Source organism: Noviherbaspirillum sp. FW303-A3, assembly GCF_058788695.1.
In genome coordinates, this window is record NZ_JBYTAZ010000002.1 from 220,640 (window position 1) to 278,177 (window position 57,538).

General features: G+C 58.7%; 56 protein-coding genes (2 of these 56 cut by a window edge). 46 read left to right on the forward strand and 10 right to left on the reverse strand.

Translation table 11 applies throughout. The features are described from left to right. On the reverse strand, positions 1-808 hold the 5' portion of the coding sequence (locus tag AC3WOY_RS27285; protein WP_492429621.1) for a DUF1173 family protein. Its footprint begins 497 nt before the window's first position; only the first 808 of its 1,305 coding nucleotides appear in the window; the start codon lies at positions 806-808; its stop codon lies off the left edge, out of view. 338 nt (positions 809-1,146) lie between these two features. Here AC3WOY_RS27285 and AC3WOY_RS27290 point away from each other — a divergent pair, with 338 nt between their 5' ends. The 5 genes from AC3WOY_RS27290 (at position 1,147) to AC3WOY_RS27310 (ending at position 5,632) form a co-directional block, all read left to right on the forward strand. Further along, positions 1,147-1,509, forward strand: a complete 363-nt coding sequence (locus AC3WOY_RS27290) for a hypothetical protein (RefSeq protein ID WP_492429622.1) — start codon at positions 1,147-1,149, stop codon at positions 1,507-1,509. A gap of 170 nt (positions 1,510-1,679) precedes the next feature. Continuing rightward, positions 1,680-2,129, forward strand: a complete 450-nt coding sequence (locus AC3WOY_RS27295; RefSeq protein WP_492429623.1) for a hypothetical protein — start codon at positions 1,680-1,682, stop codon at positions 2,127-2,129. 2 nt (positions 2,130-2,131) lie between these two features. Beyond that, positions 2,132-3,313 (forward strand): hypothetical protein, encoded by a 1,182-nt coding sequence (locus AC3WOY_RS27300; RefSeq protein ID WP_492429624.1) that lies wholly within the window; start codon positions 2,132-2,134, stop codon positions 3,311-3,313. A 76-nt stretch (positions 3,314-3,389) separates the two neighbouring features. Further along, positions 3,390-5,369 (forward strand): DNA topoisomerase IV subunit B, encoded by a 1,980-nt coding sequence (locus AC3WOY_RS27305; RefSeq protein ID WP_492429625.1) that lies wholly within the window; start codon positions 3,390-3,392, stop codon positions 5,367-5,369. Positions 5,370-5,422: 53 nt separating this feature from the next. Next, a complete protein-coding gene (locus AC3WOY_RS27310) occupies positions 5,423-5,632 on the forward strand; it encodes a hypothetical protein (RefSeq protein ID WP_492429626.1) in 210 nt (69 codons plus the stop codon). A gap of 56 nt (positions 5,633-5,688) precedes the next feature. Here AC3WOY_RS27310 and AC3WOY_RS27315 read toward each other — a convergent pair whose 3' ends face one another. Further along, a complete protein-coding gene (locus tag AC3WOY_RS27315; protein ID WP_492429627.1) occupies positions 5,689-5,871 on the reverse strand; it encodes a hypothetical protein in 183 nt (60 codons plus the stop codon). Between the two features lie 48 nt (positions 5,872-5,919). On the opposite strand from AC3WOY_RS27315, the gene AC3WOY_RS27320 reads away from it, so the two are divergent. From AC3WOY_RS27320 to AC3WOY_RS27335, 4 genes are all read left to right on the forward strand, one after another. Beyond that, positions 5,920-6,798 (forward strand): glycosyltransferase family 2 protein, encoded by an 879-nt coding sequence (locus AC3WOY_RS27320; protein WP_492429628.1) that lies wholly within the window; start codon positions 5,920-5,922, stop codon positions 6,796-6,798. Positions 6,799-6,981: 183 nt separating this feature from the next. After that, entirely contained in the window at positions 6,982-8,517 is a 1,536-nt protein-coding gene (locus AC3WOY_RS27325; RefSeq protein ID WP_492429629.1) for a T6SS phospholipase effector Tle1-like catalytic domain-containing protein, read from the forward strand. 265 nt (positions 8,518-8,782) lie between these two features. Continuing rightward, positions 8,783-10,396 (forward strand): hypothetical protein, encoded by a 1,614-nt coding sequence (locus tag AC3WOY_RS27330; protein ID WP_492429630.1) that lies wholly within the window; start codon positions 8,783-8,785, stop codon positions 10,394-10,396. Positions 10,397-10,456: 60 nt separating this feature from the next. Beyond that, entirely contained in the window at positions 10,457-10,789 is a 333-nt protein-coding gene (locus AC3WOY_RS27335) for a hypothetical protein (RefSeq protein WP_492429631.1), read from the forward strand. Positions 10,790-10,965: 176 nt separating this feature from the next. Here the strand turns inward: AC3WOY_RS27335 and AC3WOY_RS27340 are convergent, their stop codons facing one another. Beyond that, the gene (locus AC3WOY_RS27340; RefSeq protein ID WP_492429632.1) at positions 10,966-11,295 is read right to left on the reverse strand and encodes a hypothetical protein; all 330 of its coding nucleotides are present in this window, start codon (positions 11,293-11,295) and stop codon (positions 10,966-10,968) included. 241 nt (positions 11,296-11,536) lie between these two features. Between AC3WOY_RS27340 and AC3WOY_RS27345 the strand changes: the two genes are divergently transcribed. From AC3WOY_RS27345 to AC3WOY_RS27420, 16 genes are all read left to right on the forward strand, one after another. Next, the gene (locus tag AC3WOY_RS27345; RefSeq protein ID WP_492429633.1) at positions 11,537-11,848 is read left to right on the forward strand and encodes a hypothetical protein; all 312 of its coding nucleotides are present in this window, start codon (positions 11,537-11,539) and stop codon (positions 11,846-11,848) included. Positions 11,849-11,965: 117 nt separating this feature from the next. After that, positions 11,966-12,559 (forward strand): hypothetical protein, encoded by a 594-nt coding sequence (locus AC3WOY_RS27350; RefSeq protein ID WP_492429634.1) that lies wholly within the window; start codon positions 11,966-11,968, stop codon positions 12,557-12,559. 30 nt (positions 12,560-12,589) lie between these two features. Further along, positions 12,590-15,076, forward strand: coding sequence for a DNA topoisomerase IV subunit A (parC, locus tag AC3WOY_RS27355; RefSeq protein ID WP_492429635.1), 2,487 nt, complete (start codon positions 12,590-12,592; stop codon positions 15,074-15,076). 22 nt (positions 15,077-15,098) lie between these two features. Next, positions 15,099-15,575 (forward strand): hypothetical protein, encoded by a 477-nt coding sequence (locus tag AC3WOY_RS27360; RefSeq protein WP_492429636.1) that lies wholly within the window; start codon positions 15,099-15,101, stop codon positions 15,573-15,575. A 429-nt stretch (positions 15,576-16,004) separates the two neighbouring features. Next, positions 16,005-16,169 (forward strand): hypothetical protein, encoded by a 165-nt coding sequence (locus tag AC3WOY_RS27365; protein WP_492429637.1) that lies wholly within the window; start codon positions 16,005-16,007, stop codon positions 16,167-16,169. Positions 16,170-16,198: 29 nt separating this feature from the next. After that, complete coding sequence (locus tag AC3WOY_RS27370; protein WP_492429638.1) at positions 16,199-16,372, forward strand: hypothetical protein; 174 nt, start codon at positions 16,199-16,201, stop codon at positions 16,370-16,372. A gap of 55 nt (positions 16,373-16,427) precedes the next feature. Then, positions 16,428-17,624, forward strand: a complete 1,197-nt coding sequence (locus tag AC3WOY_RS27375) for a hypothetical protein (RefSeq protein ID WP_492429639.1) — start codon at positions 16,428-16,430, stop codon at positions 17,622-17,624. A gap of 473 nt (positions 17,625-18,097) precedes the next feature. Further along, a complete protein-coding gene (locus AC3WOY_RS27380; protein WP_492429640.1) occupies positions 18,098-18,409 on the forward strand; it encodes a hypothetical protein in 312 nt (103 codons plus the stop codon). Between the two features lie 100 nt (positions 18,410-18,509). Beyond that, positions 18,510-19,166 (forward strand): hypothetical protein, encoded by a 657-nt coding sequence (locus AC3WOY_RS27385; RefSeq protein WP_492429641.1) that lies wholly within the window; start codon positions 18,510-18,512, stop codon positions 19,164-19,166. Between the two features lie 35 nt (positions 19,167-19,201). Then, the gene (locus AC3WOY_RS27390; RefSeq protein ID WP_492429642.1) at positions 19,202-19,801 is read left to right on the forward strand and encodes a hypothetical protein; all 600 of its coding nucleotides are present in this window, start codon (positions 19,202-19,204) and stop codon (positions 19,799-19,801) included. An 8-nt stretch (positions 19,802-19,809) separates the two neighbouring features. Further along, on the forward strand, positions 19,810-20,118 hold the full coding sequence (locus tag AC3WOY_RS27395; RefSeq protein ID WP_492429643.1) for a hypothetical protein: 309 nt from the start codon (positions 19,810-19,812) through the stop codon (positions 20,116-20,118). A gap of 74 nt (positions 20,119-20,192) precedes the next feature. Then, positions 20,193-20,453 (forward strand): hypothetical protein, encoded by a 261-nt coding sequence (locus AC3WOY_RS27400; protein WP_492429644.1) that lies wholly within the window; start codon positions 20,193-20,195, stop codon positions 20,451-20,453. A gap of 11 nt (positions 20,454-20,464) precedes the next feature. Next, positions 20,465-20,716, forward strand: a complete 252-nt coding sequence (locus tag AC3WOY_RS27405) for a hypothetical protein (RefSeq protein ID WP_492429645.1) — start codon at positions 20,465-20,467, stop codon at positions 20,714-20,716. 316 nt (positions 20,717-21,032) lie between these two features. Beyond that, complete coding sequence (locus AC3WOY_RS27410) at positions 21,033-22,229, forward strand: ParA family protein (protein WP_492429646.1); 1,197 nt, start codon at positions 21,033-21,035, stop codon at positions 22,227-22,229. A gap of 3 nt (positions 22,230-22,232) precedes the next feature. Further along, the gene (locus AC3WOY_RS27415) at positions 22,233-23,210 is read left to right on the forward strand and encodes a ParB/RepB/Spo0J family partition protein (protein ID WP_492429647.1); all 978 of its coding nucleotides are present in this window, start codon (positions 22,233-22,235) and stop codon (positions 23,208-23,210) included. 547 nt (positions 23,211-23,757) lie between these two features. Then, complete coding sequence (locus tag AC3WOY_RS27420) at positions 23,758-24,678, forward strand: hypothetical protein (RefSeq protein ID WP_492429648.1); 921 nt, start codon at positions 23,758-23,760, stop codon at positions 24,676-24,678. A gap of 311 nt (positions 24,679-24,989) precedes the next feature. Here the strand turns inward: AC3WOY_RS27420 and AC3WOY_RS27425 are convergent, their stop codons facing one another. Then, positions 24,990-25,682, reverse strand: coding sequence for an N-acetylmuramoyl-L-alanine amidase family protein (locus AC3WOY_RS27425; RefSeq protein WP_492429649.1), 693 nt, complete (start codon positions 25,680-25,682; stop codon positions 24,990-24,992). A 575-nt stretch (positions 25,683-26,257) separates the two neighbouring features. On the opposite strand from AC3WOY_RS27425, the gene AC3WOY_RS27430 reads away from it, so the two are divergent. The 17 genes from AC3WOY_RS27430 to AC3WOY_RS27510 all read left to right on the forward strand — a co-directional run bounded on the left by AC3WOY_RS27430 (position 26,258) and on the right by AC3WOY_RS27510 (position 43,941). Next, complete coding sequence (locus AC3WOY_RS27430; protein ID WP_492429650.1) at positions 26,258-27,061, forward strand: hypothetical protein; 804 nt, start codon at positions 26,258-26,260, stop codon at positions 27,059-27,061. Beyond that, complete coding sequence (locus tag AC3WOY_RS27435) at positions 27,058-28,296, forward strand: tyrosine-type recombinase/integrase (RefSeq protein ID WP_492429651.1); 1,239 nt, start codon at positions 27,058-27,060, stop codon at positions 28,294-28,296. The genes AC3WOY_RS27430 and AC3WOY_RS27435 overlap by 4 nt, the downstream gene beginning before the upstream one ends. Positions 28,297-28,334: 38 nt before the next feature. Continuing rightward, complete coding sequence (locus AC3WOY_RS27440; protein ID WP_492429652.1) at positions 28,335-28,739, forward strand: hypothetical protein; 405 nt, start codon at positions 28,335-28,337, stop codon at positions 28,737-28,739. A 60-nt stretch (positions 28,740-28,799) separates the two neighbouring features. Then, positions 28,800-30,749: an ATP-dependent helicase gene (locus tag AC3WOY_RS27445; protein ID WP_492429653.1), complete on the forward strand. Its 1,950-nt coding sequence runs from the start codon at positions 28,800-28,802 to the stop codon at positions 30,747-30,749. A gap of 92 nt (positions 30,750-30,841) precedes the next feature. Further along, positions 30,842-32,761 (forward strand): site-specific DNA-methyltransferase, encoded by a 1,920-nt coding sequence (locus AC3WOY_RS27450; RefSeq protein WP_492429654.1) that lies wholly within the window; start codon positions 30,842-30,844, stop codon positions 32,759-32,761. Beyond that, positions 32,758-35,469, forward strand: coding sequence for a DEAD/DEAH box helicase (locus tag AC3WOY_RS27455; RefSeq protein ID WP_492429655.1), 2,712 nt, complete (start codon positions 32,758-32,760; stop codon positions 35,467-35,469). The genes AC3WOY_RS27450 and AC3WOY_RS27455 overlap by 4 nt, the downstream gene beginning before the upstream one ends. Before the next feature lie 258 nt (positions 35,470-35,727). Next, positions 35,728-36,282, forward strand: a complete 555-nt coding sequence (locus tag AC3WOY_RS27460; RefSeq protein WP_492429656.1) for a DUF6884 domain-containing protein — start codon at positions 35,728-35,730, stop codon at positions 36,280-36,282. Positions 36,283-36,603: 321 nt separating this feature from the next. Then, positions 36,604-37,008: a bacteriohemerythrin gene (locus AC3WOY_RS27465; RefSeq protein WP_492429657.1), complete on the forward strand. Its 405-nt coding sequence runs from the start codon at positions 36,604-36,606 to the stop codon at positions 37,006-37,008. A gap of 133 nt (positions 37,009-37,141) precedes the next feature. Then, positions 37,142-38,842, forward strand: a complete 1,701-nt coding sequence (locus tag AC3WOY_RS27470) for an ATP-binding protein (protein ID WP_492429658.1) — start codon at positions 37,142-37,144, stop codon at positions 38,840-38,842. Between the two features lie 125 nt (positions 38,843-38,967). Then, positions 38,968-39,486, forward strand: a complete 519-nt coding sequence (locus AC3WOY_RS27475; protein ID WP_492429659.1) for a hypothetical protein — start codon at positions 38,968-38,970, stop codon at positions 39,484-39,486. 154 nt (positions 39,487-39,640) lie between these two features. After that, positions 39,641-40,207, forward strand: a complete 567-nt coding sequence (locus AC3WOY_RS27480) for a hypothetical protein (protein ID WP_492429660.1) — start codon at positions 39,641-39,643, stop codon at positions 40,205-40,207. Further along, on the forward strand, positions 40,204-40,674 hold the full coding sequence (locus AC3WOY_RS27485; protein WP_492429661.1) for a DUF5710 domain-containing protein: 471 nt from the start codon (positions 40,204-40,206) through the stop codon (positions 40,672-40,674). Before AC3WOY_RS27480 ends, AC3WOY_RS27485 begins: the two co-directional genes overlap by 4 nt. After that, positions 40,646-41,793 (forward strand): IS3 family transposase gene (locus AC3WOY_RS27490; RefSeq protein WP_492429662.1). Its coding sequence is split into 2 segments (ribosomal slippage): positions 40,646-40,907 and positions 40,907-41,793, totalling 1,149 coding nucleotides; the frame shifts between segments, so codons are not numbered across the junction. The genes AC3WOY_RS27485 and AC3WOY_RS27490 overlap by 29 nt, the downstream gene beginning before the upstream one ends. Next, complete coding sequence (locus AC3WOY_RS27495) at positions 41,753-42,046, forward strand: DUF5710 domain-containing protein (protein WP_492429663.1); 294 nt, start codon at positions 41,753-41,755, stop codon at positions 42,044-42,046. Before AC3WOY_RS27490 ends, AC3WOY_RS27495 begins: the two co-directional genes overlap by 41 nt. A 45-nt stretch (positions 42,047-42,091) precedes the next feature. Next, on the forward strand, positions 42,092-42,298 hold the full coding sequence (locus AC3WOY_RS27500; RefSeq protein ID WP_492429664.1) for a hypothetical protein: 207 nt from the start codon (positions 42,092-42,094) through the stop codon (positions 42,296-42,298). A gap of 17 nt (positions 42,299-42,315) precedes the next feature. Then, on the forward strand, positions 42,316-43,005 hold the full coding sequence (locus tag AC3WOY_RS27505) for a helix-hairpin-helix domain-containing protein (protein WP_492429665.1): 690 nt from the start codon (positions 42,316-42,318) through the stop codon (positions 43,003-43,005). A gap of 267 nt (positions 43,006-43,272) precedes the next feature. Beyond that, positions 43,273-43,941 (forward strand): hypothetical protein, encoded by a 669-nt coding sequence (locus AC3WOY_RS27510; RefSeq protein WP_492429666.1) that lies wholly within the window; start codon positions 43,273-43,275, stop codon positions 43,939-43,941. Positions 43,942-43,971: 30 nt separating this feature from the next. Here the strand turns inward: AC3WOY_RS27510 and AC3WOY_RS27515 are convergent, their stop codons facing one another. Next, the gene (locus tag AC3WOY_RS27515) at positions 43,972-44,178 is read right to left on the reverse strand and encodes a hypothetical protein (protein WP_492429667.1); all 207 of its coding nucleotides are present in this window, start codon (positions 44,176-44,178) and stop codon (positions 43,972-43,974) included. Between the two features lie 276 nt (positions 44,179-44,454). On the opposite strand from AC3WOY_RS27515, the gene imuA reads away from it, so the two are divergent. Genes imuA through AC3WOY_RS27530 form a run of 3 tightly spaced genes read left to right on the forward strand, consistent with a single transcriptional unit; the run spans position 44,455 to position 49,821 of the window. Further along, positions 44,455-45,252, forward strand: a complete 798-nt coding sequence (gene imuA / locus AC3WOY_RS27520) for a translesion DNA synthesis-associated protein ImuA (protein ID WP_492429668.1) — start codon at positions 44,455-44,457, stop codon at positions 45,250-45,252. Further along, positions 45,188-46,681 carry a Y-family DNA polymerase gene (locus AC3WOY_RS27525; protein WP_492429669.1) on the forward strand — a complete coding sequence of 498 codons (1,494 nt, stop codon included), beginning with the start codon at positions 45,188-45,190 and terminating at the stop codon, positions 46,679-46,681. Before imuA ends, AC3WOY_RS27525 begins: the two co-directional genes overlap by 65 nt. A gap of 2 nt (positions 46,682-46,683) precedes the next feature. After that, complete coding sequence (locus AC3WOY_RS27530) at positions 46,684-49,821, forward strand: error-prone DNA polymerase (protein WP_492429670.1); 3,138 nt, start codon at positions 46,684-46,686, stop codon at positions 49,819-49,821. Between the two features lie 538 nt (positions 49,822-50,359). Here AC3WOY_RS27530 and AC3WOY_RS27535 read toward each other — a convergent pair. Both AC3WOY_RS27535 and AC3WOY_RS27540 read right to left on the reverse strand, forming a co-directional pair. Continuing rightward, the gene (locus AC3WOY_RS27535; RefSeq protein ID WP_492429671.1) at positions 50,360-51,037 is read right to left on the reverse strand and encodes a uracil-DNA glycosylase family protein; all 678 of its coding nucleotides are present in this window, start codon (positions 51,035-51,037) and stop codon (positions 50,360-50,362) included. Positions 51,038-51,114: 77 nt separating this feature from the next. Next, entirely contained in the window at positions 51,115-52,005 is an 891-nt protein-coding gene (locus AC3WOY_RS27540) for a hypothetical protein (RefSeq protein ID WP_492429672.1), read from the reverse strand. 262 nt (positions 52,006-52,267) lie between these two features. Here AC3WOY_RS27540 and AC3WOY_RS27545 point away from each other — a divergent pair, with 262 nt between their 5' ends. Beyond that, a complete protein-coding gene (locus AC3WOY_RS27545) occupies positions 52,268-52,573 on the forward strand; it encodes a hypothetical protein (RefSeq protein ID WP_492429673.1) in 306 nt (101 codons plus the stop codon). 52 nt (positions 52,574-52,625) lie between these two features. Here the strand turns inward: AC3WOY_RS27545 and AC3WOY_RS27550 are convergent, their stop codons facing one another. From AC3WOY_RS27550 to AC3WOY_RS27560, 3 genes are all read right to left on the reverse strand, one after another. Then, complete coding sequence (locus AC3WOY_RS27550; RefSeq protein ID WP_492429674.1) at positions 52,626-53,036, reverse strand: HU family DNA-binding protein; 411 nt, start codon at positions 53,034-53,036, stop codon at positions 52,626-52,628. A gap of 204 nt (positions 53,037-53,240) precedes the next feature. Beyond that, positions 53,241-54,647 carry a replication initiation protein gene (locus tag AC3WOY_RS27555; RefSeq protein WP_492429675.1) on the reverse strand — a complete coding sequence of 469 codons (1,407 nt, stop codon included), beginning with the start codon at positions 54,645-54,647 and terminating at the stop codon, positions 53,241-53,243. A gap of 1,038 nt (positions 54,648-55,685) precedes the next feature. Next, positions 55,686-57,538 carry the 3' portion of an ATP-dependent helicase gene (locus AC3WOY_RS27560; protein ID WP_492429676.1) on the reverse strand. 343 nt of this gene lie beyond the right edge of the window, so the window shows 1,853 of its 2,196 coding nt (coding positions 344-2,196); its start codon lies beyond the right edge, outside the window — the gene reads right to left on this strand; the stop codon is at positions 55,686-55,688.

Sequence of the window (57,538 nt, forward strand, 5' to 3'; positions counted from 1 at the left end):
CCGGCATATGCGAAACAGTCAGCCGCTCGTCGAACTTCGACTGCGCGATTGCTTTTACCTGCCCGACCAGTAAAAAGTACCGCTTGTCATCCTGCCCCTGGTACTGTGCAAACACAGTCTTTTGCTGGCTCAGCTGATCTTCCCGGCCGTCTTTCCTGAACGTCTCTGGAATGAACAGCGAGCCGGATACGGGTTCACCAGATACCTCAATCTTCTCGGCGGCCTGGAGAAGATGGTGGCGAATTACGCCCCAGTTTCGCTTTCCCTCCATGGCCGGATGCCAGGTGTTGATCCTTGCCTCCTCCCAGAGAAGGTGCAGCAGTCCCTTTAGGCCGACCCGGTGTACCTTGCGCGCATCGGGCGCCGCCGGTGCGTCACCCTTCGGTCCTTCGACGATGTATCGGCCGGACAGAGTGAAAGCCGGACGAAGCCGTGTTACGCCGTCAGCCTCTGTGAGCGCCTTATCGGTGTAGCACCGCTTCCCCGAAAGCTGCGGCGGCGCTTCGTACGATGGGCATGCGGGGGCATGAAGGTGGCCGGACTCGGGCATCTTGGCGATATAGAACCGGCTTTGCCGTCCCACATAGAGCGGGACGCCGTCGCGCTGGCACAGGCAGCGCGGCTTTACACCTGCCTCATGCGCTGCGCGCAATATCTCCTGGCCCTGCTGAAAATTCTCCTCCAGCCATTCCATCGAATACTTACGGCCGCCAATCGCAATCCACCGCATATCGTCGCCCCCCTTTGTTTGTGCTGCATAAATCAGCGCAACAATCGTCGCACGCTGCGAATTTTTTCTCAGCTTCAAAAGGCCACTTTTTTTGGGGGCTTTCAGAACGCGTATAAGCAGCTAATACAGGAAACCTTCTAAAGTTCCCTTTTCGGTCGTTTTACGGTTCCCTTCTCGTCACACTTCTTCTATATCCTCGCTCCGATACTGCATTTCGAAGGCGGTAAGTGGCGCTGCATACGTGTTCGGGCCGATCGTGTGATGACGGGTGAAGTCGCCTTGTTTGCGCGCCGCACTGCTCCGGGCCTGGTGTTATATATGCTGCGAGTTTGCCAGCAGAAGCGTAGTAGAGATGAGTATTTGGACTTGGCTCGACGAAATGCTATGACTAACGAACGCCCTGCCCGGAGCCAAACATGGCTGCAGTCCCGGAGTTATTGACACCACCGCTGCAAGGCGGACCGGACGAGTCCTCGCCGCTGGAGCGACCCGAAACTGAAGTGGCAATCGCCGAACCTGCACGAGGGAGCACCAAACGCGAGCAGGTCCGCGCAGCGATGCAGGAATACATGCCGGAATTCCTTGCGTTCTGCGATGAATGGAGGGAGATCGATCCAGGAATGCGCATCGTATATCTGGATATCCCTGCAGCCGGCATCCATCTGGAGACAAGGGATTACGTCCCGCCTCCGGAACCAAGTGTGAGCGCTTGGGAGGAATTTACCCCGCCGGAGGATCCGATCGAAATGGCGTACAGGTTAAAACATTGGAAACGTTGACCCACTTTGCTTAAAAAAGCGTCAAAATAATGAGACCGTTGAATTCATTGGGTTCATCCCCGGCGAGGCAGACTTATCCACAGGGTTGTTCACCTTGTTCGTTAGTAACTTTTGCCCTTTTGGGTGCCCTTTTCGCTCCCCTTCCCGCGGCTGCGGCCGGCTTCGTGACGATGTCCGCCGACGAGGAATACGCAGTCCGCTCTGCGGCGAAGTCGGGAGGCTTTACCGACACGCTCATTGATGGCGAGGCAGCCCGGGTCGTTCACACCGGCATGCACAACGGCTGCATCTCGGTCGGCGTGATCTATCCCAACCGTCGCCAAATCGATAATGCCTTTGTCTGCGGCGCCCAGGTCAGAAAATCGGCCGATGTGCCCCCGGCAATGCCAACTGACCAGCAGGCGCAATACATCGTCGACTCCGTCCGCTCTTCGGCCGTGCGATCCGGCGCGGCGATTCAGCGCTATCAGGGATATACGGTCGCAGCGCGTCGCGCATTCGACGGCCTCAAGACCGATTACTGCACCCCGATTGAGACGGTTGTCACGTTCGAAGGGCAGTTGGTATTTCACTATGTCGGCGACCACTGCGCCACATCAGCGGCGGTCTCGGCCAGATAATCATGTTCACCCTTCAAGCCAATCTTGATTTCGGCGTGGTCCTTCACCGGTACCTCGCGGAGTCCATCAAACACCCCGAGCACGCCGCGCGCGTACCGGTCGTGGCCACCGGCGACGTTCCTGCCATCGAACAGTTCATCGTGCTCACGCAAGAACTCCTTGTGACGCGTGTATTGCCGTACTCGGCCGCGGTCTACTTCCTGCACCGGGCGGCGTGGGCGCTAGCGCTGATCGTCGCTGAGCAACGCGAGGATTCCCAAGCCCTGCGGGCGAAGATCGAGCGCGAGATCAAGGCCGTCGGCGGCAACCCCGACGACTGGGCGGGGCTGACAGCACCGCCGGTAGCGGTTGCCAATGCGATCAATCAGTACATCAAGATCTGTGGCCAGGAACTGTCGAGCGCGATTCAACGCTTCCACCTCAAGGCAATCGACGATCTTTTGTCGGACATGCCCCAGTACAGCGCCATCTACAAGGAGGGAGCCGACATCGTTGGCGACCATGGCGGCGAGGACGCGACGACGTCGCTCCATCCCATTTTCGACGGGTATTTCGCTGTATCTCACGACCGGCGGGGCCTTGCAGATGAGCGGGCCACGCATGCGCGCATCGTCCACATGCTTGACACGGTCGAGTCCACCGAGGTGTACGTCGGCAATAAGTCCGGCCAACCCGTGTTCGGCGTTCGCCTATCGCTGGTTGACGAGGAAAGCGGCTTTCACGCTTCCTTGCCGGTTGAAGTATCGGCCGCGCTCCAGGACCTCCTCGCGGCCGTACCCACGCATCACTCCGATTCGAATTACCGTGAACTGGTCATGTCGCTCCGGGAGCAGATACGCGACCTGCACGGACAGATCGAACAGGCCGCGGCACTACTTGGCGTAAACGAGTCAAGCATCCTTGCCCCTGTTAAGGCTCAGAACTCCACGAGGTCGTGGGCACGGCAGATGTTGTCTATGGCGGCGGACGCCTCCACCTCAAACTCCCCAATGCGGCTCACCCTACCCAACGGTACCGGCATGACGCTCGAGCGCGTTGAGATGGACATCGGCCAGCAGTCGATCGTGTTCCACGGAATCCGCGACGAGTCGCGCGAGGGCGTGCGTATGTCCGTCAAGATTGGGCAGTCTGAGCTACCCAGCGTGTCCATCGACCAGGACGGCGCGATTCATACACTCCACTGATCGTGCCGGAATTCGAAATCGCGCATCGCCATTGCTATAGTGCCCGCGATACCGTTTTCATCCATATGAGGAATGCATGGCAACCGAAGCCGCTGTAAAAAACTACGACGCCAATCAGATCCAGGTTCTGGAAGGGCTTGATCCGGTCCGTCACGTGCCGGACATGTACACCCGCACCAGCTGCCCCAGCCACATAATTCAGGAAGCGATCGACAACGCGGCCGACGAGTGCCTTGGCGGACATGCCAAAACGATCTCGGTTCGCCTGCACACGGACGGATCGGTGACGGTCACGGACGACGGCCGGGGAATCCCGGTGGCGATCCATCCGGTCAAGAAAAAACCGACCGTAGAGGTTGTGTTCACAGTTTTACATTCCGGAGGCAAGTTCGCAAAACGCGATGGCGACAGCGCGTACCGATTCTCCGGCGGTTTGCACGGCGTCGGCGTTTCCGTCACCAACGCCCTCTCCACACGACTGGACGTCGAGGTTCGCCGCGAGGGAGCGGTTCATCGAATCTCTTTCGGCGACGGTGTTGTCAAGGAGCCGCTCAAGACGTTGGGCAAGTGTCCGCCCAAGGAGACGGGCACCAGCCTGCGAATCTGGCCGGATCCGAAGTTCTTCGATTCCCCGAAAGTCAACGTCGGCATCATCGAGCGCCTGCTGCGCTCCAAGGCCGTCCTGATGCCCGGTGTAACGGTGACATTGACGATCGAGCGCGCGGACGGCGCGGAGGATGTCCGGTCATGGTCCTACGCCGACGGTGTCAAGGGCTATCTGCAGGAACTGCTTGGCGAGAACCCGGCGCTGGTACCGCTTTTTGCGGGCGAACGCTACGCGCCGGCGAACAGCGATGCCGCCGAAGAGGGCGAAGGAGCCGTGTGGGCACTCGGCTGGAGCGAGAGCGCCGTCGTGCGGGAGTCCTATGTCAATAACATCCCGACCCCGGCTGGCGGCACACACGAATCAGGACTGCGCGACGGCGTGTTTACCGCTGTCCGGAACTTCATCGACCACCACAACCTCGGCCAGCGCGGCGTGAAGATCGTCGCTGACGACGTGTTTGGACGTATGTCGTTCGTGCTCGCCGCGCGCGTTTTGGAAGCACGCTTTCAGGGCCAAACGAAGGAAAAGCTGAACAGCACGAATGCCGTGCGGCTTGTGAGTTCCATGGTGCGCGACCAGCTCGAACTCTGGATGAGCGACAACGTCGAAATCGGCAAGACGATCGCGGACCTCGCCCTGCGCCAGGCTGCATCGCGGCTGCGCAAGGAACAGAAAGTGGAAAAGCGCAAGAGCAGTGGCGTGGCTGTCCTGCCGGGCAAGTTGACCGACTGTGCTTCCGATGACGTCGAGCGCAACGAACTGTTCATCGTGGAAGGCGATTCTGCAGGCGGCTCCTGCAAAGGTGGCCGCGACAAGGAGTTTCAGGCAGTGCTTCCCTTAAGGGGCAAGGCACTCAACTCATGGGAAGTTCATCGTGATCTGATCCGCGGCAACAACGAGATTGCCGATATCGCTGACTCGATCGGGGTTGAGCCGCACGCCTTTGGCGAGGAGGTCGACCTGTCCGGACTGCGTTACGGAAAAATCATCGTGCTGTCGGACGCAGATGTGGACGGCTCCCATATCCAGACTTTGTTGCTGACACTGTTCTTGAGGCACTTCTCGTACCTTATCGCTCGCGGGCACGTCTACGTTGCGCGGCCGCCGCTCTTCCGTATCGACATTCCTGCTTTGGGCAAGCGGCCTGCCCGCAAAGAATACGCGCTGGACGAAGCGGAGCAGCAAGCCATCCTTCATCGCCTCGAGCGCGAAGGTTTCAAGGGTAAGTGGAGCATTTCGCGCTTCAAGGGCTTGGGCGAAATGAGTGCCGAGCAACTGTGGGAATCCGCACTGAACCCCGATACCCGCCGTTTATTGAAAATGGCGATTCCGGCTGGGCATACTGAATACACGATGGCGACGTTCGATCTGCTGATGCACAAGAAGAACGCCGGCGAGCGCCGCCAATGGATGGAGCGCCGCGGCGCGGACATTGCCGCGGACCTCTAGCGTGGAAAGACGGAGGGCGGGCGCGGATGCCAGGCCGCCGCAGGAGAAAACAAATGAACGCTGTGGTGAATGCATCTCGACGGATCAGGGACATGGGGCCTGTGGTCGCGGTCGTTGATGGCATTCCTATCCATGATTGGTACGTCACGGAAGACAATCGGTTCTTCCGTTTCTCGATGGTCGTAAGCGCGTCGATCGCCAATGAGGAAATTTCGCCTTCCCAGCAGGTGCTCCACCCTGGCCTGCTCTACGATGAGTATTGATGCTTCACGTATCGGATGATCAAGCCCTGCAGCGGCATCCCGAGCTGGCTCGGGCACTAGACCTCCTTGCGGCGGGTAAGCCGATCAAGGCGCTTGAGTGCGCCCAGCGGTTTGCCACCCTTCACCCTGACCGGGCCGTCGGCCACATAGTCGAAAGCGCTATTGCCGAACTGGCTCGCTGTCACGCGGTTGCTGTCGCTGCCTGCAAGCGCGCAACCGAACTCGCCCCCAGCCGACATGATCTATACCTGCGCGGCATCCGGTCGGCACTTCATATAGGCGACGAGTTGTCGGCTAACCGCTTCTTCGCGGCGGCAACGCCCCTTGTGATGGAAACAGGACAGGGCCTGGAGGATCTGTGGGATCTATTCGTGCGCGCCAGCCAAGTCTTCCAGCCGCCCGTGCAATTGAAGGCGAAGCTGCCCATGTTGCCCGCGACGCCGCTGGTCAGCGTGGTGGTCCCCGTCGGCGCCGACCAACGATGGGTCGAGCCGGCGGTTTCCAGCGTCTTGGCGCAACGGTACCGCAACTGGGAGGCCATCGTCGTGAACATCAGCGGCAGGCCTTTGCGCCTTAGCTCGAACGACCGGAGGATCCACCTTGTTGACGGCAGCCCGGCTTCAACGATCGCGGAAGCGCGCAATCAAGGGATCGAGCTCGCGCGCGGGCACCTGATCTGTTCTTTGAGCGAACACACGTTATTCAAACCGATGCACCTGGCATGCGCCGTGAGCGGCACGAGGAACCGGACGGTGATCGGCGTTTTCGCTGACTCTGACCGCAGAATGGACACGCCCAACAATCCCGGATCTTCTGCCAGCAGCCAACCATCATCCGGTCAGCGCCCCTTCTCCCCGCTCACCCTGCAACTGCATGACTACGTGCATGTTGACGAGGTCGTTCTTCGGCGCGACCACGTGGGCGCGCTTCGGTTCGATCCGGCGCTTGGCTGTTGTGCAGAGTGGGACTATCTCCAGAACGCATTCGCGCTCGGACCGCTCGGACGCCTCAACGACTCGACAAGCGAAATCCGGACTGTGACAACTTCCGGCCTGCCGCGCCTCACGCCCGTGAACTGCGCGCAGCTTTTCGAACGTCATCCGCCTTCCCGCGCATGGGTCACCTTCGGACGACAACTGTTCACGCACCTTCTGCAACCCGTTTAAGCCACGGCTAGCGCACAAGCCGCTGAACCTCGCTGCCGCTATATCGTTTAGGGTATATTCCAATCGACCTTTACATTACTTGCGCCCATGATTCTATCTTTCCGCCTGTTCGCTGCCGCCGCGCTCTCTCTCGCAAGTGCCGCTAGTCACGCTATTGATTTGTCTGGCCTATGGAGAAACGAAATGGACGGCTATATCGTCCGGATCTACCATGACGGCGACAAGATTTGGTCCCAGTTGCAGATGGATTACCAGTACCCGGGGGCTGATGTTTGGCGGGCCGGCGACATCGAAATGGTTGGCAACGTAAGCGGTCGTTCCGTTGCCACAAAAGTGAGGCTGATCTATAAGAAGGACGCCGTCGCGTGCAACCTTAGCAAGCGGGCTTCCATGCATTTGACCGTCAATCCGGGCGGCGACCGCATGTCCGGCGCCTACGTGGACGGAGTGGTCAACCCGAGGACTTGCAGCTGGTCGCCCCGCCCGGACCGGGAGATCTCGTACAAGCGGCTGGTTTTTGAGAACTTCGACAGTGACCAGAGCCACCTGCAGCCCAAGGATACTTTTGCTGCTGACTGCACACCCGGCCAACATCTCCCCCGTGACTCGGCGGCACATAAGCGTGTTCTTGCCGGCCTCGAGGAGGTCAAGCGATTTCCTCCCCCCCGTGTCTACGACCCCTCGGACCGTAACCAGTACCTCGTGTTCGTCGTCACCGACGGTACCGGTAACCACGGCGACCAATTCGTCTCACAGCCTAAAGCCACCGACGATCTGAAGGCGTACGCCTACGGTGAGGGGAAGTACCCAGTCGACAAGTGCATGGGCAAGATGAACCAAGTCGAACGAGCACGCGGCCTGCTTTACACGCAGTACCCGAGCAATAGTCGGCTTCTGTACAACCACGTCGTCATCGCCGGCGGTGGTAGTCCGCGGATTATCCCAATCTATGTCCGCGGCGTTGGCACGGCGCCGTACGACGCCCATATTGCCCGCCGATTCGTGCAATCCGGGGCCCCCGGCGTGACTATTTACGACTTCAACCGCGTGGTGAATGATGCCTTCGCACAGCTTTCGAAGGAAATAAACCGGGTCTATGCGTCCAATCCCCGGGCGCGATTTGTTTTCGTCACGAGTGGCTTTAGCCGTGGCGCTGCCGCAGCGCGCGTCCTACACATGAAACTGATCGCAGAAGGTGTTCGCAACGCTGGTGCCGCAAAGCGATACGTCATTGCACCGGGTGACGCGAACATCGTTGCCAGCGTTCTTTACGACACTGTTGCCTCAATCGACACGGTGGGTGGCTTGACCGACCTGTATAAGGGTGATGTGATGATGAAGATCCCGTACGGAACTCACACGCTGCATGTGGTGGCCGAAAACGAATACCGCACCTTTTTTCCGTTGACGCCGGCGAGCGGTCCCACGGTGCGGGAAATCTGGATGCCTGGAGCGCATTCTGATATCGGCGGCACCTACACCACTGACGGGATCTCGGCAGTAACGCTGCAAATGGGATTGCATTTCCTGCACGCTGCAGGCGTCCCAGTCGGCGACCCCCGGACCAACTTTGACCTCAAAGAAAGCTACTTGCCAAATCCCGATCGGTTTGCGATCCACGATTCACGATTCATGACGATGGGCGTTCCCTTTGAGAAACTCGTCAACGAGAGCACTCGGGTTATCGACAGGACACACGGCGCGAGTAACCCGAACTAAAACTGCGCGAGAGACGCTGCATTTTTCCTCCCGGGTCTCTCTCGCCCCTCCCCCACCAGCGTCACCACTTGTCCATTCGCGCGGTGCAGTGCGTTAACAAAAGGCTGTAACGTGCCCTTTTGGGTCACCTCTTGAAATTTCGGCGGCAACTTTCTTTGTTCTAATTGGGCGATTGGCAGATCACCGAGGACGCATCTGCTACGCCCCCTCCATGCAGGGGTTTATCACATGCTCAGGGAATTCGAGCATTCCGAGCGATAGGACAATGACTCCCACTACCTACTCCCGCACACTTATTGCACTTACGGTTGCCCTCACCCTCGCCGGCTGCGGCGGCGGCGCTGGAACCTCCAAAACAGCCACGCAATCTCCGTCCACCACTCCAGGTGGACCGACCGCGCCAACCAAGCCGACCGGCCCGGCGCCGGGCGACGTCGTCGGCCTTGTGTTCGACGGCCCCGTGTCGCGCGCGACCGTTTTCTGCGACATTAACAAGGACCAGGTCTGGAATGACAACGAGGCGAAGGCACTGACAGATAACAACGGGCGCTTCAACATCACCTGCCCGGTCGGCAATACGCTTGTTGTACTCGCTGACGGAACTGCGACGGACACCGTCACACGTGCCGATATGAGAGGCGTGCTCAAGGGCTATGTCCAGGAGAGCACAAAGGGATTTACCCAGATCAATGCCGTCACGTCCTTGGCCGCTGAACTGATCCATGCTGGCGAAGCCGTCTCCACGGTGGAGAACAAGATCCGGGAATACTTTACGATCCCGTCATCCGTTTCGGTCTTTGGCTCTCATCCCGCATCCAACGCCGCTCTGCTCAACGCTGTCCTCTCCACGCAGTCGTCGCTGCTTGCTGCAACAGGCGAACTCGCCTTCGTCGATCGAGCTGCGTCCGCGTCGGACAACCCCTCGATCAATGCAATTCACGCCACGCTGACCAAGAAATACGCGCGTAGCATCTATACATCGACCGGCACAGCGACCACTCATCTCGCTAGCGCCGTCGCCGCGTCAGTGGACGACATCCGCACACACGCGCAGGTTGATAGCCAGGTCAAAGGCCGCTTGACATCGCACTCGCGCCAGATCGTCGCGATGGCATCGAATGCGGGCAAGATCGCGCTTGACCGCCATGAGCAGCAGTTCAAGATTACCGATCGCATGGTGGAGAACCTCGATCTGACCGGAACGTTGCCGGCGGCGATTGCAACCCGCATCAAGGATGCGAGTACGTGGACCTCTCGCTTCGGCGATCCGGTCAATATGCACATGAATACGCTTACTCTGCCCACAGAGAGCGAATACATGAAAACCGTCGGTGGTTTCTTGCAACTGAACGACGGCACGTATATCGACCCGCGATTCACTGAGAGCGGACGGTTTGCATTTGCGGTGGACATCAACGACGCCATGTCATCGGAAACGAGCAAGGTGATCGAGTTCAACCCGAGCGGTGACCATCTAAACTCCGGATTCACTTCACCGCTGGTGTACGACATCTTCACCAACCCGTACTCGGGATTCAGCATCCTCGTCTTCAAGGAACATTCGTCACCTGACGACCTTATCGGCACCAACATGGTATTCGGCAATATCCGGGGCGATAAGCGCTCTGGCGTCGCAGTAATCCAGATCCCGGTGCCCGAAGGTGTGGAACTTGGGTATGACGCTGGACGCCCGAGCGAAGGTCTTCGCGTTCGTCTCACCCCGCGCGCCAACTCTGCAAATATGCCTCAGCGTGGCGACCGCTACGTGATCGTGTATCACGACAAGGAAGCGACCGATAAACACAGCATCACATTTGTCAATAACGGCCTGACTGGCAAAGGCGTAAAGAGCTTCGTGACACCAGTCCACGTTTGGTAACACTACGTTGGGGAATCCCACCGGGCTTCCCCGACATCTCAACATCACAGGGAGCAAAGAATGACTGACATGACAAAAGACATGTTCGCAGACACCACCTACGGCAAGCTGGCCCTGGAGAAACTGAAACCCTTCAGCGAAAATTTCCGCTTGTTCCAAATTAGCTGCATCGATTCCGACCAGGGCGACGGCTGGGACGTCATCGAGGTTTTCGGCGCCGAGTACCGACATGCAGACAGCGGCCCGGACGAGGGAAAGCTTACGGTGCAAGTGCTTGAATCACGACGCTCCGTTTGTGTCACTCGTACCGAAATCGCGGCGTTCGAAACAACCCATGGCCTGCCGAGGACTTTCCCCGATAAGCAGGAAGCATCGGCTGAGCTGGTTGCCTAAAGATGCAGTGCTGGCACAGCCGGGTTGACGCACAAGAGCTTACCGCCAGGTCGTTAGCTGTCAAAGCGCCGATCGAGCAATAAAGGCGGGCGTTCATGTTACGGACAAAGGCTGCGCCAGCGACGAAAAAAAGGCCGCATAACGTTATGCGGCCTTTTTTCTCATACGACTTCGCTCTAGTTGAGCGTCCTGCGGGTATCGCGTCGTCCACTAAAGAACGCAAACGCTCCACGTACATTGCTGACCACGCCGCTGATGACGTTATTGATGCGATTCACCGCCGACTCGACGGATTGAATATCAACGTGGTTTTCCATCTCGATATGAACGACGGACAGAGATCGCGCCGTTTTATCGGAATAGAAAGCAATGAGGCCGGGATTGCGAACTGCCACATGCAATTCGCAAGTCTCGACCCCTTGATTCCCGGATGACAGAAAGTCCTTGATGTCCGCTTCAAGGCTTTCGAGAGACGCCCCTTGCGGGGTGGGTTGCATCGTCTTCATGACTGCACTCCTATTGTTATTGGGGTGATTGCCTGAGCCGCGTACTTCCGGGCTCAAAAACAATCATACGGATCGATCAGAGGGATTCAAATTCCGGAAAACGCACCCGGTTTTGACCTAGCCACCTTTTCTTGGTCTAGTCCCCCACTTCGGAATTTGACTTTCGTGGTTCCGGTTGCTTGCGCAAATTTGATTTTGGTTTCTTGTCGTGTACTGTGAAATTGAAAACAAGGAGCAAATCATGAACACCGACACCACGAGCACCCGATCCGATACGGTTACCCAGGGCCAATTGGCGGGCGTCGTCAACGACCTGCTGACGGTCTGTGACCCGATCCTGCAGAAGCACGGAATCCGCGATCGCGACGGTGCAATGATGCAAATGATGCTGCTCTCTTATACCGTCGGGTCGATCATCGGCTCGGGCTGCGACGCACACCAACGTGAGCAGGTTATTCAAGCAGCGCTGGCGAACATCCGAAAAGGCGTTGCGATGTCGGCCGGCACTGGTTGGTTGGCGACGATGGAATGCGCCAGCGGCGCCGTGCATTAGAAAAGATTTTAAGTTGCCCAAATGGGCGTCCTTACAAAAGGAAGTTGCAACATGCCTGTGTTATTTTTGGCCGCGGAGGGTCTGCCATAAGCGGACCGGCCGCAAAGGAAGAAGAAAATGGAATACAAGCTGCCAACCATCAAGTCGCAAATGCCCCTGACCATCGGTCGGGCTCACGTTAAGGCGCTCGTTGCTCACTGCCCCGAGTGCCTGGCAGCGTTTCGTCAGTCGGAGATCCGGGGCTTTGTTCTGAAGGACGGTGACAATGCAAGCATTGTCGCGAACGCTCACTGCGTCAACTGCGGTCACACCGCCAAGGTTGAGCTGTCGGCCGACGCAACCGGCAAGATCGAGTGCTCGGTCGATAACCATCTGGCGTATTACCACTACGGCACTGGCCTTCGCGGCGTCATGCGGACCGCCAAAGCCTTTCTCGCCCTGCTCTACTACAAGGTACTGCGCGGCGCGAAAGTCTCCCTGCCGGCGCGGGCGAAGTCACCCGACCTCGGGGTGTCACGTGTTCGCATCCTTGCTTCTTCTGATGTGGCTGTCGGTGAACTCAAAGGGGTTCAAATCCCGGAATGGGTCGAGCCCAACACTGGTGGACGGTTCTACTTCGACCGTACCTCGGAAGACTTGCAAAAAGCGATCGCGGAGCGCTGCGTCGACGAGCTGGTGCTCTACCCTGGGCTGATCTACCGCCCGCGCTAAGCACTACGTAACGCCATTAGGGAGAAGAAGTTGGCTGAAGAAACGATGGACCTGTTTGCGCAGGTGGATGATGTAGTGGCTGTCGATGCTGGGAACGGGGAGGTGCCTGTAGTTGCGGCGCCTCCTTCGTTTATCGAACCTGCGAAAGACGAGCCGGTCGTTGTAACGCCCTCAGGAATCGGATCGGGATCTGTTCGCCCCCCGGGTTCCCCGGACGACAACTTCGGTTTGCCGGACGACTGCACGCCTCTGGCCCAACATGCGGAAGATGCGTACCTCGCCTATGCGATCAGCGTGGTGAAAGGCCGCGCGCTGCCGCAGGTTGGCGACGGCCAGAAGCCGGTGCAGACGCGCATCCTCTACGCGATGCACGACATGGGCCTGCACCGCAATGCGAAGCATGTGAAATCTGCACGCGTTGTCGGCCAGGTGCTGGGCTTGTACCACCCGCACGGCGACCAATCAGTGTATGACGCGATGGTTCGCATCTCCCAAGATTTCTCCCTGCGCTACCCGCTTGTCGACGGACAAGGCAACTTTGGTTCGCGCGACGGCGATGGCGCTGCCGCGATGCGATATACCGAAGCGCGTTTGACGCCGATCGCGGAACTGCTCCTGTCCGAGATCGACAAAGGCACAGTGGATTTCGTCAACAATTACGACAACTCCACCACCGAGCCAACGATTCTTCCCGCGCGACTGCCATTCCTGCTGCTCAACGGCGCCAGCGGAATCGCGGTGGGCATGGCGACCGAGATTCCCCCGCACAATATCCGCGAAGTGTCCGACGCGATCGTGGCATTCATCGAGCGCCAGGATATCTCGCTGCGCGATGTCCTCAGCTTCATCAAGGGGCCGGATTTTCCCGGCGGCGGACAAATCATCTCGTCGTTTGACGACATCTACAACGCCTACGACACCGGCCGCGGCTCGCTGCGCCTGCGCGCGCGCTGGGAAGTGGAGCAACTCGACCGCGGCCAATGGCGCATTGTCGTCAATGAACTTCCCCATGGAGTGTCCACCAAGAAGATCCTCGAGGAGATCGAGGACCTGGTGAACCCGAAGGCGAAGAAGAAGGAAAAGGGCAAGGACGTCATCACGGCGGAGCAGGCGCAGCTCAAGCAGCTGATCCTGTCCTACCTCGACGGCGTACGTGATGAATCCGGCAAGGATGCGGCGATCCGCCTCTGTCTTGAGCCGCGATCCAAGAACGTCGATCCCGACGAGTTCATGGCTACGCTCCTGCACCACACTTCACTGGAGACCTCGGCTCCCATCAACCTGACCATGATCGGCAACGATGGACGGCCGCAGCAGAAGGGGCTCCTGCAGATCATGCGCGAGTGGGTGGACTTCCGGTTTGAAACTGTCACTCGACGCACACGCCACCGCCTCGGCCAGGTGGACGCGCGCATCCATATTCTGGAAGGCCGGCATATCGTCTTTCTGAATATCGACGAGGTGATCAAGGTCATCCGTAACTCCGACAACCCGAAGGAGGACCTGATCTCCCGGTTTAACCTGAGCGAGATTCAGGCCGAGGACATCCTGGAGATTCGCCTGCGCCAGCTCGCAAGGCTAGAGGGCATCAAGATCGAGCAGGAGCTGGCGGAACTTCGCGCGGAGAAGGCGTCTCTTGAACACCTGCTCGCCGATCGCGCCGCCATGACCGCCCAGATCGTGCTGGAGATCCGTGAAGACACGCGTAAGTTTGGCGACGACCGCCGTACGCTCATCGAAGCGGCACAACGCGCTGTCGTGGCCACTTCTGTACCGGATGAACCGATCACAATCCTGCTGAGCAAGAAGCTGTGGGCTCGCTCGCGAACCGGCCACGGGCACGAAGCCGCGTCCGTCACATTCAAGGAAGGGGATGCGCTGCTCGCTGCCTTTGAGTGCCGATCCACCGACACCCTCCTCCTGCTGGACAATAACGGCCGGGCGTACAGCGTGCAGGTCTCCCAACTGCCCGGCGGGCGGGGAGACGGTGTGCCGCTCTCATCCCTGGTCGACCTGCAGGCGGGAGGCAAGATCGTCCGCGTTCTGGCCGGCGCCGCCGACCAATCCGTTCTGCTTTCGTCGAGCGCCGGTTACGGCTTTGTCTGCAATATCGGGGACATGATCGGCCGAAACAAAGCGGGCAAGGCGTTCATGACTGTGGATGCCGCGGATACCATCCTCGCACCGGTATTGTTCGACCCCACCGCCAACCTCAACGTTGCCGTGATCTCTGACGAGCCGCGCATGCTGATCTTCCCTATGGAGGAAATGAAGCGCCTCTCCGGCGGCGGCAAAGGTGTGCAGCTGATGGGATTGAACGACGGCGAAAAGCTAGTCGCCCTCTGCGCATCCAACGCGACACAGAAGAAGATCTCGGTCGCCGGCACGGGGCGCGGCGGCCAGGCCAAGTCCGCCAACTTCAACGGTGAGAACTATGACTGGTTCTTCGGCAAGCGCGCGCGGCGGGGTCGCAAGCTCGACGTCAAGTTCGTGCCCGACACGTGCTCTTCATCCTGACCCTCTTATGACAAGCATCACCATGCACAGATTACTCAAATTGGCCCTGCTCGCCGTCACACTCACCGGGACGCTCGCCCTCGCCGCTGACCCCATCGTTCCGGGTGCTGCGGCACAGGCCGGCGCCGGCGAGCTTCGGTACGATCTCTCCCTTTCCAGTACCGAGCAGACAAAGTTCGTGCTTTGGTCAGCCGCGCAGGACCTGAAGGCCAGGCTTGTGCCCAACCTGATCATGCTCGCGATTCTCGGCGGGCTCATTTTCCGTTACGGCAAGCAGCTCTGGTTGCGATTTACCGACCGGGAGATCGGGCGCCGGGGTTTGATCGTCATGGTATTGATACTGGTCCCTCTGTCCTACACCGCCAACGTCGTCGCCTGGAGCAAGCGCGCAGCCTTCGGAGAGGTCCCTCCACAGGCGCTCGCCGTTTGGAAATTCGGTACTGATGACATGAGCAAGGTGCCGACCTACCGCGACCACTCCGCGGCTATACCCAAGTAATGCCGGGCGTCGCCGGCAGTCCGCAGTGCGCGTTCTGCTCGATAAAAGTCGAGAACTCGCACTGAGCATCGGTGCGGCTGCTGGCGGACAGTGCTCAGGACCTCACGAGACGTAAAGTCGAAAACTGAGCGCGTCGATCGGAGCGCGTCTGCAAATAAAGTCGAGAACCGCTGCGGATCGCCCTACTTTCTGCACCGGCCGCCTCCCGTCGTGCGGCGTTCTCGCCTTTATTTGTTCGTTCTCGACTTTAATAGACTGTTTGCGACTTTATTTGTCGCAACTACCCTTCCCTTTACCACGCTCCGCGGTGCAGGATAAAGTACATAATTGCCCTGCTGGAACGCTCTGGCATCGCTCGCTATTCTTCTCCTCAGAACTTGAGCAACACGTATGACAAGTTCTTCACCCTAACCTTTAAGGAGAAATATCATGCTGCCGTTCTTCGCCATCCCCGCCGCCTCCGCCCTGCTGGAAGCTGCCGCCGTTGTGTTCGTGTCGACCGTCGTCGCCCGGGCTAGTTCGGACGCCTATGACAAGGTGGTCCACAGCGACAGCGGCCGCCGCACCGACACGAACGGCGATCGCGACGAGTAATTGTGTTGGGCCAGACTGGAGGAAAAATCATGAACCTGTCCCGCTTCTTCATCAATAAGGCCGCCCGCACCATGGTTATGCGCGCCGTCCCTTATGGCACCGCCAAGAAGGACGGCTCCCACGACCACCGGTATAACAAGGGTGCGGACCGGACGCCGGCCCAAAAGCAGGGCGATATCAAACGCGAGAAATCCGGTGACTAAGACCAGGGGGCGGCGCTGAAAAGGCACCGCCCTCTTTTTCCTGATGAGGTACACAATGAGCCGCGTAGCTAAGGAACAAAAAGGAGCGCATTCCGTTCTGGATTGGTTGTACGTGAATCAGATTCTTGTACATAGCGTGTTCAACGACAGCGAGCGCGAATGGCTACGAAAGATCGTGGAATGCATTGACCGCATGGTCAGCGAGGCGGGCGCCACCGGTCTTGCAGCCGAGGCGATGAAACACTACGCGTACTGTCTGCTGGAGATTTACGGTGCAGATCAACACGTCGGCCCGCCAGGGTACGACCGCGAGACACTTAGCAAGCTCGTCCTGTACCACAAGAAGTGCCTTGCGTCCTCCCTGATTGATGTGAACAAGCCCCGTCACGAAGAGGTGTTGAAGCCGGCATTCGCGATTGCCTACGACTTGCTGGAATTGTACTGGGACGCCCCGGGGACCGTACGCCATCGGTTTGCCGACCGGGTCCTGGCCTATGAATTTCCGTACGCACCGCTCGACTTATTGCTTTGGCTTGAGCAAACCCGCGTTGTGACGCAAGAAAAGTACGATCACGACCTCTGCAAGATTCAGTTTCCCTTCATCCCGGCGGCGCGCATCGGCATGGCGGCTGAATTCGAATTGCTGCGCAATGCCGTGGGGCGCGCGCTGGACAACGCTAACCCCATCGAACAGGCGATCAATGCCGTTGGCCGCATCCTTCCGGAGGAGTACAAAAGACGGATCCTCGACTACCGGAACCATATAGATGACATTACTTTCCTCGGCCTGAACAGTAAGGTCGCGCTATTCCCGTTGGGTATGCACCAAGATCCTCCAGCAGTGGCGCGATTCTTTGCGACACTCGCCGGATTGTGGTGTCGGCCACCCGTCTGTGTCTCGCGGAAGTCGGGTTGGGTGAGTATGATCGGTTCGCTCTATGTGGAACGGATGCGGAAACAGCAGAGCGGCGCCACCGTCTACTCGTCGCGCCGGAAGAACGAAGGGTCTATCACCGCCAAAGCATGCGCTCTCCTAGATGACTACGGGTTCCCCTTGAATGAGCGCGTACTGAACGACCAGTATCAATCGGCGTTTCAGGTGCACAAGGAGTTTGTGACTCGCTACTACCAGGCTATTGCACAGTTCGATGTGGCACCCAGCACGAACCATCCGGACCACTTTTACTACGGCGTGTTCACTGTTGGGAGCAAGGACCCTGCGCTCTCCTATCCGGCAATCACACCAGAATAATGTCTCGCCGCGCGGGCAGAAGCTCGCACTCTTCACCGTTTTATACGTATAAAACGGGGCATCGACGTTGACGGTCCTTTTGATTGCGGGTACGATTCAAGAGCAATTTTCGTTGCCGCAAGCTAGGCGTTACAAGCATGACCCAAATGCCCTCGGGCAGCCTCTTCTCGCAATTCCCCTCTCCGGCACCTTCAGCCGGGTTTTTCATTTCCGATTCACGCGTAACCGTGCGCTAAACCTATTTCCGCTGCGGCTCTTTGGGCCCTATCGGTGATCGGTTTTTTCTGTGCTGCTCGTCAGTACAACGCACATCGTGTGCGTCGCCCTTCGGGCGGAAATTCGCATGGCCTCGGCCATGCATCTCGCAACCTGATGCGTTCTGCATCAGGATTCCCTCAACACCGCGCAAGCGGATTCTCTTCAATGGAGATCGTTATGCATCCTGCTGTCCGTTCCAAGCGGAGGGCACGGCCATGACACGCTCAGCTGCATCAGCATTGAAATCGTTGGGTCTTGTTACCCGCGACTTCGAAGTCATGTCCATGGATGACGACCGGGCGCTTACCGTTTTTTGCCGACGCGATGAACTCGCCAAGCAATCGGAAATGTTCCCCGACCTGCCAGGTACCGAGCCGATGAAGCAGCTGCGTTCATCGATTCTGGCCTACTCCGAGACCCCACGCAGCGAACGCAAGTTCGTCAAACCAGAAATGGTGTGTGTTTTCGAAGGCAAGGTGTATGTCGTCTACAAGGGTGAAGTCATCGTGGTCACCCTGCCTCAATAGTTCTCACCTCTTCATCAACCCGAGCGGGATTTGTTCTGTCCCCTTGGGGCACAACATTTCCGCTCTCTCTTTTGCGCGCAAGCGCCGAAAGGATATGGAAATGCCTCAAAACTTCAAGGAATGGCTGCTGGTCGTTTTCTTCCTGCTTGTGCTGGGCGTACGCCCCGCCGAAGCGTCGGACCTGACCAACAAGTCCTATCCCGCAGTTGCAAGAATCGCTGTTGTCGCACCGAGTAATTACCAGAAAAAGACGGCGTACTACGTCGCTCCCGATCTGGTTGCCACGAAGTGTGATACCGCAGCGAAGCGGCTCGTCGTCTCACAGGGCGCCGCGCTCAAGCCCGTTGCTCCTGTCGCTGAAATACGCGATGTCTGCGTCCTTCCTGTTGCCGGTCTCGCCGGCGCCAAAGTGCAGGTCGGTGCTGATGTTGCCCTTGGTGACACGGTTGCAATCTACGCCGATGACGCTCGCGGATACCCCGCAGTGGCCATTGCGCAGATGACCGGACATCTGGAGGTCTCCTCCAGGTTGAAGGCCTATCAGATTGTGGCCAGCTACGACTTGGGCAATGACGGTGCGGTCATCGATCGCCACGGCGATCTCGTTGCCATCGTCTCTTCTTCCGAGAAGTCGACGGAGCGTGACGTGATCTACATCGCGATTCCTGTGAAAGCATTGCTTGAGCTATCGATTGAGAGTGCATCGCCCTCCCCCTCGACTGCCAAGCCAACCTTCATCCGCGTTTCTTATCGTTAATCCGGCGCAAGCCAACTCTTTCAAGTGAGAAATCTATGAAAACCCTGATTCAAACATCGAGCTATGTCTGGCAGATGCTTCCGTCCCTGCCGTCGTGCTCGTTCCTTCTCCGCCAAGTCGATGGCCGTGAATTGCAGTTTCTCGGCAAAGACCACGACGAGCTTCTGGCCAAGCTGGAGGTCTATCGCGCGTGGTCTTCGCTCGAAGACATCAGCGGCAATGCAACTTCGCCCGACACCTACTCCAAGCAGTTCGATTCGCTGTGCAACACCTACAGCGAACCGATGGCGCGTCTCGGTCGCCAACCGTTCCTGGTCAAGACCGCGGTCCATTCCTTCTATACGGCTCAGCCGTTGAAGGATTTCGTTGGATTGGTGTACTACGGCGACACGCTGTTTTACATCGACTTCGAAAATGGCGAACGCTCCTTCCGCGCTGTCCAGGGCGGCGAGCGTCTGCGGATTTGGCCTGATCGCACCGGCCGGTACTTTCGCGTTGTCGACAGCGAAGATGGCGAGGAAAGCAGCCTTGGCTCGCTTTCCGAATGCAAGGACGTCATCGGACATGCCTACCGGGGTGAACTCCTCGGCAGTTTTCTGATGACCAAGTCGTTCACGATGGGAGGTGCAGCATGAGCCGCCGCGTGATCAACACAGTGGACGGCCTCGGCCGCCCGGTCCAAGTGGTCATGGGATGGGATCGCCCTCTGGGTGGCTATTTCATGACAGTCCACCTGATGGACGAAGCCGACGAGGAGTCTGCGATCTACCACCATCTGAAGGCTGATGAAACCCATCCAACCGATCTCTCGATGTATGAGGTCGCGTTGGACGAAATGGGCGTCATCCTGCCCGACGACATGTGGGAAGACCTGCAGCTCGACGGCATCACCAAAGCAGGCAATGTCATCAAAGAGTATGCAGATCCCCTGTATGCGCTGACGGTACATTGATCATCAACCCTGAGCGGGCTGCACCTTGCCCGCTTGGGCCTGGTGCACTCGCTCGTTCTTTTAGCGAGGTAACCATGAACACGACTGCCGCCCCAGTGACGGTACCAATGGTCCGCACCTGGTTCGACGGCGACCGTGCGTGCGTTTCGCTCTATGAGCAGAACGTAAAGGACGGTTCCGTCGGCGAGACGATCCTTGAAATCTGGGATGACTGGGTTTTCGAGGCCATCGAAGATGGCGAACTGGATTTGAATGACCCGCTGGGTTCGATGATCCGGATCGCCGCCGACGTTGGCCTGCTCGTCACGGCCCAGACCCGCTCTCTCTTGCACTAACGGAGGCGGCCATGGATCTGTTTGCAGACATCAAGGCAGTATCGCTCGTCGATTACCGCACCCCGCGGTACGACACCCCGGACGGGCTCAAACCCATTTCCGACAAGCGGTGCGAAGTATGTAAGAAGCGCACTGAGGTCTCGCCCGACGAGATCCGCGGCGACTACAACCCCTACGTGGGGTTTGGTCACTGCGAGTTGCGCCCGAAGGCTCAGTTCATGAATCCGCGGCACTGCTGCGAGTTCTTTGAACGGAAGCATTAGTGCAATCCGAACCCGCCCTGGCCTCGCGCCTGTGGCGGGTTTTTTATTGCGACTTTATACGTATAAAATAGCCCGCATGAGGGGACTTTTCCTTCCCCCGTCTACATAATTGCTCGGCCGATTACGCAGTTTACCGGCAAAGCAGCTTGCCACCACTTGAACAGCTTCGCAACGGTTGTCCAATTCTGCTACCTTTTCTGTTGCGTTAACCCGTAGCCGGTAGTAACCTTCCAAAATGTAAACATACGTGCATCAAAAAATTCGGCCCGCGAGGCTGAAGGGGCGCGGCTATGCGCAATCATCACAGGAAGGCAATATGACACTCGACCTCGAATTACCCCCAACCTCCGAGATAAAGGTTAATAGCGACGAGCTGCTAAGGCTTGCCAATCGCTCGGGTGTCATGCTCGAACGGATCCGTAACTCGATGCTTCAGCCGTTTCCTCGAAAGCAAGTGCCGATCTATCACAGCAACAAGCTTCAGGCGCTCTGCGAAATAGACAAGACGCGGATGCAGTCGCTACTGCGCAGCGGGAAGCTACCAGCTGGAACGCAGGAGTCGGCCGGCAAAATGCGGCAGTTTGCGTTGCCCGAGGTAATCGAATGGGTAAAAGCCGTACGGAAGCCAGTACCCCGGCCGCAGGGAGCTAAGGGCTCAATCATTACCGTTGGTAATTTCAAGGGTGGGGTAACGAAGACAACGACATCAATGATCCTTGCTCAAGGCCTCGCATTGCGGCATGGTCGTAAGGTCCTCATTGTAGACCTCGATCCACAGGGATCGACGACAACGTTCTTCGGGATAAACCCTCACGCTGAAGTGTCCCCGGAGCAGACAGTGCTGCCGCTGATCGAGGGTGAGGCCGCTGACCTCAGTTACGCGCCCCAAGAAACGTACTGGACCAACCTCGACCTTATCCCCTCTTCCACCGACTTGTTCAATGCAGAGTTTCTTCTTCCCGCGCGAACCAATCAAAGCGGGGCTGCATTCGAGTTCGAGCAGGTCTTGGCCGCTGGACTGGAATGCTTACGCGACAAGTACGATTACATCATTCTGGACACTGCACCGACATTGTCCTACCTGACTATCAATGCCCTCTTCGCCGGCGATTCCATTCTTGTCCCCGTTGTCCCCGATACGCTTTCGTTCGCCTCCATGGTGCAGTTTTGGAAACTGTTTTCCGATCTCATCCACGGCATGCGCGGGCGCGGATCGCGACGCGAAAAGGAGTATGACTTCATTGATATTTTAATTTGTCGGATGGCAAACAAGCCGGCGCACCAGATTTGTAGAGACTGGATCGTAAAGACATATGGCGACCATGTACTTCCGCTCGAAATCCCAGAAACCACGTTGGCATCAACGACGAGCACCGAGTTCTCGACGGTCTACGATCGCCCGAACTGGGAAGGTAGCGCAGAGGCCTACCGCCGAATTTGCGATCCATATGATCGCTTAGTTGATTTGGTTGATCAAAAGTGCAGCCGAGTGTGGACCAGCCCGAAGGAGTGATAAATGGCTTCCATTAAGGACCGGCTCGCCTCAAAGGCGAGCGCTGTAAATCTCGACGACGTTGACACCCCGACGCAATCGGGGCCGTATCAACCTCGCACTGCGCCTGGGCAGCTCATGGGGCTTCAAGGACGAGTACTTGCTCTGGAAAAAGAGTTAGAGGAAGCCCGCGCGCGAACCCCCGCCCAAACGATTGCGCTTGACCAGTTGTATGAAGTCGAAGGACGTCGTCGCCGGCTTACAACTCAGCAATTTGACGAGCTAGTTGAGAACCTGCGCCATAACGAGTTAATCACGCCGATAACCGTACGACCCCGCGCAGAAGGTGGCTATGAGATCATTTCTGGCCACAACCGTGTTGCCGCATATCGCAAGCTTGGAAGAACAGAGATTGACGCAGTAATACGAACGCTTGCAGAAGATAGAGCAACAATCGGAGCCTTCTACGCGAATCTCATGCAGGCGCCGCTCCCGGACTATGAGAAGTATTTAGGCTTCGCAGCGATGCTGGCGATCCAGCCCGACCTCAAGCTTGAACAGATGTCAACACAGTCGGGGCTTTCGGTGTCTCAAGTTCAGCGCCTCCTGGCTTTTCAGGGGCTACCCGCCGCAGCCATTCAAATACTCGATGCCAACCCGAACTGCATTGGTGCTACCGCAGCCGCCGAGATGGCAGCCTTAGCCAGTTCTGGCAAGGGCGATGGAGTGGTGCGGGCGCTTGAAAAGTTAGCCAAAAGTGAGATCACGCAGGACGAAGCCGTCCGGCTTGCGGCGTCTTCACAAAAGCCTGCAACCCCGGCGACACAAAAGCCCCAGCCCATACATATCAAACAGGGAAAGGCCAAGTACGTCACGATCCGCCCGACCGGCATTGGGACAGCTTACAAACTCGAATTTGCTAATGAGCAAGAAGCAGCAGAAACAATGTCTGCGTTTCAGGAATGGATAAAGGAAAGAATTTCCAATCGAGGCGGACAATAAAGGGTTCCCGACTCGGGAAGCCTTTAAAATCAATGACTTAGAGATCAGCGTGCATTAGAAAGGGCTAGCCTCATTGGTTTACCAACTCGGGAACCCTTTAAAATCAACGACTTATGAAATCATGACTTTAGGAGAATCAACGTGACCACGTAAAAAATAATCCGTGGCCGAAAAAAGAAATCCCCCGGTTGGCGCCGGGGGATCTCTGCAACCGGAGAACACAAGGGATTGTGTCTCGATCACGCTCAGATTCGAGTCTATCCCTAAGTTCTTCGAAGTGCAAGACGCCACACCCACAATCTTGCGCGCTTAGGGATGTTTTTGTGATTTTTCACAACAACGTCAGGGCTTAGTACGCCCGAACACTTCCCCAGCGTGTGTCCCGTGAACCTTTGCGCTCGTTTTCGAGCAGCGGAGCGATATCGTGCACCCGAAAAAAACGAAGACTCAAAAAGCTTCGGCGGTTCATGCCGCCTGTACCTGCCAGGCCGTAAACGCCACTGGTCGAACCCTGCCACGCGCCTTGATCGATGCCCGTGCAGCTGCCTTGCACCCCCTTAATTGTCTCGACATCCCCAAGGCCACCAAGCGCGTCCTCCACGCCGCACTGGCCTTCTACAACCTCCAGACCAAGGACGCCATCTTCCCGGCGCGCGACACCCTTGCACTCGAAGCCGGGGATATCGCTATATCGACACTTCGCGCTCACCTCGCCATCCTGGAGCAGAAGGGGTACATCGTGCGTCTTCCCCAGCGTCACAAGCCGCGCACCGCCGGGGCAGACTGGGGCAAGTTCTCCGTCGTGCCGATCCGATTCACCTCCAAGGCATTGATCCTGGTTGGACTCGAAAAGGTTATCCACACGGGGACGTCGCCGAAATCCAGCGCCGGTATTAAAGAGAAAGAACATACCAAGGGAAGTAAACAATCTACGAACACAATTCCCGCCGTCCCGGCGAAAATCGCCTCCAACCAGATCGACCGGACCACCCGGCTGCCCAAGGACCTCCTGCCGCTGCTCGCTCTCGCGATGACGGCACCCCAGATCTTCAAGCTGATGGGCATGGCGTCCAAGCGCGGGCAAAAGCTGTCAGCAGTCTACGCAGCGCGTGCACGGCGTATCGAGGAAATCGGACTGACCGGCCATGCGCTCATGGCGTACTTCACCCGCCTGATCGAGGAAAACGTGGACTGGGCGTGGGTCGGCAAACAAGCCCAAGAGGCGAGGGCGACAGAGGACGACGAGAGCCGCGCACGGGAGCTGCTCGACAGCCTCGATTCCCGCTACGACGGCTACATGGTGGAGATGGACGGAGCGCCTGTCGGCACCTTGCATGTGTCTTCGGCAGCAGGGGAGGCGTGGATCGAGAGTCTTTGCGGCTCGTGGACGAAGCCACTGAACCTGAAGATTGCCCTGAAGCTCATGAAGGGGAATTACCGCATGGTCCGCCCGCAGCACTACGTCTGACATGGCCAGCCCACTGACAATGCGCCAACACCTTTGCCCAGACCCAGGGTGCGTTCGCCCAACTGGATAGGGCAGGGCGGAGCGTGGGCCGAAGGAGGGGGACCGCAGCAACGGTGCATGGACTTTTCCACAGCATCCCGACGCCGAAATCCAGCGACGGTATACAAGTCCTTAACCTACCAAGGAGAAGAACAATCTTTCAGAACACAATCTCCCGCGGAGACCCGGTGCAAGCAAGGATCTGGACGCCTTGGCCTAAGCGCGGTCGGAAGGGCAGGGAAGGGCGGTTTTATACGTATAAAACGCGACCGTCACGGGGTGAGGCAAGCATCGACCCCGTTCGCGATCGCCGTCACCAGGCCTTTCCGGTAGTCGGCTTTCTTGAGCATGATTTCGTCGTCCGGGTTTTGAATGACGGCCGATTCAACGGTGAAAATCGGATTGGGAGCCGTTTTCATCAGCACCGACAGGTCGTTGTAGTACACCGGGCCGTCCTTGTCGGCGACCAAGCGGGAGCTGTCACCAAAGCCGCTTTGCTCGAGCAAATAGCCGGACGGCTTGAATCCCGACAGGCGCAGCGCCATGCCGACCGAGGACGCGCAAATAACGCCGTCCGGATTCTGCGCCTGCCTGCTGACGCTGACGCTGTAGCCCGAGAACTTGTCCGTGTACGCGGTACGCCGGCCGGGTGCGTTCCAGTAGCTGTAGTACTTGTTGGGCATCGGTTCATGCGCCAGGGAAACCACCAAGTGGGCGCCTTCAAATGCGCGTACCCGGTCCTTCACCGACATGTCCGGTGTAGCGGTATCCTCAACCATCACCAGGCTGGTCAGGTAGCCGCGGGCGCGGAGTACCGCCTGAAGCTCCACGGCCAGCACCCTGTTGTACGTCCATTCATGCTCACCGCGCGAGCTTACGGTACCGGGTTTGGCCCGAGACTGCGAGACGTCGAGCACGACGAATTTGCGCTCGGCCGCATGCCCAAGGGAGACGCTCCCCAGCAAGCACGCCGCTATCACAGCTTTATACCGTTTCGCCATCTCAACCGCGTTTCGCATACTGTCACCGATTCTTGCCTATTTGTTAATCTTTGCATTCCCCCTGTTCGTGCCGTCCCTCAGAGGCATCGAACGTCAGCGGAAGGGCCAGGCGTCCCACTTCCGCCCTTGCTAGATGTCAACTTATCACCAACGTTTACGCCGGTCAAAATCCTAGATCACCTTTTTTCGATCGGGTGGACCGCGGGACAGGGAAGTGTGCACCAGGCTCGCGCCCGCTGCTGCCCTGAAGGATGCGGAGTCGCGGCGGCTACCCACTTCAATTCGATCTAGGCCTCGACCGCTTCGCCGCATCTGGCACCAGCGGCTGTAGAGAATCCGCCACCATCGCGTCGACCGGGTGGGGGACGAGGAACAAAAACGTGCAAAAAATCAGGTAAAAATAACAGCATATGTCCGCATCCTCACCTACTCCCCGGAGCTTTACTTAATCTAGACTAAGTAAGATTGATAGTATTGTGCGTTATATTTATTACTGTTAATGTTACGCATACCCTTTCCCCCCGATTCCCGAGCACTCCATGCCAAGGCCGCCATTTCAGCTCAGCGATGACCAAGCCAAGACGCTGGTGGCAGAGATGATGCACGTGCATGAACGCCACCCGGACGTCCATGCGCGCGCACACCGGCCGTTCGTGCGCGACTTCATCCGCGCCGTGCATACGGCAACCGGGAAAACCTTCAGCCCGGCGATCTACCAGCGCTTGCTGGAGGCCTATGCACCGACACGCCGACCGTCCGTCACCACCCTTGCGCTGGAGAAGGCGGCATTCGAGGAGACGCTGGAGGTCGAGGCATCGGGAGCACGACAGGTCACCGAGACCGGCGGTGCGGAGCTGGCCTTGGTTATCCAGCGTGCCGTCGAGCAGGCGATTGGGCGTGCGCGGCCGGCCGCACGCGAGGGCGGGCCGGACATGGAGGGCCGCATCGCTATGTCGCAACGCGATTTTCTTCAGGAGCGGCTCGCCGACACCGAAGCCAAGCTGGAGAAGGTACAGGCCCAGGCTGCCCGGCTGGCCGCGGAGCTTCAGGCGGCGCTTGCCGTGCGCGACTCCCTCGCGGCGCAGTTGACCCAGGCGAACGAGGCCGCCAACAAGCAGACCCAGCGGGTGCAGGAACTGACCAAGGCGCTGGACGACATGCGGCTGTTCTCCATGCGTGCCGTCGACGCCGTCCGGGGTGAGACACGCGCATGGCAGGATCGCTACAACCACCTCGAAAGTGAACTCAAACGATCCAAGCAGCACGTCGAGTACTTCCGGCAGATTGCGTACCAGCGCGGGGCACCGATTCCGCCCGACTTGCGGCAGGAGCCCACCAAATGATCCTTCTCGTTCCGACCCCCGCCGGCGCCGAGGACGCGATGGTCGCCTGTCCGCAACCCGGCCATGCACTCGGCCCCGTTGCCGACGACTGGGAAGCCGCCGAAGTGGTGATCAGCGCCGTCAAGCGACGCAGCCGCAGCACCAGCGGGCAGACCGTGGCGACGTACCAATATCATCTGGCCAAGCTGCGCTGGTACTGCGAGCATGTCGCCCGCATTACGCCTTCTCGCTGGAGCGCGCAGGATGTTGAGCAGTTCGTCGCATTCCTGGAGAAGCTGCCTGCCGACGCCATCAGCGCCCCGAAAGCTGAGGCAGGCCAGCCGGGATGGACGCCTTTTCGCCGCCAGCCGTCCGACAGCAGCCAGGCCGATGTCGTGCGCTTTGTTCATGGGCTGTTCAACGCCTGGAACAAGATGGGTTACGTGCGGATCAACCCGATGGGGCTGTCAGGCACCAAGAATGTCCGCAAGGTTAATGCACAGCGCGCAATCCCGCTGGATCTGTACGACGCGGTCCTTGGCTCGATTTCCCGATCCGCTTACCAGAATATGTTTGACCGGCTCAAGGCAGTACGCGACCGCTTCGTGTTTGAGGCGTTACGCGGGCTGGGCCTGCGCGCCAGCGAACTCGTGCATGCACGCATGAATGCCTTTTACCAGTTGAGCGTCCCGCGCAGCACCGAGCGGTACTGGGTGTTTCATGTGACTGAAAAGACTGGCAAGGGCGGTAAAGAACGCAAGATTCCGGTCACGCAGGCGGTGTGGGATGCTTTCACTACCTACCGTCGCGCCTACGCGTTGCCAGCCGCCCCGAGGATCGGCGAACAAACCCGATTGATCCTGTCGCCCCGCACAAGGGGCATCACGATTGGCAACAAGGTAGTCAAGCGCCCATCGACTCGCCGGTTCTTTGAGCTCTGGCAGGAAGTCACCACGCGCCAGACCATTCACGCGATTGTCACCGGGCGTCTCGAGCAGACAGCAACCGAAATGGAGGCGCGGGGAGAGCATGACGCTGCCCGGCGCCTGCGCGACGCGTCCCCGCACTGGCTGCGACATACCTTCGGCAAGGCATCGCTACTGCAAGGGCAGGACGTGCGTGAAGTGGCTGCTGCGCTCGGCCACAGCAGCCTGGAAACGACGATGATCTATACCGATCAGGATGCATTGGACTTGATTGCAGCGGTTGAAAGGGCGAACCCGGGCACGCTGGCCCGCGAATCGATCGCAGCATAAATTACAACGAGCGAAACAGCGCTCAGGGAGAAACCCACATGGCGTGGAGCAATTCGGCAAAAGAGCAGGGCGTGGCGGAATGGACGGCGCAGCTGACGTGGCACGACGGCGAAAAGATCCGGCTGTACTGCGAGCCGTCGGGCGACGACGGATGGAGGCTGACCGACCGTGCGCAGACTGCCTCCCGGTCCGGTGACGCCATTACTATCCTGAAGGACGCCCAGCCCTTGCTGAGCCGCACAGGCGTGCAGGTCGATCCCGTCACGCTCGCGCTCTATCTCACGTTGCCCGGTGCCGTTCCGATCAAGACCCGAACGGAGGCCGCGCACACCCTCTCCGCCGCCTGCCGCCTCGTCGAAGCTGCCGCATATATTGATTCGGTGTCGGGAACCGCTATGCTGGATGGCGAAAATCCGGACAAACCCAGCGACGGCGCGCACTAGCGCCGCGTTTTATACGTATAAAACGGCCCCCGGTTATCCGGTATAGGAGCCTTACCACCCATGCAAACCCTCTTGGCGTCATTGAACCCGAAGCAGCTGGAAGCAGTCCAGATTCCGTCCGGCTCAGCCCTGATCCTTGCCGGCGCCGGCAGCGGCAAGACGAAAGTCCTGACCACGCGCATCGCCTGGCTGATCAAGGAGCGGCAGGTTAAGCCGCTTCAGATCATGGCGGTCACCTTCACCAACAAGGCGGCCAAGGAAATGAAGGAACGGCTGTTGAAGCTGGTCGACAATGTCGGCGGGCTGTTCATCGGCACCTTCCACGGCCTGTGTCACCAAATGCTGCGCGAGAACTACGTCGCGGCGAACCTGCCCAAGGGATTCCAGATCATCGACCAGGACGAGCAGCTCACACTGGTCAAGAAGATGCTCAAGGAGCTGGGGTGGAATGAAGAAGAATTTCTGCCCAAGGACGTCGCGGCCTTCATCGGTCGAAACAAGGAGCAGGGCATTCGTCCACGGGACATCGACCTGACGCGGGCATTCCAGCGCGTCAAGGACATGACCTACCTCTATGACGAGTACCAGCAGCGCTGCGACCGCTACGGCTTCGTCGATTTCGGCGAACTGATGCTGCGCACCCTCGAAATGTTCACCGCGCACCCGGCCGTGCTCGATCGTTACCGCCTGCGGTTCACCCACATCCTTGTTGACGAGTTCCAGGACACGAACAAGCTGCAGTACCAGTGGCTCGGCATGCTCAAGAATCCTTCTGCGGCGATCTTTGCCGTGGGCGATGACGATCAAAGCATCTACGGTTTCCGGTTGGCCGAACCGGAGAACATCAACCGCTTCTTGCGCGACCACGCCAAGGGGCAATTGGTGAAGCTGGAGCAGAACTACCGGTCGACCGGCAATATCCTCGCCGCCGCCAACAGCGTGATCGCCAACAACAAGGACCGCCTCGGCAAGTCCCTGTGGACGGAGCAGGCCGATGGCAACCCGATCCTGTTGCGCAGTTTCGATACCCCGATTGAAGAAGCGGAGTTCGTGGCGGACGAGATCGGCGCACTATATGCGGACGGAACACCGTACGAGGACATCGCGGTGCTGTACCGGGTCAACGCGTTTTCGCGCCTGCTCGAACAGTCGTTGATGCGGAGAGGCATCCCGGCGATGATTGTCGGCGGTGTCCGCTTCTACAGCCGCCTCGAAATTAAGAACCTGGTCGCGTATTTGCGGTTGGCGCAGAATCGCCACGACGACCAAGCGTTCCTGCGTGTGTGCAATTACCCGCCGCGCGGAATAGGCACGAAGTCGATCGGCAATCTCGAAGCGGCGGCCAAAGAACAGGGCGTGAGCCTGTGGACCGCCGCCGCCAACGAGATGGCGGCCGGCGGTAAGTCCAAGTTCGGCGCGTTCATCAGCTTGGCCGACAACGTCTTCAACCTCCTCGATTCGGTGACTCTTCCCGAGTTCATTCAGGAAGTGATCGACCTTTTTGGCCTTGCGGCTCACCACGAAAAAATCCGCGAGGCCGAGCGCAACGAAAACATGGACGAACTGGTCAACGCCGCCGCTCAGTTCATCTACACCTACGACAGCAGCGGAGAAGGCTCGCCGCTGGACAACTTCCTCGCCGATATCGTGCTGGCCGGCGCCGTTGACGCGCCTGAGGGCGACAAGAGCGGTAAGGCTGTGACGCTGATGACGACGCACGGATCTAAGGGGCTTGAATTTCCCTACGTCTTTATCATCGGCCTTGAAGACGGTTCGTTCCCGCATGCGCTGGCGTTGCAGGAGGGAGGGCTCGAAGAGGAGCGGCGGCTGATGTACGTGGCCATCACGCGCGCGAAGCACCAGCTCTACATGTCACACGCCAACAGCCGCATGGTGTCCGGCAACTACAACTACTTCATGGCGTCGCGCTTTTTGCGGGAGGTCCCGAGGGCGTTGATTGACGCGCCCGATGGGTTCCCGTTCCCGGAAGAGGAGGAGCTGCTGCAGTAGGGAGGCGAGAACGGCTGGTTCTCGTGACAATAACTAAGCAACGTGTGGCAACTCAGCGATCTGGACAGTGCCTGCGTGCAATAATTACTAATATGAGCAAACAACCCACATCTATCGCGGCGCAGATCGCGAACCTTAATGAACACGAGCTGCGCCGGCTACTCGTCGAAAATCTGACTTCGCGAAAGCTTGGGCTGGTATGGGAGAGCAATGCCATTGAGCGCGATAGGGCGCTCAATACTGACATTGTTCTTCCTGAACTTCGCGAAGATCTCTCCTGTAAAAACTCATCAAGTTCGGGCGACGGTTTCCGGAACTTGGTGATCGAAGGAGACAACTTCGATGCCTTGCGCCTCCTGAAATCCACACACGCCAATAAGATCCGGGTTATCTACATCGACCCTCCATATAACACGGGCAACCGCGACTGGTTATATAACGATCGCTACGTGAACGAGAAAGACCGTTGGCGCCATTCACAGTGGCTGGAATTCCTGTACCGGCGGCTGATGTTAGCGCGCGATTTGCTGGCGCCCGATGGGGTGATCCTCGTCTCAATTGATGATGAAAACCGGTCTCGGCTTGACATGCTCATGGAGGAAGTCTTCCCCGGTCGGCGCGTCGGCAGCTTCGTGTGGCGCGTTCGGTCAGGGGGGAACGACACCAAAGGCGCTCTCCTATCCATCAATCATGAACACGTTTTGGTGTATGCCAACGAGGGATTTGAATTTAAAGGAGACGGGCGCGACGAGGGTGCTTTTGCCAATCCCGACGATGACCCCCGAGGCCCGTGGGTAAGTGGTGACTTAAATAAGGCCCACACCGCCAAGCAGCGACCGGAAGCCTATTATTCGATCAGGAATCCTGAAACGGGCGTGTGGTATCTGTGCGACCCGGACAGTGTTTGGCGCTTTTCCTCGACCACCCGGCCGCTGAAAAAGAAGCTGCAGGCAGACCCGATGGAAGTAATCATCGCAGAGGAACGTATTCTCTGGCCGTCAAACGAAAAAACGGTGACCTATGGTTCTCTGAAAGAGATTGAAGCGGCGATCAAAAACGGAACAGCGCCGAAGCAACTGAAGATTTACTCCCAGCTCAAGGAACTGACAAAGCTGGCGAAAACGGACGCGAAGGTCGAGCGGCTTCTCACCTACATCGAACCGCTAGAAGTATGGGTGGGCAGGACCATCGGCTATGGTAAGCCGCGGTACAAGCGATTCAGGAACAATCTCAAGCGTGACGTCACTCCCCTGTCGTCATGGCTCAATCCTGCGGCAGAAGGAGCGTTTGATGACGAAGAAGATGCCGAGGTGACGCTGACCGTCGGGGCCACCGGTGAAGGGACGGCTCTCTACAAGAAAATCCTTGGGAACAAAGACTTCCCTTATCCCAAGCCGCTTTCCTTGTTGGTTGGTCTGCTGGAGCAGGCGACTAAGGAAGACGACATCGTCCTCGATTTCTTCTCGGGATCGGGCACGACTGCCCATGCGGTGATTGCACTCAACGCGCTCCGCGGGAATAGGCGCTTCATCATGTGCTCCAATACTGAAGCATCGGCTCAGGAACCGCACAAGAATATCTGCAGAGACGTCTGCGCTGAAAGGCTCCGCCGCATTATTGAGGGTTATGGCGGGGAAGATCCGGTACCGAGCGATTTCGCGTACCTTGAACTGAAGCGATTCGACCCAGCCGACATCCGCATTGATGCTACCCCAGAGCAGGCGTACCAGCTGCTCGCACTGCGTTACGGCTTAGGTGCTCGTAGGGTCCCGCGCGGCCCAGCGAAGGTTGTTTACGCAGATCCGGAGCTTGCGGTCGTCTACCTTCCGGTTGTTAATGAAAAAGCCATCGCCGAACTGATGACGCTGCCCCAGGCAAAATTGGCAGTCTACTCTTCCCGGCCACAAACCGTGGCGGAAAAGCTGGAAAAGAGCGGCAAATCCGGCAACAGTTATTCCATTAGTGATGCGCTGATGGTCACCCAAGGCGGCGTGCGGGAGGCGGTGAAATGAACTACGAAATGGACATTATTACTGCCCAGTCAGCAGCCATCGAGCCTGAGCAGTTTCAATTGGGGTTAATCGAGAACATCTCGAAATGCCTGCTGCGTGAGGCGGCACCTCCTTGCCTGCTCCGCGCGCCGACCGGGGCGGGGAAAACGTTCGTCATTTCCAAGGTCCTTGAGAAGGTTTCCTACGACTCCCCGACGTTATGGTTCTGGTTTGTTCCATTCGCGAACCTTGTTCAACAAACAGAGGACGCGATTGCCGGCAATACGCTGGGATTATCTCCTACATCCCTTGATCAAGGGCGCATGCAACATCCAACCAATGGAACAGTGATCATCTCCACCGCTCAGGGGGTAGCGCGTGCAAAGTCGCGCAAAGAAGGCTACACCGATGGCGAGGATGATTTTGCCCGAAGCTTGGATAGTCAGAAACACCGGGCACTCGCTAATGGCCTGAAGATCGGCCTTGTGGTCGACGAGGCGCACATCGGTCTGGACAGCCAGACCGAATTTGGTCAATTCGCCCATTGGCTTGCGCCTGACCGGCTCCTTATGGCGACCGCGACCCCGAAAGACGCGCGGCTTATGGACTTCATCGTCAAGGCCGGATATTCCGGATTCGAGTCCTTCCAGGTTTCGCGTGACGACGTGGTCAAGGCTCGTCTGAACAAACGTTACATCGAGGCCGTAGTGTATGACTTGCGGCAAAGCATGCAGACGGTTACCGACCTTGAGCAGACCGTATTACGGCAGGCCTGGAAGCGCAACCGATCGCTCAAGAAGAAGCTGGCCAAATTGGACGTTCCCGTTGTGCCGCTTCTGCTGGTACAGGTCGGCAACGGTCCCAATACCGTTGCCGAGGCGCGCAAGCAACTGATGGAGTTGTGCGACATTCCGCTTGCCGCTATCGGAGAGCACTCCTCTGACGAGCCCAACCCGGTTCTCATGGCCAGCATTGCAAATGACAGCACGAAGGAGGTGCTGATATTCAAGCAATCCGCTGGTACCGGTTTCGACGCTCCGCGCGCATTTGTGCTGGCGTCCACCAAGCCCGTCAATGATCCCGATTTTGCAGCGCAGTTCATCGGACGTGTCATGCGCGTCCACAAGGAGATTCGCGCCAAATTTCCGCGCCCGATGCCGATTGATGAAGAGCTGAACACGGCATACATTTACCTAGCCAATGCAGAAGCGCAGCAGGGTTTCGAGCAAGCGGTCGCATCTACCGCAGGCCTGCGTTCGCAACTGGAAGGTCAATCGGAAAAGCTGGTTGCACGGAAAATGACCTCTGGGGCGCTCGTTTATACCAACCGTGAGGAACCGGCCCTCCCACTCTTTTACGACGCCCATTTGCCCGATCCGCCGCCGTCAACGCCCGTCCGCGCTGCTCCCGCACCGTTCCGCCCCGGCTTTACCCCAGATTTGCCAGGTTTCGAGCCACCGGGAGCCTCCGACAGCAGCGATGATAGCCAGCTTGACAGAATGGTCTCGACCTTCGGGGCAAAGAACACGACTGGCGCGACGACACCCTCGACGTTACCATCCTTCTGCCCACCAAAAACGCGGAAGGAGCTTCTTGCATCGCTCCCCGCAATTGGTCTGCGGGCTTATCCCAAACGCAGCGGATTCAAAGGGCTCCCGGACTGCCTGAAGACCGAACTGCGTCCTGAAATGGGCGATATGGCGGCCGCGTCGAAGATGGCGGCTACTCGGCTAACGCTAACACCCGCACTGCAATCAATGGCGATCGCGACTGCGCTCGGGCGAATCAAAGAACGGGAAATTCATACGGAACTGACGACGCACAGTACGACGGAACAAGAGGTGTTCGTCGTTGTTTCGCGTACTGTGCTGGCCCGCGAAGCGTGGGAAGTGCTGCGCCAGCTGCCCCAGGTCGAGGACGAGGACGCTCAGATTATTATTGACGTGCTGACTAAGCGCCTTCGACACGCGGTCGAAGTCGAAATGGAGCGGCCCGAAGATGATCCGCCAGAAGCGACCGAGATCAACCGCTTTGCCCGCGATGCCGCTTATGCCGTCATCCGACGGGAACACGAAAGCATGAGCGAGCTTTTACATGAGGAAATTGCCGCCCAGGCGATGACGGTGGACGCAATGCCTCTACCGGATGCCATGGTGTTTGCCAACGAGATTGGACTTGATTCGTCGACGAAGAACATTTACGGCGTTCTACCTCCCAGTAAGGACGACATAGCCAACCTAAGCAACGTGCTGACGATCGACGTGCGTGCGCAACTGGTCGAATCGAACCAAGTGCTCAAGGACGGACCGATATCCCTCGCCCCATACGACGGCGCGCACGCACTCGGACAGGAGGAACGCGCTTTTGCGAAGGCATTAGATCGAGCAAGCTTTGTTCAATGGTGGCATCGCAATCCTGACAGGAAAGGGTATTCGGTACGGATTGTGCGGGGCGAACACAAGAATTACTTCTACCCTGATTTCATCGTTTGCCTTGAGCATTTCCCAGGCGATGAGCCAATCATGCGCCTCGTCGAAACAAAGGAAAGCGTCAAGGACGCGACCAGAAAGGCAAAGCGTCCTTCCCCCTTGTACGGGAAGGTTCTGTTCCTTACGAAGGACCTGACCAAGTGGAAACTAATCAAGGACGACGGCACGTTGGGTGATGTGGTTGATCTGGACGATCTCACTGCACTGCAGGACTGGTTGCGTTCCACAATTCCAACATAGTGGCCGCGTAAACGCTGAACAGCATGTCGTACGCACACCCTCCGGCATAGACTCGAGGCGTGCCGCGACGGCATAACGTCGTTACAGGTGTCAATTCGCCCATGTCGGGCTACTACCTTCCGACATGGGCGAATTGTCACTCCTCTGCAATGTGCCTATCCTGATCCGCCAGAGACAGAGGGTAAGACCTTGTCTCGGAAATAGATTTTCAGCAGCGCGCTGGTAGCTTCGGTAGAGCACCCACTACCAGGATCACCAGTGACAACAACGCGCAAACCGCTACGGATCATTACTTCCTGCACCGACAAGAAGCTGCCGGTTTCTCATGCCGTGCCCGCGCGCGATCTCTACCTCGGCGAGCAGCATATCAGGCTAATGCGGGGCATTCGCGAGTCCGAGGCGCAGGGCCGGCAGATCGACCTGTGGATCGTTTCGGCCGGGGCGGGGCTGATTCACGGCAGCTACCATCTCGCCCCGTACGACACCACGTTTGCCGGGCTACCCGCGGCAACGATCCGGGAGCGAGGCAGACTACTGGGCATCCCGTCCACGCTTGCCGGACTGCTTGCCGAGGACGTTGACACCTACCTGCTATTGGGGCGTGACTACCTGCGTGCGTGTGACCTGGAGGCCTTGCCCAATCCACGGGCGCGAGTAACCGCGATCTGCTCCGCTGGAAGTGCAAGGGGGTTGAGCAAGACCCCTTGGATCACGACAGTCACCTACGCGCCGAGCGCGCTGCGCGACCTCGGCTGCGGTCATATTGCAGCCAAGGGCGAAGTCATGGCTCGATTGCTTACAGTCGTGGCATGAACCGCCTCTGTAAGCCGTCTAGGTTGTCATTTTCTAATTTCGAAGAACGCCTTGTCTTAATTGCGGGAACGCGGCATCGACGCAGCATGCAAAAGTAGGTCAGGGCAAGGGTTTTTGGGCACCTGATTCGGGCATAACAATTGCTCTGGAGTTACTTTCATTCGATCAGGACTTCTTTGTACGCTCCTGATCATCGTCAGGCCCCATCCCCGCCAGCAGACGAACCCGCGCATAGGCGCATCGCGATTTTGTTGGAGGTCCTGCCTCAGCGCCCTCCGGCAGTCACTGCGCCTAACCTACAACCTCGCTTGGAGCCAAAACATGACGTACCTGAAATGGTCGAACGACCTCGCTGTGGGCAACACTTTCATTGACAACGACCATCAGAAGCTGATCGAGATGGTGAACCGGTTGCACACCCTGATGGCGGAAGGAAAGGGCAAGGAAGTGCTCGATAAGGTGCTGCACAACCTGGTCACCTACACGCAGGAGCATTTCCGGCGGGAAGAAGATCTGATGCGCAAAATGCATTTTCCGGGCTTTCAAGCGCACAAGGAAGAGCACGAGAAGCTGCTGAACCAGGTTCTGGACCTTCAAAAGAAATTTGAAAGCGGGGCCGCGACCTTGTCGATACAGGTACTTCACTTCCTGCGGGACTGGCTGATCAATCACATCGGCAAGTCTGACAAGGAACTGGCCCTCGCTGCGCACGAAGCGGCGCACTAATTCAACCGGGTCATGGGTGCGGGCGGCAGCTACGTCGCGCCGCTCCCAATCAGATACCTCGAACGGTGGGGTGCCATAATTTGAAAACGCGGAGTGATTCGGTAGCCTGAATACATCAACTCAGGAGCCAATCATGACCGCAGAAATCCGCCAGTTTTCCCTTCATCCCGACATCATCTTTTCCATCATCCACGCTCAAGCTGGCCGCTTTTCCAAGGCGATCGCGGAAGGCGTGATGAACGCGATCGACGCCGGCGCCTCCCGCCTGACAATCGAGCTGAACGAGAAAACCTACGTTCTCGACGACGACGGCGGCGGTTTCAAGTCGCGGGAGGAAATCGAACAGTTCTTCGAAAAGTTCGGCACGCCTCACAAGGAAGGTGATGCCAAGATGGGGCGCTACCGCATGGGCCGCGGTCAGCTATTTTCGTTCTCCTCGACCGTGTGGCGCTCTGGCGAATTCCTCATGGACGTGGACGTGAAGGCACGCGGCATCGACTACCACCTGACCACGCTCGCCGAACGCCACGCCGGGTGCCGCATCGAAGGTACGCTGTACGAGCCGCTCCTGCCCTCCGAGGTCGAATCGGTTGGCCGGGAACTCGCGGACATGGTCCGCTACGTGCCGATTCCCATCACGCTGAACGGCCAGCTGATCAGCCGCGATCCCGAGCAGGAAAAGTGGGACATTGAAACCGACGACGCGTATATCAAGCTGCGCGCCAGCGGAGGGCTGCGCGTCTACAACCTCGGCGTCCTGGTGCGTGAGTACTCGTCGCACCAGTTCGGCACCGGCGGCGTTGTGGTCAGCAAAATTGCCCTCGCAGTGAACTTTGCGCGCAATGAAGTGCTGTTCAACCGCTGCGACGTCTGGAAGCGCATTTCGACGAAGCTCAAGAGCGACGCAGACAAGCGCACCACCCGCAAGACGTCGATGAACGCGGAGGAGCGCGAATACCTTGCGACGCAGCTGGCGATCGGCGCCGTGGACTTCCACACGGCTCGGGACGCGCGCATCATTACCGACGTCACAGGCAAGCACGTGCCGCTGGCAACCTTTTACAACGACATGTACAAGCTGCCGATGACTGTGGCGCCGGAGAAGGGTTCGCGCATCGGCGAGAAGGCACACAAGCACACGGCGTTCGTGCTGGCACCGGAAACACTGGACCGGTTCGGCGTCGACACGATTGAAGAGCTGCGCGCACTGCTTGCCAAGGTCAAGGGCGCCGAACACGGTTTCGGCATCGCGCAGGCATGGGATTTCTCTCGGGTAGCCGAAAGCTTCTCCGATCGCTTTGAGCTGATCAAACCGGCGGATCTGACCGCGCAACAAACGGCGCTGATGGGCGCTCTGTCTGATTCTCTGTACGTCCTCACCTATCGCATGGCCGCAGCAGGTTACGTCGACCGGGACCGCCGCCACATCACCTTGCATATGGGCGAATCGGACTCGGCCGAAGCATGGACGGACTGCAGGACGTATATCGCGCTGCACATCGACAATGTGGAAGCAGCAATCCGCACTGGCCATGCCGGGGTCCTCAACCTCGGGGCGTTGCTGGTGCATGAGTTGCTGCATACCGATGCGGACCTTGCCGACCACGGCCACCCGCCGGAGTTCTACGAGGCCTTTCATAACATCGTCTGCAACAAGGAATCGCCGCTGTCCGATTTTGCCGATGCCGTCATGTCCCGTTACGTCGTAGGGCTGCGCAAGATCAACAAGAAGGTTCCCAAGAAATATTTGAAGCAGGCGGATGCCGCCGCTCGGGTGCAATCCAACGTCAACGAGTTGGAAAAGCAGATCGCGCAACTGCGCGAGGCGGCATAGGAGGCGCGGCCGTGGCCTACCAGCGACAAACGGATGGTGCGCCGTGGGGCGGCTGCCGCATCGACTCACGCGCGACAGGGCTCTGGATTGCTCGCGGTCGCGCGCATTGCTCCCGGAGCGAAGTAATGAAGGCGCTCCAGCATGACGCGGTGGCCCGGCGCATTCTCGCCAAGGGATGTGCGCCGAGGGCCGGGGAGTTTGTCGGCGTGCGGCTCAATCTCAATGTCCTCAAAGCCACTGGCATTCCCGTTCAGGCACTGCACGCCGGTAACCAGTCAGGCGGGCATCAGTGCAACAAGGGCTTTTACCGCGGCGCGGTGCTGGCGTACGAGGGGGCCGTCACACTGCGCGATGCTTATTTCAACGTGCATCAAAAAGCACGGGAGGAAATCGCCGCTGGTCGGGCAGCAAAGTCGCCGATGGCGTCCGTGGGCGGCATCCTTACTCGAAAGCCACCGATCCTGGACGGCGTGGAGGTGCGGTTCAACCCGATGCGCGAACACCTTTTCACCGATACGGCGCACCGTCCGATCCGATGGGCGCAGGAAGTGACAATATGCGGCCACCGCGCTTATGTCCGCGGGGAGGTCGAGTACTACACGCCGGCGAGCGCGCCCAGCGCAGTGATCTGGGCTGTGCCTTAATCGCGGTCTCTTCATTCGCCATATATAGCAGGGAGATGCCTTGAATTAGACGCCGGAAGAGCAAGAAGACCGTGCTACCATCTGAGATCTTCTACCTACCTTGTCCGCTACTCCGTCGGTGGTATTTGTTTGATGATCTTCAGGTGAAGGCGCAATGTTGATTGGAACGCGTGTTGTCTCTTGCTGGACCGTGCAGGTTATTGGCGCTGACTTAGATTGGCATACCTTTGCGCTTCAAACCAAAGATGGTTGCTACCTTTCCAGCAATACAAGACTTGTTGGAATCGACAAAGCTGTTGCGCTCTCTTGCGAGGAATTGGCGAAAGATCTATGCATAGCGATATTGCCGATTATGCGCCGCCGCCATGGAAACGACGTTGAATTGCAAGTTCAATCAGTGCGATTGCCGCGAAACGCGACCTGCTTCGACGACGCCCTCGTCCTGGCGCGAATAAGAGATAAGAATTTTGCTCCAAATAAGCGTCCAGTCGGCCTCAACGTGCCTGCTCAAGAGGAGAGAGCCCTGCCGAGGCAGTATCTCTGCACTCTAGGTTCCGAAACTTGCCGCGTGATTCCTAAGGGAAGCGCAAAACCCAAAACAGGCAAGCCGTTCGCGTTTCGTCTTGCTGAACCCAAATCCGCGTGGCAGAGGGGGATTGTGAACGGGACGAATCCAGACGGTTCGTTGGTGCTCACATTGATTTTGCCGGACGTCCAATGAACATCTACGAAATGTACCTCGAACATTGGAAGCAGCCGGGTTTCTGGATTCGTCGGACCTCATGGGGAAATACTATCGCCAAGATCAAGCAGGTCGGTGAAATGTCGGGGCGTCCTCCCTACTATGGCAATCCGGAAGTCGTGGCAGTGGTTTATGACATCCACTCGGGCCAAGTCAAGGACGAGCATTTCGTAATCGAGACTGCCGGAACATTCAAGACTTGGCGGTGGGTGCAACCGCCTAGTTGGAGCCCAGATGAACCCTTTGACCCGCAAGCGGGCCGCGTTACTCTCAATGTGCCTTTCGAGCAAAATCGACATGCCAAAGGCCTCGGTGCCCGGTGGTCACATTTGCTTGGTGCTTGGTGGATTGCAGAATGGCCTTCCCCTGAATTAACGGACAGTTCCGATAGGTATGATGTCACTATCGGAGGAAATAATGACAAGGGAACGAAGGTATTTTTCTGAGGAGTTTAAACAGGAGGCAGTTCGCCTGGCATCGCAACCCGGAGGCAGCAAGGCGGCGATTGCAAGGGACTTGGGGATCGGCGCCAATCTGCTTGGCAGATGGTGTCGGGACAGGTCCGAAGGAAGGCAAACGCCGGGAAGCGCTGCCGACAAGGTGTCGGCACAGGAATATGAGCGCATGCGTCGGGAACTGGTCAAGGTCAAGACGGAGCGCGACATCTTAAAAAAAGCGCTCGGCTACTTCGCTGCAGACCCCAAGTGAAGTACGGCTTTATCGCCCGCCATCGCGCGATCTGGCCCACAAGAACAATGTGCCGTGTGCTTGGGGTTTCTGCCAGCGGCTTTTACGACTGGCTTGATAGACCGCCTAGTGAGCGTGAGCAGGACAATGCGCGATTGCTACGTGCGATTCGGCAGAGCTACGATGCCAGTGATGGTACGTACGGCTCGCCCCGCATCGCCTGTGACCTGAGGGACGCTGGAGAAACGTGCAGCGAGAACCGTGTGGCAAGGTTGATGCAAATTGCCGGCATCAAGGCGCGCCACAAGCGTCGACGTGTACCCGGCCAGCAGGAAGCAACCGTTCATTCGATTGCACCAAACCTGCTCGACAGGCAGTTTGCCGCCACGGCGCCGAACCAGAAGTGGACAGCTGATTTCACATATGTCTGGACTGGAGAAGGCTGGCTGTTTGTCGCTGTGGTGTTGGACCTGTATTCGCGCCGCGTCGTTGGCTGGTCAATGCAGCCGACGATGACTGCGCAACTGGTCATGGATGCGTTGCTCATGGCAATCTTCCGGCGTGGCCGGCCGCAGTCAGTGTTGCATCATTCCGACCAGGGCTCGCAGTACACCAGTGAAGATTTCCAGCGACTGCTGGAATCACATGGCATCGTTTGCAGCATGAGCCGGCGTGGGAACTGCTGGGATAACGCGGCAATGGAGAGCTTCTTCTCGACACTGAAGACAGAACGACTGAACAGGAAACGGTATCGCACCAGGGATGAGGCGCGTGCCGACGTCTTCGACTACGTTGAAAGGTTTTACAATCCGAGGCGAAGGCATTCCACCTTGGGCTATGTTAGCCCTGCACAATTTGAGAATCTACAATGTGCCTGACGGAAGTGTCCGTCGAAACGGGGGAAGGCCAGAAAACGACGAAAAGGGGCTTGCCAAGGCAGCGACCCTTGGGTTCTTACTCCCGCGTGCGCCCTTGGTCTACTTCGCCGTTCCCTATAAACAACGGCTTGAGGCGAAGAACACCGGAGCGAAGTGGGAGGGAGACAAGAAGCTGTGGTCACTTCCAAGCACCAATCACGATGCTGTTGCCAGGTTGCGAGAGGCAGGCTTTCGGGAAGTGGCGGTGCCATGACGAACGATTATCGCCGGAGAGAAATACCGTTTTGAAAGGAATGCAATGCAATCAGGCCAGAACTGGGTCACGCCGCACAACCGTGCGCTGATTCGTGAACTGCAAGCTCTGGATCCCGCTGCGCGGGAATATTTCGAGGAACGTGCCGGCATCCTTGAGTTCGAAGGCGGCATGCCGCGCGCGGCCGCCGAAGCGTTGGCGCTGAAACAGGTGACGGGCGCGGGCAGCACGTCGCCTCGTGCCCGTACTTAGCACTCAGGGGGCAGTCGATGAACTGGATCAAGTCGCTGTTTGGCTTCGCCGGTTATAAGCCGACCGCGCCAGCCAAACCTGAGCAGGTGGAGTTGCCGGGACGGCGGCAAGCCGATACACAGGTGGATCCCAACGCGGATCTGTTCGAAAAAGGCTGCGTCTTTTCCGCGCGAGTAAGCTTAGATACTCCGCTGGCGGCGCTACGGCGTCACGGCGAGCGCTTCGACGGCCATCCCAACGACGCGCCCTATGTCTGTTCGGATGAATACGGTTCGTGGGGAATGATCTCCAAGACCTGGCGCTCGCTGGGCATCGACGTCGACGAGTTCAAGCCGTCGCACGCGAGCCCCATCGGCCCGGTCGACCCCGCCGATGTGATGCCCTTCCTAATTGCGTTCCGCGAGATTGTGGAAACAGCCCCCACCCATGAACAACGTATCGCCCGCTTGCTCGAGATGGGACGGCAACCGCAACACAAGGAGTATTGGGACCGGTTCAGCAAAGCCTATGACGACTTCCCGCACTCGCATTTTTACTTCCCGCTGACGGCGTTGCCAGGAGTTGGCAGAAAGACGGCGAAGGCGCTCTACGAAGCAGGCTTTCGAAGCGTCAGCGATATTCACGCGGCGCCGCCGGAGAAACTGGAGGCGATCCCCGGCCTTGGCAAGGCCTCGGTCGCAAAAATCAAGGCGGCGCCGGCCCAGTAAGGGGCTGCGCCCGGCGATTTGTCGTGATGCATCACGGTTAATAATCGGTGTGGGTAACGCATGTGAGGCAAGAGAGCGGCATCGATGATGCCGAGCAGTAGAATTAAACATTCGGGCTCAACACTGCAGACGAGGACAGTAAGCCATGAAAGATAAGCAAGCATTTTGGGGAAGGGCATTTGGCTGGGCGCTGACAATTTGCGCTGTTGTGTACGTGCTCGCACAACATTGGGACAAGCTTGTTGCTGGCCAGTAAAGGAAATGCAAATGTCGTCCCTTAGCCTGAGTCATAAGCACTATGCTCGCTTGCGGAAGTATTGGCAGGCGGGACGGAGTGGGTTATCCAGCGCCGGCGACGGAGTCGTGCTGGATCTGACGGCAGCGGGATTGCTACAAGTGCGGGACACGCCAGGCGTTCTCAACTTGTCTATTACGGATGCCGGCATCAAAGCGCTTCAATTGGAACTGGAGCGTGAAAAAGCGCGCAGGAAACCCCATCATGATCTGGCTGGGCGGTTGGCGGCATGGTTGCGGGAGCAAGGTCGTATCACGTGGGAGAACATTGAGCTGCTTGTTCCGCGTGCTGAAGGTGGCCGTCAGGCCATCCGGCCAGATGTGTTCTCTCTGGCCGCGGTCTATGACGAAGCCCGCATCAATCCCTGCGTTCATGAAGTTAAGGTAAGCCGTGCTGACTTTTTGGCTGATGTCGCGAGTCCGGAAAAACGGGCTGGCTATTCGCAGATTGCGGAAACCGTGTACTACGCGGCGCCGGCTGGAATGATCGAGGCAAGCGAAGTGCCAGCGGAATGCGGCTTGCTAGTCGAAGTGCAGGAAGGACAATTTAAGGTGGTGAAGCGCCCGAAGAAGAAGGTTGAGTTGACGGTGCACCACTTCATGAACCTGATCTTGAAGCCGGGTTCGGTGAACCCGCTCTAACTTAGAGCAAACGGCGCGCGGGAAAGGAATTTATGAGGCGTGTCCGGCGCAGGTGCCGTCGGTGCCGACGTTATCGCATTCCCCGACCACGAGTCCGACCTTTCCTTGCGCCTTCATGATGACGAGGGCAGCACGCATTTCGATTGGTGTGCCGCCCTGCAGCATCGTCCCGAGTTGCTCATCGGTGCGGGAGAGAAGGTAATCAATATCGAAGTGGCAATGGATGCGAGTGCCCATGGTATTCCTTGAATAAGTCGAGCGGAACGCTGGATGAATTCTCAAAGCGTACTGATGCGGACCGCCATCGTTGAATCAGATATGGGCGTCAGCATCCGACAACAGCCTCACGCTTTTTTACAAATTTCCAAGCTGCCAAGTTTACCCCTCGCGCCTGTGTTCTCGCCAGTCGAGTACGAGTGAGCACTTCATAATTTCCCAGATTCAAGTTTACTTTCGAGACACCTTCGTTTACGTTAACACTGTATTTATTTACAGTATTCGAACGAGGCTCACGTGTCCATTCTCCCTTCCACTGCAGTTGCCACTGCGGCGGAGCGGCGCGAGAAAGTGCTCGCACTTACGCAATCCCTTCCGCACGCTGTCTGGCGCGGCGATTCTCTCGGGCGAGGATCGCCCACTGTCATCCCGACGGGCTATGACGCTCTGACTTCCGAGCTTCCGGCAGGCGGTTGGCCGGCGTTCGGCCTGACTGAGCTGCTCTGGGCGCATCCGGGAAGCGGTGAGTTTCGACTGCTGCTGCCAGCCCTGAAGGCGCTTTCGGATGGCGGACGCACGATCGTCATCCTCGGTGCTCCGCATGCACTGATTGCACCCGCGTTTGAGCAGTACGGGATCGACGTCGCGCGCATCCTCGTGGTCCGGGCAGACAAACCCGCCGACCGGCTCTGGGCGGCCGAGCAAGTGCTCAAGACGTCGGTCGGTGCGCTGCTCGCGTGGCAGCCGCAGGTCAAGGCAGAGCAGCTGCGACGCCTCCAGGTTGCGGCGAGTGGGTGTGACGGCCTGACCTTCATTTTCCGTTCGGCGCGCGCGCGAAGCGAACCTTCGCCGGCGCCACTGCGCTTGTTCTGCGAGGCGGGAGCGTTCGGCCAACTTGCGGTTGACGTGTTCAAGCGGCGCGGTCCGGCAGCTTCCCGGCCCGTTGTTCTGCCTCCCTTTTTCCCCCAATCGCTCACCCGTGCGCTGAAGCGCGCACAACGCAGCGCCGCCGTACCCGTCACCGCCGATCATGCTTTGGATTTCCGTCTTCCTGCCGAACCTGCCACTCGACCTCGCGTACCGTCGCTGGCCTGACGCATTGCAGGCCTCGCTGCGCAAGGAAGTGCCGCTGGCAGTCGTGGAAGGCAAACGGGTACGCTGGGCCAGCGAGTGCGCCAGCGCGGCCGGGATCGCCGTGGGCATGACGGAAAACGGCGCGCACGCGCTGGCCAGCAATGTCGTACTGATTCAACGGGACCCGGATGCCGAGGGGAAGGCGGTCCTCGAAGCGGCGCTTTGGGCGCTGCATTTCACCCCGCAAGTCTCGATCCGGCCATTCGGGCTGCTTCTGGATGTCACGGCCAGCCTCACGCTATTCGGCGGCGCCGGCGCGATCATGGCGGCGCTGCGGGAGGGCATCGCTGCTCTCGGCTTTGAGCCTCACCTTGCCGCTGCGCCCACCGCAACGGCAGCATGGTGGTTCGCCCAAGTGCAGGACGGCTTGATCTGCGACACTGAGACAGTAGGCGCTCGGGTTGCGGCGTTACCGGCGCTGCTGATGGAGTCGTTGCGCCCTTACGCCGATACTCTGGATGCCATTGGCTGCCGCAACATCGGTCAGGTCAGGCGTTTGCCGCGTAACGGCATCACGAAGCGATTCGGGCGGGCGGTGCTGCAGGAGCTGGACCGCGCGTATGGCACGGAACCGGAACTCATGGGGTGGTACGAGCCGCCCGAGCGCTTTTGCCAGCGCACGGAATTGGCGGGGCGCGTCGAAACAACCGAGCTGCTGCTGGTCGCCGCCAAGCGCCTGCTGATGCAGATGAGCGGATATCTCGTCGCGCGTCACGCCGCGGTGGCGCAGTTCAGCCTGCTCTTGCATCATGAAACGGTGCGTCAAGGGAAAAGTCCGACGACACGCATCGATATCAGCCTCGGCGCGGCGAGCCGCGATCTGGATCACCTGTACATGCTTCTGAAGGAGCATATGGCCAAGGTAGTGCTCCAGTCGTCGGTCATTGAACTCACGCTGGCCGCCGACGCCATCGAGACGGTAGCGCCGACCAACACCGAGCTCTTCCCGACGCCGGCGAGCGAGGCAGAGTCGGTCGGACGGCTGATCGAGCGGCTGACAAGCCGGCTGGGCCAGGACAGCGTACGGCGGCTGGCCGCTTTCGCCGACCACCGCCCGGAGCGTTGCACCGTCACGCTTCCGCCGGAGCCGCCCAAGGCGGGCGCAAAGCGTCGGGCCGCCGAGTCGCCGAAATTCCCGGCCCGTCCCACGTGGCTGCTGGACAATCCCATCCCATTGCTGACCCGGCAGAACAAGCCGTTCTACCAGTCGCCGTTGCAGCTCATCAACGGCCCGGAACGGGTTGAGTCCGGCTGGTGGGACGATGGGACTGTAGCCCGTGACTACTTTGTCGCGGTCAACGATAGCCACCAGGTTCTGTGGATCTTCCGGGAGCGCATCGGCGCAGGCGAGGAAGAACCGGGTTGGTTCCTGCATGGTTTCTACGCATAGCCATGTTCACCGTCCTTCCTGCCTATGCCGAGCTGCACTGTTGCTCGAACTTCAGCTTCCTTCGCGGTGCATCGCATCCGGAGGAGCTGGTCGCGCGGGCGGCGCAACTGCAGTATTCGGCCCTGGCCATCACCGACGACGGCAGCCTCGCGGGCGTCGTGCGGGCGCATGTGGAAGCCAAGAAGGTCGGTCTCCACCTGATCATTGGCGCCGAAGTGACGATGGCGTGCGGGCTGCGCCTGGTCCTGCTCGCAATGAACCGCGACGGGTACGGAAACCTTGCTGAACTGCTGACCGTGGGCCGAACCCGAGCCCCGAAAGGCAGCTACGAGATCCGCCGCGAAGACATCGCATTCGACGGCACCCCGGAACACGGCGCGCGGCACCTGCGCAACCTGATCGGGTGCTACGCCATCTACATCGGTGACAGGGAGGACGATCCCGCCGTTCATGACGAACAGGGGAGGTGGGTCGCCCAGACCTTCGGCGACCGGGCTTCCATTGCCGCTGAATTCCTGCAACGCCCGGACGACGATATGTGGCATGAACGGCTGCGGGATCTCAGCAAGGCCATCGGCCTTCCGCTGGTTGCCGCCGGCGACGTCCACATGCACGTGCGCTCGCGCAAGCCGCTTCAGGACACCCTTACCGCGATTCGTCTTGGCAAGCCGGTCAGCGAATGTGGGCTGGAGCTGCATCCGAACGCCGAACAGCACTTGCGGCAGCGCATCCGGCTCGCCCAGGTGTACAGCCGCGACATGCTCGAGCAGACACTGGAGATCGCCGCGCGCTGCACCTTCTCGCTCGACGAGTTGAGCTACCAGTACCCCGATGAGGTGGTGCCTCCCGGTGTTACACCAACTCAATACCTGCGCAAGCTCACCTATGAGGGCGCGAGCCTGCGCTACCCCAACGGCATTCCGGCCAGCGTCCAGGGGCAGATCGAGCACGAGCTTGAACTGATCGCGGAGCTGGCGTATGAGCCTTACTTCCTCGTCACCTACGACATTGTCGCCTTCGCACGCTCCCAAGGGATTCTTTGCCAAGGCCGCGGGTCGGCGGCCAATAGCGTTGTCTGCTACTGCCTCTACATCACCGAGGTCGACCCGACACGGATGAACCTCCTTTTCGAGCGCTTCGTCAGCCGCAGTCGCAAGAACGAACCGCCCGATATCGACGTGGATTTCGAACATGAAAAGCGCGAGATCGTAATTCAGGAAATCTACCGCCGCTACGGTAGAAACCGCGCTGCGCTGACAGGCGCGATCACGACCTTCCGCCCGCGGTCGGCCATCAAGGACGTGGGCAAGGCACTGGGGATGGATTTCGACCAGGTCAACGCGCTGACGAGCTCGCAGCACTGGTGGAACGGCAGCCGGATCGACGAGCAGGGCCTGCGCGACTGCGGGCTCGACCCGGAATCCCCGGTCGTCAAAAAGCTCGTTGCACTGTCTCAGACGCTGATTGGTTTTCCACGCCACCTGTCACAGCATGTCGGCGGCTTTGTCATCGCCCGCGACAGCTTGCGGCGTCTGGTGCCGATTGAGAACGCAGCGATGGCCGACCGCAGCGTGATCGAGTTCGACAAGGACGATATCGAGGCGCTGGGATTCATCAAGCTCGACGTGCTCGCGCTGGGCATGCTCTCGGCGATCAGACGTGCGCTCGATTTCATCTCGGAGCGACGGGGCGAGGTGTTCACGATGCAGGATGTGCCGGCTGAAGATCCGGCGACGTACGACATGATCTGTCGCGCGGACTGCATCGGAAATTTCCAAATAGAGAGCCGCGCCCAGCAATCAATGCTATTGAAGACCAAGCCCCGGACCTTCTTCGATCTGGTCATACAAATAGCCCTTGTCAGGCCGGGTCCAATTGTCGGCGAAATGACGAATCCTTACCTCCGGCGGCGGCAGGGGCTTGAGCCGGTAACGTACCCCAGTGACGAGGTGCGGGAAGTGGTTTCATGCACACTAGGTATACCTATATTTCAGGAACAAGTCATGCAGTTGGCGATGGTCGCCGGTGGCTTCACCGCTGAGGAGGCTGACCAGTTGCGACGCGCAATGGGCCAGTGGAAGAAGAAGGGCGGCTTGGAGCAGTACGCACAGAAGCTCATCGATGGCATGCTCGCACGCGGGTACACCCGGGAATACGCTGAGTCTCTCGCGAACTTTACCAAGGCGTTTTCCGAGTATTCGTTCCCGCTCAGTCACAGCGCCAGTTTCGCGCTGCTCACTTATGTCAGCGCTTGGTTGAAGTGCCACCATCCAGCAATCTTCCTTGCGGCGCTCCTGAACTCCCAGCCCATGGGGTTCTATTCGCCCAGCCAGCTCGTTCAGGATGCCAAGCGTCATGGCGTGGAGGTGCGGCCGGCGGACGTGTCTCTAAGCGACTGGGATTGCGCCATCGAGGAGGGCGCGCATCCTGATCGCCCGGCCGTCCGGCTCGGCCTACGCATGGTGCGGGGACTCAGTGCGGAAGGAGCCGAGAACCTGGTCATGGCGAGGGTGATGCAGCCTTTCCGGCATGTGGACGACCTGGCGCGGCGTGCCGCATTGTCGACCAACGACCTGCAGGCGCTCGCGCGCGCCAACGCGCTGCAGTCAATCGCTGGCCACCGGCGGCAGGCGGCATGGGACGTCGCCGGCATGCGCCCCATGCCGAAACTGCTCAAGGACGCGCCGATCGCGGACGACGCGCTCGAACTTCCGGCGCCGTCTGAGAGTCAGGAGATCTTGGCGGACTACCGAAGTACCGGTCTTACGCTGCGTCGGCATCCTCTGGAACTGCTGCGCCCACGGCTGACCGCCATGAACCTGAGCACAGCAGAGCAACTGCAAACATTCCCAGACCGCAAGCTTGCGCGCACCACCGGCATCGTCACGGTGCGACAGCGCCCGAGCACGGCGAATGGTGTCATGTTCATCACGCTGGAAGATGAGACGGGTATCACCAACGTGATCATCTGGCCGAGCCATCTTGAGAAGCAGAAGAAGGAGATTTTGGGTGCGAGGCTGCTTACCGTGTACGGCGTCTGGCAGCGCGACGGCGAGGTGACGCACCTGGTTGCCAAGCGCGTGGTCGACCACACGGAGCTACTGGGAGAACTGGCGGTATCGAGCAGGGATTTTCACTAGACGACCGCAGGCCTGGAAAGGAAAACGTATGGCCTTCCGGGGCTGACTGAAGAGAGTCGACGCACCCACTGATGCGATACGCCTCCGATTCGTGGGTTTGCTGATGCGGTCCACTTCCCGTCAACAAGTTTCTGTCCCAGGTAGGCGCGAGCCCGTTCTTGAATACCCCATTTTGCGCATGACCAACGGTCACGAGGAGCCAGACGCACTACCCACTCGGAGACGTCTGGATTCCCCCGATTGTCTCGCTTGAGCAAACTGCGCATGGCACTCGTTACCGCCAACCGCCCGGCGGTGCCCTTCCTGAGCCGAATGGCGATTTCATCGGCGCTGGCTATCCCGTTCAATGACCGAGCGAGGGATTCCAGGCACTGGCGCTGAAATTCGGTGATAGGTTTTGTTGTTCGCCTGTCCGCCATCATTTTGTGTTCTGGCCGTATGCTCGTGAATTCTGTTACCCAGTATATCGGCGAGGACGGGGACAGTACATTTCCGGCGCGGGCTCACGCCAGGCGCACGCGTGCGAAAGAAATCGCCGTCAAGTCGGCGTTCTAGCAAAAGCCGACAACGCTTGCCGCAAAGATGCAAACTTCGCACCACCGTCGGATCGCCCGAACGCTTTCAGGTGACCACACACGAAAACCTCTGCCTTGCCTCCGCCATCCCAGTGAACAGTTCCCAGATGCGGGTTTTCGATTTCCGTGAACAGACAGTCCTTCTTGAGGCCTGGTGCATAGAGCGAGGTGAATTTGCGGTATGCCACACGCCCGTGTAGCAGCACAACTGAAGGACGAAACGCCGCAACGATCTCAGGAAAGACCCCAAGTGCTTGTTGCGCGCCCTCGAGCTGCTTCCATTCTGCTTCGCTTCGGGTGGGATAGGGGGATATGTTCGTGTCGAGTACAGTGTCGAAGCCGGCGGACTGCAGCCAACGCGCGGCGCCATCCAAGCCTGTTCGTGTACGGCTCAACGGGGGCTTGCCCTGTGTAATCCGGATACGCCGGTAAATCGGAAGAAAGGTATCGGCCGACAGCAGCGAGTCTACGTACTCGTCGAATGTAATGCCGTCGGTTTTGTAGATTGGGGTTGCCGGGTTGACTCCGACGATGAAGGCACCGCCGGAAGCGAGCGGACCGCGCGCGACGAACGGCCTGAGATATGGGCCGTCGGCCTCGGTCGGCGCGCACCAGCGCACAAGTGTGTCCCTATCCAGCATGTCGGCGTGAGAAGTTTGCGGAGCAGCGAGTGTACCGCAGCAGTCAAGCAGTGACACCTTCCCGATTCAACTACGTCTTATGCCAGCTCGACTTCCTCATCAAGACGCTGTACCGATACCACTGCCGGCGGGTTGATTTTCGCGACGTCGAAGGTGTGCAGGCCTTTTGCCACGACATTATCGTGCTCGTCGTAGATGCGATAGTTGGCGAGAATCACCGTTTGCCCGCGCTGGTCAAAGTCGTGGAACTCTGGCCGCCAGGTCGCGTTGACCTTGTCGGTCGTACGGGAAATAAGCCCGGTCATATACACGGTCCGGGTATGTGGATCGCGCATGCCCTTTGTCCATTCGACCTCCCAGCGGTCGCCGGGACGTAGTTGCGCGCGCGCCTGCGCCATCTTCGTCTGCAGACGGTAAGTCTGCATCGGCATCGCGCGCGTCGGCACATCAAAGGCGTTCTCCGGTAGCGGGGCAACCTCGCGCTTGACCAGTTCGAAGACCCGCTCGCCGCGGTCGACCACGCTTCCTGCGCTATTGCGCAGTTTGTATTCCGCAATCAGGTAGGTTTTTCCGCTGAGGTCGAAGTCAGCCGGCTTTGCCTCCCACAGAGCCGGTGCGACGTCGGTACCGCCGGCGACAACATCAGTGGCAACGAGATTCTTGGTTCGTGGGTCGCGCATGGCCTTCATCCATGCTACTTCGAGCTGCGTTTCGTCTTTGAGTGCCTCGGGCTGGGAGTCGATCACAAGCGACACAGTCTGCTGGGAAGTGGTCCCGACCGGGACGACGAGCCGTACGGCGGGAGCGGCCTCAATCACCAGGAGAGGATCGGCGGGCGATAGGTGTGTTGCTGGCGTGACCACCTGCAGTCGCCGCTTCTTCAAGTCGTCCGCGCGCGCATTGCCCGTGCCGAGAAAAGCGACTGTCGAGATGAAGAGCACCGACACGCGGTTAGAGTAGAACGCCACTGTAATTCCTTCAATTGCATCAGACAAAGCCCATTAGACCAGCATTTTGTTGCAACGATACTTTGTAAGGTGACCGAAAAGGGCACTACACAACCATTTTTCCAATTTATGGGAGGCCGATGCCGCAAATCCTGATGTCGCTCAACTATGCTCAGCGCTTGCCCGTATTTTGAATTTCTACTCTGCCTTGAGAAGATAGAAGGGCGAAATGTCCTGCAGCGTAGCCGCGGGCAGGAGAGAATGATCTTTTGGGAGCTATTCGATGGATACGATTCACATGCCCGTAACACCTGAGGAGGCTGCGGCCATTGGCTTTTGCCTTGCCTGCTACATCGATAATGAGGGGGATAAGCGGGACGGGATCGGCACTGAACTTCTGGACCGCCTGCAGGAACCCATGGTTTTCTGCGCCAACGGCGAAGGGGAGACGCTATCACTGGATCTCGTTCTCCTTGCGCACATTGACAGCGCGTTGGACATTTACAGTGAAGATCCAGGGGTGGACCAAGGCGTCGTGGCTCGACTGCGCACCCGAATTGCGTCTGCTGTCCCGCGCCTGATTCCCTGATCACCATGAAAAAAGCCGCATCGAATGCGGCTTTTCATGATCGCAGCGTTGATTACTTCTTCTTCGCCGGAGTCTTGGCCGGTTTTGCCGCTGCTTTCTTCGCAGCCGGCTTAGCGGCCGGTTTCGCTGCCTTGGCAGCGGGCTTGGCTGCAGCCTTGGTCGCCGGCTTCTTTGCAGCCTTCTTCTTCGAGTTCACATCGTCCTTCAGCGCCTTGCCTGCAGCGAACTTCACCACCTTGCGTGCGGCAATCTTCAGCTTTTCACCAGTCTTCGGGTTCTTGCCCACGCGAGCTGCGCGGTCAGCCACCTTGAAGGAGCCGAAGCCGATGATCTGAACGGTCTCGCCACGTGCCAGCGCTTCGTTCATGGAGTTGAAGAGGGAATCGACGATGGCGTTGCAAGCCTTCTTGGTCAGGGTCGGGTGTTGGGCGCCGATATTGTCTGCGAAATCGCGTTTGTTCATTCTCTACCTCGGAAAAAGTTGTTGTTGCGCCGCAATCATATACGAGGCAAGCCGTCTGTGATCACAAAACTGACGTAATTGCGACACTTTTCTCATTGAATGAGAATCGGCGCTTCGTGTAGTTCTCTGTGTGGGGAGTATTTGACGCGCTTCAGGGACTTGAAGCAGGATCGCCCCGGCCGACTCGGCGCGGGGCGGACGGCGTTAGATTAGTGCCGCTTGAGGAGAGCTTTCGATGTGGCTGGCGACAAAGCGCTCGAACGCGGAGCGCAGGCCGCGCGTATCGTTATAGATCCAGGTGTCGGGATTGTCCTTGATCAGGTCCCCGACCAGCTTGCAGATCGTCTTGTTCTTCGCAATAAACTGGCACTTAATCTCCTCGACCTCGTCCTTGGAAAGCGAAGACAGGTAGTTGGCGACTGACTGCTGGCGCTGCAGAGCCTGCTCCCGCTCCTTCTGTGCCTTTTCCTCCTCCGCTTGCGCGGCGGCTTGCTTAGCCAGGGCTGCCTTGCGTTCGCGCTGTTCGCGCTTTGCCCGGGCAGCTTCGGTCTCCGAGCCCCATTTATTCTTGATGGCCGTGACCAGGTAGCCGCCGAGATTGATCTGCTCGCCTTCGCCTTTTTTCTCCTTCGCTTCCTTGGCCTTTTTGGTGTACTGGATAGCGTTCACGATGACGGACTCGGGGTTGTCGATGGCGAGTTGTTCAGCAACCGAGCGGGCCACACCGAACTCCACCATCTCCCGTACGAGGTCGCCATTGAAGCAGCTGGGGGCGGCGAACCCGGGAATCTCGGCCTGGCGGGTGGTCGTGGTGGCCGATTTCTCCCGGATGATGAACTTGATGTCTGAAATCTTGCGATCAGTACGCCTGGTTGCGTACTCGATGGTGATATTGGACTCCTCCGATACCACTTTGGTCGCCGGCGTGAGCACCTTTTGCGTCAGGCGGCGGACATCCTCGTAATGCTTGCTGTGGACTGTCCCCAGCAACGCCTGCAGAGTGGGGATGGGAATCCATTCGGTCTCCCCCATATGGCGGTAGTGGTAGAAATTCTCATACAGCGCCAGCGCGGGTTCGGTGCTGATGCGCGCGATCGTCGCCAGATCGTAGATATCGTATTGCAGCGTCTGCGTCAGGTACTCCTTGACTGCCGGGCCGAGCATGTAGCGGATGATGGAGTGACCCGTCTCCGGCTCAGTTTCAAACCAAACTTCTGCAAGGAACTGCGAGAACCCTAGACCCTTGCCTACTTTGCGGCCCTTGGCCAGTGATACCTGTTCATCCGTCAGGCCGAGCCTGGCAAAAATGAACTGAATCTTGCCGAGCTTCTGCAGCGACTCGAACAAGCTCTTGCGATCGCGCGATTGTTCCCATCCGATCTGCTCTGCGGCGGTCTTCGTCCGGATGACGTGGTACTGGTGCTCGATCCCGGTATGCACAGCGTTCGTCAGCAATACCGTCTGCAGCTTGCGCTGCACGAGCGACAGGCGGGTGTCGGATTCGAAATGCACCAGCCTCAGGTCCTTTCTCAGAACCGAGGGGAATGCGCCGGGGCGTGTGTCAACAGTAGCTGGCGCCTTAGCTATCGCGGCGTCCACAAGGGTGTTCATGGGGCAGTTGCTCCTTACTTTTCACATCGGCTTCGGCCGATCGCTACAAGCGGGTCTCCTGCCCGCTGCTTTGGGTCAACATGAACAGATCTACACAAATGTTGACTGGAGGAATTACAACATGCACCCCTGCATGGGAGAACCCCGCTTTCTTTCCCTTTTGGGCGCTTTAAAAACTTTCCCTGCCGGTTTGCGGCCGGCGGCTTCACGGAAACTGGGTCAATTCGCGCTCGGGACGACTTCGAGCACCGAGGGGTTCACGAAACTTGGGTCAATTCAGGCTGCGAGCACCTGTGCAGGCCGCGAGCTTCACGAAAACGGGGTCTTTTCGGGCGGCGAATGTCTTCACGACCGGCCACGCTTCACGAAAAGTGGGTCATTTCAGGTTATGGATGCCCCCTTGCGTCCTGCCGGTTCACGAAAACTGGGTCAATTCGCAGAGGCGAGCCGGATGCGGAGCGTCGAACGGCGTTGCTGCGCTCCCAAAACGCTCTTTTTTGCACCTGGACGTGTGGTTGAAGGGATCCCACCCTCACGAAAGTTGGGTCATTTCGCAGGTTGTCGCGGATGTGCACCGCCGACGCAGTGCGCGGCCTTACTGTGATCCAGGTGTACCGGAAACGGGGTCAATTGGATTTCTGGCGCGAGTCGGCTAGCGCCCAACGCTCGACGACCGGAGGGAGAGCCCTTTGAAATCAGTGGGTTATGTGCCTTCTGTGGATAACGTGCCCGCGGCGCCGGCGTGCTTTTGAAATGACCCTGTTTTCGTGAAGAGGGCGCTTCCCGTAAACGGGGTCATGACCCCATTGCCGGGATCCCGAGGGATGGGTCAATTCGAAATGACCCCGTTTACGGTCCACGAAGATGGGGTCAATGACCCTGTTTTCGTGATCCCGTAAACGGGGTCATCATGCCTTGTGGATAACTGTAAGTAATTGATACTGCTCGTTAACTTCCCATCGTAGGCAGCGCGAGAATCGTATACATATGTTGTTGTTTACTTTAAAAGTAATAACAGACACGGCGGACTCAGCGGCATTACGCGGCAAGCAGCTCGTCCAGAATCGATGGCGGCTCGTCAGGTACCACTGCATTCCTCACTGCAGCCTCTACAGCCTGCTGCAGGTCGTTCGACATGTGATCGACGGCGTCGAGGTATGCCTGCGCGATGGCGAGGTCATCCGGTGAGCGAGCTCGCTCGATCAGCGCCTGCGGCAATGGTGCCCCTTCTTCGATCTGCCTTGCCAGGAAGGTGCTGAGCATGACGTTCCCCTCGTACAGGAACCGGCTTGCCCGCAGCTTGACCCCCACGGGATACCGTGAGCGGGACTGGCCCATCCACTCGAGCAGGCGTGGATCATGGGGCGCGATCAGCACAAGCCGGTCCACGGCGCGGGTCAGCGCGACATAGAACAGCCGCCGCTCATCTTCGAGCATCGCCGGCGTGACTTCGTGCGGCGGGCACAGGAAGGAGGGGAACAGTCCGTCCACCAGGTCCGGAAGAATAACTAAGGGATACTCCAGCCCCTTGGACTTGTGGGCGCTCGTGATAACGACAGCGTCGTCCCTGTCCTTGCCCTCCTCGAACGTGACGCTCAGGTCTTCCAGAAGCAGGGCAAATTCGAGGAGTGTGTAGCGCCCGCTTTGCGCAAAACGGATCATCTCCTGGCACATGCGCTGCTTTTCGGCCGCAATGTCGGGCCGCGGATTATTCCGCTTGAAAAAGGTCAGTAGATCAAGACGATTGATGATCTCGTTGAGCGCCCCGCTCGCCGCCGACGTCGCAGCGAAGCGTGCGAAGTACTGCCAATGCTTGATCGCCGTCCAGATCTTGTCGACGAAGTGCCGCCGCGGTGCCTGGTACGTGGCGGCGAATTCCTTCATGATCGGAATGAAGGACCGTGGCGACAAGGAAATGCTGTGAGCAAGCTCGTCAATCACGTCGCGCCGCAAGTAGAGCGTGGGGACGGACAGCATGGCGGCGACGATTGCAGCGATCTGCTCGCGCGAGGCAAGGGTGTGCAGCCGGTCGCACGCCAGAAGCATGATCCCGCGAAGCGCGAGGACCTCGCGGCGGTCAAAGAACGGCGACGCTCCTTCGATGCGATAGGGAATATCGTTCGTCAGCAGGCTCACCTCGACCGGCATGGTGTGGGCGTACGCGCGCACGAGGATCGCAATCTCCCCCAGGCTTCGCCCGGACTGCACCCATCGGTCGCATGCATCGAGCGCGACCGGGCCCGGGCCGTCTTCCTGATACATTCGGAAGTCGATCGACGTGGACCTGCCGCCCCCCGAAATGCAAATCTTCGGATGGCGGGAGGTGTTCTGGCTGATCACGTGGTTCGCAACCAGTGATACGGCATGGCCGAACCGGAAGGTTTGGCTGAGGTTGAACCGTGCGGCATCCGGGTAGTCTGCCTGAAACACGTTGAGCATGAAGTCCGGGCTGCTGCCCCGGAAGCTGTAGATGGCCTGATCCTCGTCGCCGCAGACCACGACCGAGGCGTGCTCCCCTGCGAGATGGCGCAGGAACAGCTGCTGGCACGCATTGGTGTCCTGGTACTCGTCAACGATGATGGCATCGAACCGGCCTTCGAGCGCGAGCGAGCAGCGCGGGTCACGTCGCAGGGCGCAGACCGGGTCGAACAGCAGATCGGTGAATGTACGCAGGCCACGCTGCTTTCGCAGCGTCTCCATGAGCTGCATCGCCCGCATGTAGACCGGCGCGACCGACGACTGATGCACCCCCTCGCCAGTGATGGACAAGGTGTTTTTGGCGAAATCGACCAAGCTCTGAAATTCCGTAACAACCGTGACGTCGATCTCGATGCGCTCCTCGTCGTCCTGTTCGAGGTTGGCAGCAACCAATGCCTCTTTTGCGAGGTTCA

Bases quoted from the DNA above. Each gene is read 5' to 3' on its own strand.
- AC3WOY_RS27290 (WP_492429622.1), top strand. From the start codon at position 1,147: ATGGCTGCAGTCCCGGAGTTATTGACACCACCGCTGCAAGGCGGACCG.
- AC3WOY_RS27295 (WP_492429623.1), top strand. From the start codon at position 1,680: ATGTCCGCCGACGAGGAATACGCAGTCCGCTCTGCGGCGAAGTCGGGA.
- AC3WOY_RS27300 (WP_492429624.1), top strand. From the start codon at position 2,132: ATGTTCACCCTTCAAGCCAATCTTGATTTCGGCGTGGTCCTTCACCGG.
- AC3WOY_RS27305 (WP_492429625.1), top strand. From the start codon at position 3,390: ATGGCAACCGAAGCCGCTGTAAAAAACTACGACGCCAATCAGATCCAG.
- AC3WOY_RS27310 (WP_492429626.1), top strand. From the start codon at position 5,423: ATGAACGCTGTGGTGAATGCATCTCGACGGATCAGGGACATGGGGCCT.
- AC3WOY_RS27315 (WP_492429627.1), bottom strand. From the start codon at position 5,871: ATGTCGGCTGGGGGCGAGTTCGGTTGCGCGCTTGCAGGCAGCGACAGC.
- AC3WOY_RS27325 (WP_492429629.1), top strand. From the start codon at position 6,982: ATGGACGGCTATATCGTCCGGATCTACCATGACGGCGACAAGATTTGG.
- AC3WOY_RS27330 (WP_492429630.1), top strand. From the start codon at position 8,783: ATGACTCCCACTACCTACTCCCGCACACTTATTGCACTTACGGTTGCC.
- AC3WOY_RS27335 (WP_492429631.1), top strand. From the start codon at position 10,457: ATGACTGACATGACAAAAGACATGTTCGCAGACACCACCTACGGCAAG.
- AC3WOY_RS27340 (WP_492429632.1), bottom strand. From the start codon at position 11,295: ATGAAGACGATGCAACCCACCCCGCAAGGGGCGTCTCTCGAAAGCCTT.
- AC3WOY_RS27345 (WP_492429633.1), top strand. From the start codon at position 11,537: ATGAACACCGACACCACGAGCACCCGATCCGATACGGTTACCCAGGGC.
- AC3WOY_RS27350 (WP_492429634.1), top strand. From the start codon at position 11,966: ATGGAATACAAGCTGCCAACCATCAAGTCGCAAATGCCCCTGACCATC.
- AC3WOY_RS27360 (WP_492429636.1), top strand. From the start codon at position 15,099: ATGCACAGATTACTCAAATTGGCCCTGCTCGCCGTCACACTCACCGGG.
- AC3WOY_RS27365 (WP_492429637.1), top strand. From the start codon at position 16,005: ATGCTGCCGTTCTTCGCCATCCCCGCCGCCTCCGCCCTGCTGGAAGCT.
- AC3WOY_RS27370 (WP_492429638.1), top strand. From the start codon at position 16,199: ATGAACCTGTCCCGCTTCTTCATCAATAAGGCCGCCCGCACCATGGTT.
- AC3WOY_RS27375 (WP_492429639.1), top strand. From the start codon at position 16,428: ATGAGCCGCGTAGCTAAGGAACAAAAAGGAGCGCATTCCGTTCTGGAT.
- AC3WOY_RS27380 (WP_492429640.1), top strand. From the start codon at position 18,098: ATGACACGCTCAGCTGCATCAGCATTGAAATCGTTGGGTCTTGTTACC.
- AC3WOY_RS27385 (WP_492429641.1), top strand. From the start codon at position 18,510: ATGCCTCAAAACTTCAAGGAATGGCTGCTGGTCGTTTTCTTCCTGCTT.
- AC3WOY_RS27390 (WP_492429642.1), top strand. From the start codon at position 19,202: ATGAAAACCCTGATTCAAACATCGAGCTATGTCTGGCAGATGCTTCCG.
- AC3WOY_RS27400 (WP_492429644.1), top strand. From the start codon at position 20,193: ATGAACACGACTGCCGCCCCAGTGACGGTACCAATGGTCCGCACCTGG.
- AC3WOY_RS27405 (WP_492429645.1), top strand. From the start codon at position 20,465: ATGGATCTGTTTGCAGACATCAAGGCAGTATCGCTCGTCGATTACCGC.
- AC3WOY_RS27410 (WP_492429646.1), top strand. From the start codon at position 21,033: ATGACACTCGACCTCGAATTACCCCCAACCTCCGAGATAAAGGTTAAT.
- AC3WOY_RS27415 (WP_492429647.1), top strand. From the start codon at position 22,233: ATGGCTTCCATTAAGGACCGGCTCGCCTCAAAGGCGAGCGCTGTAAAT.
- AC3WOY_RS27430 (WP_492429650.1), top strand. From the start codon at position 26,258: ATGCCAAGGCCGCCATTTCAGCTCAGCGATGACCAAGCCAAGACGCTG.
- AC3WOY_RS27435 (WP_492429651.1), top strand. From the start codon at position 27,058: ATGATCCTTCTCGTTCCGACCCCCGCCGGCGCCGAGGACGCGATGGTC.
- AC3WOY_RS27440 (WP_492429652.1), top strand. From the start codon at position 28,335: ATGGCGTGGAGCAATTCGGCAAAAGAGCAGGGCGTGGCGGAATGGACG.
- AC3WOY_RS27445 (WP_492429653.1), top strand. From the start codon at position 28,800: ATGCAAACCCTCTTGGCGTCATTGAACCCGAAGCAGCTGGAAGCAGTC.
- AC3WOY_RS27450 (WP_492429654.1), top strand. From the start codon at position 30,842: ATGAGCAAACAACCCACATCTATCGCGGCGCAGATCGCGAACCTTAAT.
- AC3WOY_RS27455 (WP_492429655.1), top strand. From the start codon at position 32,758: ATGAACTACGAAATGGACATTATTACTGCCCAGTCAGCAGCCATCGAG.
- AC3WOY_RS27465 (WP_492429657.1), top strand. From the start codon at position 36,604: ATGACGTACCTGAAATGGTCGAACGACCTCGCTGTGGGCAACACTTTC.
- AC3WOY_RS27470 (WP_492429658.1), top strand. From the start codon at position 37,142: ATGACCGCAGAAATCCGCCAGTTTTCCCTTCATCCCGACATCATCTTT.
- AC3WOY_RS27475 (WP_492429659.1), top strand. From the start codon at position 38,968: ATGAAGGCGCTCCAGCATGACGCGGTGGCCCGGCGCATTCTCGCCAAG.
- AC3WOY_RS27480 (WP_492429660.1), top strand. From the start codon at position 39,641: ATGTTGATTGGAACGCGTGTTGTCTCTTGCTGGACCGTGCAGGTTATT.
- AC3WOY_RS27485 (WP_492429661.1), top strand. From the start codon at position 40,204: ATGAACATCTACGAAATGTACCTCGAACATTGGAAGCAGCCGGGTTTC.
- AC3WOY_RS27495 (WP_492429663.1), top strand. From the start codon at position 41,753: ATGTTAGCCCTGCACAATTTGAGAATCTACAATGTGCCTGACGGAAGT.
- AC3WOY_RS27500 (WP_492429664.1), top strand. From the start codon at position 42,092: ATGCAATCAGGCCAGAACTGGGTCACGCCGCACAACCGTGCGCTGATT.
- AC3WOY_RS27505 (WP_492429665.1), top strand. From the start codon at position 42,316: ATGAACTGGATCAAGTCGCTGTTTGGCTTCGCCGGTTATAAGCCGACC.
- AC3WOY_RS27510 (WP_492429666.1), top strand. From the start codon at position 43,273: ATGTCGTCCCTTAGCCTGAGTCATAAGCACTATGCTCGCTTGCGGAAG.
- AC3WOY_RS27515 (WP_492429667.1), bottom strand. From the start codon at position 44,178: ATGGGCACTCGCATCCATTGCCACTTCGATATTGATTACCTTCTCTCC.
- AC3WOY_RS27525 (WP_492429669.1), top strand. From the start codon at position 45,188: ATGCTTTGGATTTCCGTCTTCCTGCCGAACCTGCCACTCGACCTCGCG.
- AC3WOY_RS27530 (WP_492429670.1), top strand. From the start codon at position 46,684: ATGTTCACCGTCCTTCCTGCCTATGCCGAGCTGCACTGTTGCTCGAAC.
- AC3WOY_RS27535 (WP_492429671.1), bottom strand. From the start codon at position 51,037: ATGCTGGATAGGGACACACTTGTGCGCTGGTGCGCGCCGACCGAGGCC.
- AC3WOY_RS27545 (WP_492429673.1), top strand. From the start codon at position 52,268: ATGGATACGATTCACATGCCCGTAACACCTGAGGAGGCTGCGGCCATT.
- AC3WOY_RS27550 (WP_492429674.1), bottom strand. From the start codon at position 53,036: ATGAACAAACGCGATTTCGCAGACAATATCGGCGCCCAACACCCGACC.
- AC3WOY_RS27555 (WP_492429675.1), bottom strand. From the start codon at position 54,647: ATGAACACCCTTGTGGACGCCGCGATAGCTAAGGCGCCAGCTACTGTT.